Genomic DNA, 57,671 nt, shown 5'->3' on the forward strand with positions numbered 1-57,671 from the left:
CGCTAACTACACTGAAGCGGTAAATACTCTCAAATATTTACGCAATGATTTAATTACTCTCAATCCAGATGTACAGTTTTCCTTTCGGGATAATATAGAACCAGTTTACCGACAATTAGTTAATTTACTTTTGCAACCTTCATCTACAGTTACTTCAAAAGAAAGCATTAGTCAAAAAAATTTAAAGCAGGCTCGTGGCATACTTGAAACACTCCAACTAGCTGAACTAGAAAACTTCTTCCGAGAAGCTTGTTTAAAAGCCGTACCCGAACAAATTGATGAGGTAGTTGATAAAACGGATGGCACCGCAGCAGTAATTTATCCCATTATTTTGGCAGACCATCTAGACATTATTCTCAAGTTACCAAATCAAACTGAATTATCTCATTACACAATTAATAAAAAATCTAGAGACGTTGAAAGTGTTTTAGAAAAATTACAAAAATATTTGAGAGAACCAGATAGGATCAACGATGTTAATAAATTATCTCAGCAGGTTTATAGTTGGCTAATTCAACCTTTAGAAAATGAATTAGAAAAAAAGAATATAAAAACCCTAGTATTTGTACTAGATGGTGCCTTACGGAATATTCCAATGGCAGTTTTATACGATCAGAAAAACCAGAAGTATTTAATTCAAAAATATGCTATATCCTTAGCTCCAGGTTTACAATTAGTTGAACCACAATCTTTACAAAAAGTGCAGATAAATGGATTAATTGCTGGGGTAGGTGAGCAACGCCAAATTGAAGGACGTTCATTTCCTAAACTCAAGAATGTAGAAGTTGAATTACAACAAATCCAATCAGCTATACCTAGAAATGCAGAACTATTTAATCAAGCCTTTACCAAAATAAATTTACAGAATCAAATAAAAAAAATACCATATACAGTAGTTCACATAGCAACTCATGGCGAGTTTAGTTCTAATCCCGATAAAACATTTATTTTAACTTGGGAACAACTATTAAAAGCTAAGGATTTTGATAATTTAATTCGACTCAGTGGACAAAGAGAGTCTAGCGCTATTGAACTACTTGTCTTAAGTGCTTGTGAAACTGCTCAAGGAGACAAACGAGCTACTTTAGGACTTGCTGGTATAGCAGTCCGTGCAGGCGCTCGGAGTACCTTGGCAACGTTGTGGGCGGTAGATGATAAATCTACTGCTCAATTTATGAGTAAGTTTTATCAAGAATTAGACAATAGTAAAGTAACTAAAGCTGAAGCTGTTCGTCGCGCTCAAATTCAGCTATTGATTGATTATGAAATTCCTTATTTATGGGCGCCATATATTTTGGTCGGAAACTGGCTTTAAAAAGCATAAAGAACAATTAGTAGGGGCATCTGTGCGCCACTACTGTTTAATTTTTACTTCTCCCACAAGAGGTTTTTGAGACAAATTTTCTAAATCGATATTTCTCAGTAGACTAGCCCATTCATTGTCTAGAGTTGCATTTTTAGGTTCAATAAAGCGGAGTTTTGCTAACTCTGTCAGTGCTGAATACCAAATACCATTTTGAATATATATTTGAATGCGATCGCGTATTGCGGTAGCTGTTTTTAACTGCCTTTCCAGGTCAGACTTTAGTGCTATACGTTGTACCCATCCGCGCACAAATACAGAGTCGAATTTTTGTTGATTACAATAAACTTTAAAGTACCATTGGTATCTTTTATTAACTTCTAGAGGTACGGCTGATGGTAAAGCAAAGCTAACAATACCTGGTATCTCAGGTAGGGTAAAAGAAGCCCGGTAAATGTCATTGTTTGCTTCATCTTGCAAGACAAATTCTCCGCTAGGTACATCTTTAAGTTGATAGGGTACAAACACCCAAAAGGTGGGATTCGCTTCAACAACTGAGCTTACTGTTTTTTCAGGTATTAAGGCTATAAGTGGTACTTCCACAGATGGACAGTTACCACGGCTACCTGCTCCTCCTCGTTGAGTAGGTCTACCTCTACTCGATCCGTCTTGTGGTGGTTGATTACCACTGCTAGTTTGTGGCTGAGACTTTGCTATCAATATTAAAGGATAACTAGTACAGCTAAACAGTGCCAAAAGTAGAGCGATCGCAAATTTACTTTGAGATAGAGAAAATATTTTCTGTATATTTTTTAGTTTCATAATCAGATATAAATACTCAATATCCTCAAATTATTGACAATCTTACCATTGGTGTCAAGCTTAGAAAAATATAATCTTGTCAAACGGAAATTCAGATGAGGATTTTTTACTTCTATATCTTAAATGGGTATGACAGAAATCAAATTATGCATCTGTGAATTCTGTTCGATGATTGTTAAGAGAGAGCGTGGCAGCTGATAGATCAGTAAATGCGCTCGTCTTCACCTATTCTGTCTGATAGTTACAACTTGGCAGCAAACCAGGATACAACCATTTAAAATCACATAGATAATTTATACAATTTTTATTTGAAAATTGCATAAATTGATTTGTTTAATACCCATTAGAAGTATAGAGGTATAATAAACGGAGTTGAACTTCTCCCCAAACAGTGAATTACAACAGCTTTACTCGGAATTTCCAGAGCAAACGCATCTAAATTACTCTTGACCACGGCCAAGATTAAGAAGCAACGCTCATAATCAGCATTTCTCGCTTGGTTTAGTTTGCAGAACTCAAAGTGATGGCTACAACAGGCTGTTACCCTCGTACCTCTACAGTAAAGCAAGCTACACTAGCGTGTCGCAGACAAAACTTACTAACGGTGATGGCGAAACCTTTGGCAATAAGTATAACTTAATGATATTAAATTAGACTTTATTGAGAATCTATTGCTCTTGTTGGTTGATATGGTGCGATCGCCATACTCTAATCTCAGATTGATTTTAACCTTTCCTTTATGACTCTGACGATATAAAAACAATAAATATATCTTAAAAAGTTATTTCAGATAATATTAAAAATTTCTTTGATTAGTTTATGTAAAATGCCGAAAAAATTATGAAAAAACGTGAAGGTATCATCCAACAATTTTCAAGTTTCCTCAGCTTAAGAAATGACCACAGAGATTTTAATTTTGTTTGGCAAGTTGATATAGACCTAGAACGGGATATAAGTTCTTTAACGCAGTTAGAGCCAGATGCTAAAGAAGAATATTGGGCACGTTATTTTCTGAAAATCCTTAGAGAGGTATCACAGGAAGATTTACCTAAAATTTCTTCTCAAACGGAGGATAAACAAAAGCTTCGTGTTTCTATATCATCCGCAGAAAAAATATCAAACTCTTCTTCTAGAGCAGAGAAACATTTATCTGCATACTTACAGGAAGCTTGTCTTTGGGCAGCTAGAAAAAGCTATCAAAGATTTAAATTTATCCAGCATAAATATCCATTAGAAGAATACTTCCAAATCGCTAACTCTGCTATCTTCCCTCCAGCTAAACTCCTCAAAAATTTTAATTTAAACTATTCTCAAAGCAATATAGAAGGTTATGCAAAAACATCTATTATCCGTTTTATTAGTAATACCATTTATCAGAAAGACTTAGAAGGTAAAAGAGAAAAATTTTCTAACTATGGTCTTTTAAAAGATTTGACTAAAAAAGAGATGCAGGAAGCTTTAACTATAAAAGGAATAAATCAGAACCGTGTTAGCTTATATTGTCTAACTTGGCAATGCTTAGAGGAAATTTATCAACCGAACCAAAGGCAAGGAAGTCGTAGTTTAGAAACACCTAGCGCCGAATGTTTTCAGGCAATTGCATCATTATATAATGAACGGTGTAATCAATTAGGATTTCTGGAAGCACCAGTTTCAAAGGATAGAATTCAAGAAATATTAGAAATTTGTATCCAAGCTGCTCGTGATTACCGAACAAAGTCTTTTCTGCCTTTAGAAAACTACGAAAACTTAACTGATAGTCGGTATACTGCCTTAGATAATCTTGTTCAAGAAGAAGAATGGCAGCAAGTAAGTTCACTTGTTTCAAGCTTATTTTCAGCTATCTCAGAGACTAGCCGAATAATGTTAATACTATCACTAGGATTAAACTTAACTCAAAGTGAGATGGCAGTAGTTTTAAAAAATAAATATCCTGAACTCCAGAAACAATATCAAGTAGCTAGACATTTAGCAAGATATAATAAAATACTATTAAAAGACTTCATTAAAGAATCTCAGAAAATTTATCCTGAAATTTGTTTGAATGAAGACAAAGATATTGAAATTATCAAAGAATCATTGGATGAATGCTTACAGTTACACTGTCAGAAAATCTGTAAATCTGCTTTAGATAAAATTACTCAAGAATGGCAGATTGAAGATAAAATAGGTATTTTGGAATTGGGGTTGATAGACCAAGAAAAAATAGATAAAAAGTTGGCACATCCAACTTTGAAGGTGTCTTTTAGTAGAAATGAAGTAAATGAAAATTTGAGAGAAGCTTTTATGTACCAACTAGAACTAGATATTGGTTTACCTAAAAATTCTTTAGTAGTAGCCAGCAATAAACTAGCTAATTTTGTAGATGAATGGCTAAAAGATAAATTTTTAATTAGGACTAGGAATTAATATTATGACAATTGACTTAAATGATTTGACTCTAATCTATCCTGAGCATTTATGTTTAGATATATCAAAGCAAGAGCAAGAAACTGCATGGCAGGAAACGATGCAAGAGTCTTACTCAAACACATCTGCTCGCTGGAATGCTTACCTAAATCATTTATCATTAAATGCTTTTTTAAATTGGTTGCAAGAAGACTCAGATTTGCAAGTAATACCTAGATTATGCTTTCCAAAAGCTGAATTACCGAGTATTTGGGAATTAGTAAATGGCTCTGTGTTAACTCTAGGTGAGACTCGATTAGCCTTAATTCCCAGCGATAAAAGTTCCTTTCCAGAGTTTCGGATTCCCCAAGAATGGATTGATATTCCTAGTTGGTCAGCCCATTACTATCTAGCAGTGCAGTTAAACCTAGAAGAAGGTTGGCTGCGGATATCGGGTTATGCTAACTATCAACAAATTCGGGAGCAAGCTATTTATGACCCAACGGATCGAACTTATTGTTTAGATGTAGAGTATTTGATTGCAGACTTAAATGTGATGTGGGTAGCCCAAGAACTTTGTCCTCCCAAGATACCAAAGATTAAATCTTTAGCCACTTTGTCAAAAGCGCAAGCAGAGCAATTACTAGAACAATTAAATAAGTGGACTTTTTCTTCGCCGAGACTTAATGTCCCCTTTGATCTGTGGGGGGCATTTTTGGCGGTGGATGAATTTCGGCAGTACCTTTATCAGAGAAGGTTGGAAAAGCAAAACAATAATCAAGTTGAAGCCTACTACTCTATAGATAGTAACTTGAGTTTATGGTTTCAAAATATCTTTAGTATGGGTTGGGAAAATTTGGATACTTTGTTATCACCACAACAAAAAACTTTAGCTGTGCAATTCAGAAGTGATTTGGGGTTGAATGAGGGATATGTTAAACGAGCCAAGCTAATTGATTTAGGGATGGAACTTGGGGGTAGTGCAGTTGTGTTGTTAATTGGTCTTAAAACAGAGGTTGATGGCAAAATCGGTCTGCGCGTACAGTTACATCCAGCAAATGGAGAACCTTACTTAATACCTAATCTCAGACTAATTTTGCTTTCACAAACAGGGACAATTCTTCAGGAAGTCATTTCCAGAAGTCACGATAATTATATTCAACTCAAAAAATTTAAATCTTTTCCTGGAATTCGCTTTAGTATACAAGTTGCTCAGGGTAATGTCAGTATAAAGGAAGATTTTCTACTGGAAGCACTTGATGACTGATAGCCATGACTAAATTAGTCGTGTTGAACTTAGGAAAGGGTAACTTGAAGCAGGGATTTGCTACCGTTACAGCACAGTTGTACAACTATAGCAACCCTATCCCGATACAATTTACAGGTAGCTTGCCTGCGGCTCCAGAACTTATAGAACTCTACAGACGTTGGCAGTTACTCTATTTGTTGCTGCATGAGACTCTTTTCCCTGGTCAACGTTGGCATAGAAATATGGCAAACGATGCAGGTATTGAAATTGATACAGAAGATATAACTAATATTTCCTCTGTTGAGTTTAGTAATTTATGTAACAACTTACAAAATGAAATTAATGTTTGGCTAAAATCTGAGCTATTTCGCAACATTGACCAGAAATTACGCACTAAGCTAAATCCTCATGAAGAAATTCGGATCATTCTAGAAACGGAAGATGACCAAGTTCGTCGGCTACCCTGGCATTTATGGGATTTCTTTGAGGATTACCATAAGGCAGTATTTGGTTTAAGCACTCCTGAAGTAGATGAAGTTAAACTATTACGTAAACCTACTACAAACAAAATTAGAATATTAGCTATTCTTGGTAATAGTGAAGGAATTGATATTCAACAAGACCGGGCAATACTTGAACAATTACCAGAAACGGAGACTGTTTTTCTGGTTGAGCCACAGCGCAGGGAGTTAGATCAATGGCTTTGGGACAAGAAAGGCTGGGATATTCTCTTTTTTGCCGGACATGGTTCGAGTCAAGCTGATGGTGAAATAGGTCAAATTTATATCAATCAAACTGATAGTTTAACAATTTCTCAGTTAAAAAATGGACTGAAAGCAGCGATCGCTAGGGGTTTGCAATTGGCAATTTTTAACTGTTGTGATGGACTAGGATTAGTACGACAATTGGCATCGCTGCACATTCCCCAAATGATTGTCATGCGGGAAGCAGTACCAGATCGGGTTGCTCAAGAATTTTTAAAGCACTTTCTAGAGGCTTTTGCTAATGGAGAATCTTGCCATTTGGCAATGCGGGAAGCTATAGAAAAGTTGCAGGGTCTAGAAAGCAGTTTTCCCTGTGCTAGTTGGCTACCAGTTATTTGTCAAAATCCAACGGCGATGTCGTTGGTGTTGGCGAACAAAGTAGACTCTCAACCTACTAGCTGGCACAGCCGAAATATTATTAGGACAATTTTCAAAGTCAGTATAGTTACGACTGCCTTGATCATGGGGATGCGCTCCGTTGGCATATTGCAGTCATGGGAGCTTATGGCTTTTGATGCCATGATGCGATCGCGACCTGATGAAGGACAAGATCCACGCATTTTAGTTGTTACCGTCACTGAAGCTGATGTGCGATCGCAACCAACCAAAGAAAGAGGTGGAGCTTCACTATCAGACCACGCCCTAGCTCAAGTTGTAGAAAAGTTAGAGCAGTTTCAACCACGAGTCATTGGCTTAGATATCTACCGTGAAAATCACGTAGGAGCAGAGTATAAGAAATTATCTAGAGTAATGCAAAAGAGCGATCGCTTTTTTGCAATTTGCGAAGTTAGTGAGGAAAACAAAAGCAGTGGTGTTTCACCACCCCCTGAAGTTCCAAAACAAAACTTGGGTTTTAGTGACGTTATACCCGATCCCGATGGCATTATCCGCCGTCAAATATTGGCTATGGCTCCTGCATCGCCCTGCAACGTTGATAAATCTTTTAGCTTTCAATTAGCAAATCGTTACTTGCTTGCTCTTGGTATTCAGTCCAAACTGACCACAGAAAAAAACTGGCAGTTTGGCAATATTGTCTTTAAAAACTTAGAGTCAAATAGCGGCGGCTATCACAGAATCGATAATTTAGGTCATCAAGTGCTACTTAATTATCGCTCTTCCCATCAAGCTGCTACACAAGTCACTCTAGCAGATGTTTTGAACAATAAACTCACTTCTGATTTAGTGAAAAATCGGATTGTTCTCATTGGTACAAGTGCTGAAAGTTTTCATGATTATTGGTCTACACCATATAGCGCCAGTCAGTGGTCGTATAATCAGATGCCAGGGGTCATGCTTCAAGCACAGATGGTGAGTCAGATTCTCAGTGCAGTTTTAGATAATCGTCCACTATTGTGGATGTTACCAAAGTGGAGTGAATTTATTTGGGTATGGGGTTGGTCGTTAATTGGAGGCATAATTGTTTGGCAATTTCGATCATGGTTAAAATTTGGATTGGCAGGAGTGACAACTGTTTGCGTTTTATATGGTGTATCCTTTGGTCTGTTGCTCCAAGGAGTCTGGATACCGCTAGTGCCATCAGTTTTAGTTTTGATAGTTAGTGGCGCTAGCATAGTTATTTATACATACTTTTTAAGTGGACAACGTAATCAATAGACCTCTTACAGAATAAATGCAGCTTAATTTTTTCTAGTTAAACATTTTCTTTCAAGAAAACTCAAAATTTCTTCAATTTTGAATTTTGAATTGTTAATTATATCTATGTCAATACTGTGTCATTAATATGTCAAACATGTATAGAAAAGTTTCACTAATAATATTCAGAGGACAGAGTTTATCATAAAAATTCATCACTCAGAAATCATAATTCAGAAGCAATTTAATATGATTGGTAGATTGATTCATGAAAATTTCTGTCGGTATTATTGTCAGAGAGTTAAGCAGCCTTAAAAATTAATCCGACGATAGATTTCAGTCAGGGGAATTTCTACGTTTAAACTGTGCAGCATAATTGTTCGCTCAAGGTGAGAGTGAACTTGCCATAGCCAGCGATCATTACTGTTACGATCCAAGTTATGATACTGCTCAATGTAGGGTTCAGTTTGACTCACAAGCAGATATTCACAAAAGCTGGTAATAGAGCGATATTTTCTGAACTTACCCCCTCGATCATAAGCTTCAGTAGAGGGCGATAAAACTTCGACAATCAGTATTGGATTCAGAATTTCATCATTACGAGTGCCATTAAACTCTGGTTCGCCATTAACAGCCATCAAATCGGTATAAGTCCCACACTGATATTCAGGAATCCAAACTCGCAAGTCGCTGTTATACAAACGAAAATCGGTGTCCCTCAGTAAAAACCCCAAGTAAATTAAGAAGTTGCTGGCGATCGCACTGTGAGTAACTGATCCTCCCAACATAGTAATAACCTCTCCGTTGCGGTATTCATGGCGTTCTGAGTTGGTTTCTTCCATAGCCCGATACTCGTCTAACGTCAGGCGAGTGGTTATTACATCTGGGGGACTGGTTTGAGCAAAGACCACAATCAACCTCTTGAATAATTACCTCTAAAACTATTATCAGCAAAGGAAAGAAGAATTGCTATTGAACGGTGGAATGCCGCAGCCTCCAAATGGGGCTACGATGTACTTCCATCGGCTGATTGCTGATGTGTTTTGTTGCCTATATGAAGAATCTGTGTTTCAGGGGACGGAACCAATCAAATCAGTGATTTCCTCGATGCTGGATTTGACCGCAGACCTAGTATTAGCAGAGTGTTACAACTAAAAGCTGCAACGGCAGATTGAAGGTTTTATTGCGTACTACTTACAACTACAAGTATGTATTGCCTTCGCCAACAGTATCGATAACGTGAAAAGTCAGGTATTTGACATCATGGAATAGTGCGCCAGAAGATGTCCCAATAACGACTTTGGTCTACTGAATGTGATTATTTCCAATTTTCACACGCCTAGTTTGTGTCAAACATGGCGTGTGGCAACACACATCAGCGATAAGGCGGCAAGTGGTGAATTAGGATTGATACCAGAACATAATTGAGCCAAGCGGTACTTCTTGTTAGATTTACCATAATTGCCAAGTAATACTTCTGCACCAACCGTATGGTTATGGGGATAAATTTTGACATGAAAGCCTTTGGATACCAGAACTTTGTAGTAAAGCTCTGGTGTTACTCCATCCCCAGGTCGGTGATGAACCTCAGTTGCTAATGCCCAAGTTTGCTCTACTGCTGAAGTATGACCTCCTCGCTTGATTAGCCGATATAGCCATAAGCGGAAATTCCATAACCACAAACCTAATCCCTGGAAGTTCCAGGCAGTCAACTGAGGGTCATGATCTGTGATTAGAATGCCCCCTGGACGAACTAAACGCGCTGCTTCCTCCAACACGACTTCCATGTTGTCACAGTGATGCAGTGTGGCATTGAGTACAACAACATCAGCAAAATTGTCAATGAAAGGAAGTTGATGTGCATCTGCCTTCACTGGTGTATAGCCAAGACGTTGAGCCATAGACAATGCGCCATCGCTAATATCTACACCAATTAACAATTGTGGTTTCCCCCCAAGCGTTGCATACAAATTGCCCGGACCACAACCAATGTCTACAACAATTTTCTGATCCCAACTCCCCATCGCCGCCTGCCAGCAGGACTTGAATTTTTGATCCCGATGGCAGTTTTCAAAATAGTTTTTTGCCCATTCCGGATGTCCAAAGTAATAAATATTCGCTTTGATGGCAAGACTCAAAGTCGAAATCGGAAAATTTAGAATATTTTGTTTATCTAAATCACCTCTCAAATCCGCAGCAATATAAGGATCGAGAACTGAATATGAAGAAGTTGGCATAGATATCACATCTATTGAGATCCTGCCTCAGTTTGCTAGAAATTGAGCAGAGCTTATCTAGATTGACATTAGTAGCATATTTGCTGCTTGACTATCTCAAAACTGTCTTTAGATAGATATTTTCACTTACTCAAAGACAAAACAGTATAAAAATATACTTTTTTTGTCTTTCCCCCTGCCCCCTGCCCCCTGCCTCTTCGTTGAAAGCGATTGCTACTCGCACTGGGGACAGGCGCGGCGGAACTTTCACCCTCATGATCTGCTTTGATTTCTACACCTGAAACCGAGTTTTCAACTAACAACAAAATGGGATTACCCTGTTCTACCTGTTCCTGAGTTTGATTAGCGATCGCTGAAGTTGCTGCACAGATGGAGATTGCTGACGAACCCAATTGATATCCTCAATACTGTAGGTAGGGTTTTTAAAATCACCCACATTTGCTCTTTCCTGTCAATGCGTAAGTCCTGTAATTTTATTTTTACTTTATAAATGGTCGATCAGCACTTTCCTCAAAAACCCAATACCTGCATTGATTTTTCAAGTACTTCTTTGGGTCGAAATGGTTTAGTTAGATATAAGTCTGCACCAACTTCAATTCCTTTTTGTTTATCAAATTCCTGTCCTTTAGCTGTCAATATCACAATGTAGACATCAGTCATTTGTAAGTCGTGTTTAACAATGTGACAGACTTGCAGACCATTCATTTTAGGCATCATCACATCAAGAAAAACTAGATTTGGTTTTTCAGTTTTAATAGTTTCGAGAGCTTCTTCTCCATTTCTAGCAGTGAGAAGTTCAACGCCCTCGTCTTCTAATGCTTCTAGGGCTTGTTCCATCAAAATCAAGATATTGGGTTCATCGTCAACAATTAGAATTTTCTGGGTCATAAGGATTAGGGATTAGGGATTGGGAATTGGGGACTGGGGAAGGTGGGGTTCCCTCTGGGGATAAGGAGTAATGGGGATTGGGGACTTGTACTGAGCTTTCGCGTAGCGTCTCGTAGAAAAGCCGTTGGCGCAGCCTCCCCAAGAGTTGTATTGGGGACTGGGGATTAGGAATTGGGGATTAGATTATATAGTAAGGTTCCACTAAATTTTCCCAGTCCCCAATCCCCAATCCCAGCGATTACTGTTCAGACAGCATAATAAAGAATACATTTTCCAAATCCTTCTCAAACCGTAGAGTTTTCACCAAATCGGCTTCTTGAGAAAAGATAGAATCGATGATGATCATATCAGGTTTGGCTGACAGGGCTTTATTAATGCATTCCTGCGGATTGGAGGCTTCAAGTACGCTGTATCCCTGAGCTTGTAATACATCTGATAGGGTTTTTAAGGCTGATGCATTTTTATCTACAACTAATACCTTTTTACTAGAAGTGCCTTGGTAAAGCAGTGAGCCTATTTCGTTGAGGAGTTTCCCTGTGTCAATGGGCTTGGTGAGATAGCGATCGATGCCAATATGATAGCCCCGTTCTTTGTTTTCAATAATTGACAGAATAATGATCGGAATGTCTGCGGTCTGGGGATCATTTTTGAGAACGGCTGCCACATCAAAGCCGTTGATTTGGGGCATCATTACATCCAAAAGAATCAGATCGGGACGGGCTGTTTTGATTTGATGAATTGCATCCACGCCGTCCTTTCCTTCCCGGACGTTGTAGCCTTCGTTTTCCAGTTGTTGACGAAGCAGTTCTCGAATATTAGCGTCATCATCCACAACTAAAATGGTTTTACGGTTTTCGTTCAGCACAGTTTTTGTGGTGATGACGTGTTCTTTGAGTTGTTTGACTAGCGTATCCAGATTCAGATTAGTAGTGGTTTTTTGATCGCTGGCGTAGGTGGGAATGATGAACGAGAATGTACTGCCATGACCTGATTCACTCTCAACCCAGATTCTACCACCGTGATGATCGACGATTTGTTTACAGATGGGCAGTCCTAAACCAGTGCCTTTGGGTTTGTCGGTGAGAGTGTCGCCAACTTGGCGAAATTTCTCGAATACTTTCGGCTGATCTTCAGGTGCGATACCAATACCTGTATCGATGACGCTGATACAAACACCATCATTTCCTTGTTTGACGCGGCAGGTGACACAACCAGATTCGGTAAACTTAACGGCATTGGAAATTAGGTTGATTAAAACTTGCAGCAGACGGTTGCGATCGCCTAATATCTGAGGCAGTCCAGGTTCAATCTCGCTGACCAACTGTAAGCCATTGGTTTGAAACAACGAGGCTGTGGAATTGGTGGCCCAATCCAGTAATTCGCTGGGATCAATAGGCTGCATCTGCCATTCCACTTTACCTGCTTCCATCTTGGCGATGTCTAGAACATCGTTAATTAAAGACGTGAGTCGTTCTGCTTCCGACACAATAATATTGAGATTGTCACCCACCCGCTTGATGGTTTTCTGAAGCTTGCGGTCTTCAGTCGGAAGTATTGGGAACACATCGGTTTCTAGCTTTTCTTTAATGATCGATGCAAAACCCAGAACAGAAGTCAGTGGCGTTCGCAGTTCATGGGAAACCGTGGAGATGAAATCAGTCTTCATCTTGTCAATCTCCTTTTCTGCCGTCACATCCCGAATCAGCAGCGCCGAACCGAAGCAGATAGCGGGTTCTCGATCTGTCGTCTTTTTGAAAATGGCGGTCGCCACTGCTTGACCAATGCGTTCCTTGGTCAGTTCAACTTCAGCAGAGAACACCTCTTTGGGATGAGACTGAGTTTGTGCAACTAATTCTGCTAAACCAGATACCGGTAGTTCTCGGTAGTGACAGTTGAGATCACTAGCTGTCAATTCATACATGGCTAAAAAGGCAGGATTGAAGTGAGTAATTTGTCCTGCGGTGTCTGCCACTAACAAACCATCTGCTAAGTTATCTAGAATGGCATTTAATCCCTGTGTTTCTGCTAAGGTATTTTGCAGGGCAGCTGTCCGCTCTACAACTCTGGTTTCTAGTTCTTGATTCAGTTGCCGTAGAGCGATTTCTGCTTGTTTGCGAGCAGTAATATCGGTATTAATTTCCAGCGTGGCACAGGGTTGACCCGATGCATCCAGTTGCATTGTCCAGCGACTCTGGACAATAATATATCTGCCATCGCGGGTGAGGTGTTGCAGTTCGCCTTCCCAAGTGCCCTGCTGTAAACACTCTGTCTGAATTTCCTCTAGCGGTTTTGGAAAGATTGTGTGTAGTAGGTTGTGAATGATGTCTTGGTTTTTCACTTCTTCACAGTTCCAGCCGTAGAGCCGTTCTGCCCCCTGACTCCAGTGAGTGATTTTGTCGGCGAAGTCGCGGACAATCACAGCATCACTGGAATGATTCAACATATTCATCAACCGTTGATTTTCCGCTTCTGCTAGCTTGCGATCCTGAATATCGGTGCAGGTACCAATCCACTCGCGGATGCTACCGTCTGCTTGCACGACGGGGGCACCACAGACAGCAAAGTGGCGGTAGCTGCCATCCTTTCCACGCAGCCGATATTCGGTTTGATAAAGGCTTTGATTCATCGCCACAGCATTACTCCAGGCTTGGGCTGTGCGATCGCGATCGTCAGGATGAATGGCATCAATCCAGCCCCAGTCCTGAACTTCGGCTTCACTCTGGCCAGTGTACGCCATCCAGGTGAGCATTTCACTGCTCACAGCCAGTCCATCAGGGGTAGCAACCCAGACAAGTTGTGAGGTGGCAGTCACCAGAGAGCGAAACCGTTCTTCGCTCCGTTGCAGAGTTTGTTCTGCTACCTTGCGATCGTGAATATCAGTGCAAGTGCCAATCCACTCGCGGATGCTACCATCTGCTTGCACGACGGGGGCACCACAGACAGAAAAGTGGCGGTAGCTGCCATCCTTGCCACGCAGCCGATATTCGGTTTGATAGAGGCTCTGGCTGACCACCGCTGCATTCCAGACTTGGGCTGTGCGATCGCGCTCGTCGGGATGAATAGCGTCAATCCAAGCCAAGCCCTCAACTTCGGCTTCACTCTGACCCGTGTACGCCATCCAGGTAAGCATTTCACCGCTCACCGCCAGTCCTTCTGCTGTGCATACCCAGACAATTTGTGAGATCGTAGTCACCAGAGAGCGAAACCGTTCTTCGCTCCGTTGCAGAGTTTGTTCTGCTACCTTGCGATCGTGCATATCGGTGCAAGTACCAATCCACTCGCGGATGCTGCCGTCTGCTTCTAAAACCGGAACTCCATTGCCAAAAAAGTAGCGATAAGTACCGTCTTTGGCACGAATCTGGTATTCAAGTTGATAAAGACTCCGGTTCGCTACAGCAGCACTCCAAACTTCGGCACTGCGGGGACGGTCATCGGGATGCATGACATCTAACCAGCCCCAGCCCATCATTTCGGCTGCACTCTGGCCTGTATATGCCTCCCAGCCGGCTATTTCAGCATTGACCATTCCTTCCGGCGATGCCGTCCAGACCATTTGGGAAGTGGCAGTTAGTAAAGAGCGATACCGTTGTTCGAGATACTGCTTTTCGGCTTCTGCCAGTTTGCGATCGTGAATATCAGTGCAGATGCCAATCCACTCCCGAACACTGCCATCTTCTTCGAGAACGGGCGCACCCCAGACCCAGAAGTAGCGATAGTTGCCATCCTTGCCACGAATTCGGTATTCAATTTGATACATCCTCTGGTTTGCCACCGCAGCACTCCAGACTTCTCCGGTGTAGGCGCGATCGTCAGGATGAACGGCATCAATCCAGCCCCCATTCTCAGCTTCAGCTAGACTTTGACCTGTATAAGCTATCCAGCTTGCCAGTTCAAAACAAATTCCTTCTGGTGTGCTTACCCAAACAATTTGTGCGGTAGCTGTGACTAGAGAGCGGTATCGGGCTTCACTCTGTTTCAGAATTTGTTCAGTATGTTGGCGTTCTTGCTGGGCGTGTCGAAGGTCGCTGATGTCCTCCACACTACACCAAATTAGTTGCTCTCCATTTTTCTCAATCATCAGTCCAGAGATTCTAACCGGAACCAAATGCCCGTCTTTGTGGATTAACTCCTTTTCATAAGGGTCGTAGCGACCAGTTTTTTCTAGGTTCTCTAGGCTAGATCGGTCAGCAACAGTATAGCTTTCAGGGTTAATCTGGCGATCGCACAGATTCAGAGTTTCTGGAACAGTGCGCCCCAAAATGGCAGCATAGGCAGAATTAATGTTAATTAGCGTCCCATCTGTTCGGCATAGTACTAGCCCAATCGGACATTGTTCAAATAGCTGACTGTTATATTCATCAAATTGCTTAAACATAGTTAAGGTTTCTTTAGTGACGTATTTGGGTAGGGTTAGAACAACAGAACCAAGACAACAAAGTGGCGTAAAGCTTTAACGAAATTGGGTGGCGTTGAAACATCTGGTAAATTTCATCGGGTGATGTAGCTTCCACATCTGGATTGTGCTGTGAGAGTCGCTGGATCAGTTGAGTATGGCGGATCAACAAATCTGTCGGCTTCAGTATTGGAGTTGTTGATGGAATGAAGCCGTCGGTATCAGCAGTGGGGGATAATTCCGTTGTGGAAGTTGGCGAGGCAGAGGTGCTATTCTGTTCTTCAGTAGCGTCTGACAATAGACAATTTATTGGAATCTGAATCCAAAATTCTGTCCCTTCACCTGGTTTAGAACGGCACTTAAGCATTCCCCCATGTCTGTCTACAACAATTTGATAGCTGATTGCCATACCTAACCCAGTTCCCTTACCAATATCTTTGGTGGTGAAGAAGGGATCGTAAATGCGGCGAATTACTTCCTCCTTCATGCCTGGGCCGTTATCGGCAATGCGAATTACAATCCACTGGTGGTCAATGGCTTTGGTACGAATAGTGATTTGGGGATTGGGGAAGGTGGGGCCCTCTCTGGGGATAAGGGGTAATGGGGATTGGGGGTAATAGGGACTACTTTTGACTCCCCAATTTTCCATGCTTTCTTCCAAAGCATCAATGGCATTTGCCAAGATGTTCATAAACACCTGATTCAACTGTCCGGGATAGCATTCAATAAAGGGAAGTTTTGCATAGTCTTTAATAATTTCAATTGCTGGACGACGAACATCTGCTTTCAGGCGATGGTGGAGAATCATTAGTGTGCCGTCGATGCCATCGTGGATGTTGACGGCTTTCATTTCGGCTTCGTCATGGCGGGAGAAGTTTTTCAGAGATTGGACAATTTCGACGATGCGACTTGTGCCCAGTTTCATTGAATCTAGGAGTTTGGGGAGATCCTGCATGATAAATTCCAGGTCTATATTGTCTAACTCTGATGCCAGTTCTGGAGGAGTAACAGGTAGGAATTTCTGATACTTTGCCAACAGGTGTAACAAGTCTTGCGCATATTCGGCAACATATCTTAAATTGCCGTAAATAAAGTTAACCGGGTTGTTGATTTCGTGGGCAACTCCAGCAATGAGTTGCCCTAAACTGGACATTTTTTCGCTTTGGATTAACTGAGTTTGGGCTAATTGCAACTCATGGAGAGCTTGCTGAAGTTTCTGTGTTTGGGCTTTTGCTTGGAGGGCTGCTTGAGTGCTTTGCTCGTAAAGCACAGCTTTGTCAATAGCGATCGCTGTTTGAGAGGCAAAGATACTCACAAGTTTCAGGTGTTCTGCTCTGTAGGAATCGGTTTTTTGTGTGCCAATGGCGATCGCTCCCAGTACCCGCCCCTTGGCTCGCAACGGAACACAAATCATGGCACTAACGTTTTTTTGCCCATCTAATCGCGGATCGGCTTGCACATCATTGACCAGTTCTGCTCGGTTAGATTGCATAACGTTGCCAATAATTCCCTTCCCTGGTTCCGGCTGACTGTGGTCAAAAAACACTCCAAATTCGGCAATGATTTCAAAGGCAGTTGCATCTGGATTCAGTAGCAGAATCATCCCCGCCGAAGATTCAATTAATTGACTCAATTCCTGAAGCACGAGTTGGCCAATTTGTCGCGTATCTAAACTTGTTGTGAGTTGAGTCGAGATATCGTCAAATAAATCAATTTCTTGGTATCGCTCCAGCAATTCTTTGGCAAGTACTTTCTTCTCAGCTTCCTGCTTTGCTAAAAATGAGAGCAAAGTCGCAAGTAGAGTTGCCTGTTCTCCCCCAACAACCCAACCAATTATTTCTCCTGACACCTCGATTGGATATCGGTTTTCGGCAGTTTGCTCCCCAATGCTAATTAGTTTCGTGCCGTCTACCAATTCAATATCAATGGCGATGTTGAACTGGTAAACCAAGTTATGAAGGAGAGATGGCAACTCTTTTTTGTTGAGAATCTTTCTGAGGCTAACTGCGGGCATGAAACACCTCATCAAGAGCAGGTTGCAAATTTTCGCTAATCAAGGGAACTAGATGATTAATTTTATCAATAGAGGCAGGAGGCAGACGACTCACTACCGCTACGCTATCCTGCCTCCTGCCTTCTTCATCGTAGCTATTCATACCCCTTCGGATAACCAAACCACGCCCAGCATCTCCACAAAAGAGAGGAATTGTCATAAAAATCTAGGGATATAATAATTTACTAATTAAGACTAGTTTTCCCAAAAACATTAGCGATATAACAGCGAAGTTGAACGGTAGCAAATACCTTGAAACTCCCTATCAGAGGCATTCTGAAGCCATTGTCACTCGCTTACTGTTTGGTAAATTCTCGAAAAACTATAAGTAAATATTTTATAATTAGAGAAATGTATAGACTTAAATCTATGGTTATTAATATATCTTGTTGCTACTACTTGGAAATTGGTAATTAGCTTTTTTGAGTATGTAGATGAGCGGATTTGTGAGACTGGAATAATTGCCTCTAGTGTACAAAAAGAAGCTGCGATCGCAGCTTCTTTTTGTACCTTTAAAAAGTATTTAGATAAGCAATAGTTTCAGTTAGATCCGAGAGTCACGAAAACGAAGTCTGAGCAATCGCAGCCAGCGTAGCCAAATTTGTGCTGGTTGTTCAAAGAAGGTGAAAATATCACCAAAGCCTAAGTTAGTTTTGTGATGATGTAACCAGTGCCTCTCAGGAGTAGTAATAAATAGAATTTGACATAAAATATTTATCGGTTTTGAAGTTTGCCAACCCAGTACACTTATGTGTCTCCACCATACATGAAACTGACCAAGTAGTAATCCAGAAATCACGCCAATGGGAGAGAAAGACCACAAGACTACTGCTATGAGTACATAAGGCAAAGCTCCCAAGATACCATCTAAAAGAACCTGGGGATTAAAAGTTAAAATAGCGTAGTGGCGGAAGTCCTTCTTCCAGGAGTGGTGCGTTTTTAAATGAAGGCTACCAAAAACATGCTCGGGTACGTGGTAAAAAAATGTAGATAGAAAATCGCCAAAAAACAGTAATAACCAAGCAACAGCAATAGCCTCAAGCATTTGTACTCCTCAAGAATAGTTAAGAAAACTCCACAGAAAATATGCAAATATCATGCTGTGGGCGTAGACACCTAGTTTTCTGCTATGCAAGCATCATCTGTGCGTCTTGTATGTCTACGCTCCAGTTAATTTGGCTCAGAGTATATGTAATTGGAGCAGTTGCAGTTTCATGAATCTCCAATCTTTAATGCAGTAAACAGCAACTTGTAAAAACCTCCAATTTGATTGCTAGCTTTGGGTTAATGGCAGTAATACATCTAATACCCGATAGGAATACAGTGTTTTACCATAGTTACTACACAATCTTCTTACCTAAGGCATACAGCATAAGCAAAGGTTTAGTTAAAGTTAGTACAAATTTAGGTTAAGACTTTCTTCAAAATTGTTAATTCTAGATTGATTGCAATTAAGCTTTAAGTATGAATATTATCAGAATGATGAAAGTAGGTATTATGTCAACATAATCTGAGTTATTAAGGTGAGTAAAACGGGTTTGAAATTAAGTTTTTAGATAGGACAAATTTGAAGTATTTTTAATTTAAATATTATAAATATTTGGTATTAATTTAATAATTTATAAATCTGTAAATTCAGTGATAAAATAACGTTATAAATACTGAGATTTTTATAAATTATCTTTTTTACCAAGCGCATTTAAATTCCCTTACCCTTGTTGTGAACATCGGCGACTTTGTGATTGTGAACAAACAGCTAAACCAGCAAAAGATGTGATTAGAGAACTCATTCGGGCTTTGCCACGGACGAAATAAAAGCACATTTGTGAGCCATATCACTTTGGTTCATTCTCAAGATATAAACATGAGAATGTGGTTGAATTAGAGGTGTTAAATTAAGAGGTGGTAATTTTTTGTGATGATTGAGAGGTACGTAAAAATTGAGTGAAGGCGTGCTACGCTCGTCGTTAACGATCGCAGCACGCCGAAAACAAGATGATATGATAACTATGATTGAGTTGCACAGTGAGGAGTGAAGAACTTTTCAGACAAGGCTGTGAAAATTCAGGTCAAGGCAAGGCTTGAATTAGTTCCCGAATCACATCTATTGCTGATTTACCTGTTTGTTCACAATACTTTTCAAGATTTTGGGCTTCATCTGATGGCAAGTTCAAGGTAATTCGCTTCAGCGCCCTTTTTTTATTAGAGGTTGCCAAATGGGGAAATTTAAGTGCAGTAGCTTTATTCATTGATTGATAGGCTAGATATATACAAACTTTCCTTACCAAGATTGCCAATTACAAACTGTCTTTACCAGTGAAAATCGAGATTTTGATATTGAACTTAAGCTTTACGCCTCAAACATCTTACTTAAAAATCAAGGTATTAAATAACTACCACCACACGTATTAAAGGAGACAGGACGCAGATGGAGTAAATCACTTATAGGATTTACCCCCTACTGAGAAAGCTATCACCTCATATCTATAGCAACCTAGTAGATAATTCCTTTCAATTAAAGGTGATTACGCGAACAGTGAGTTAATACATGACTTTAAAAAATTGGAGACGTAAGCGTGGCGTTGCACTTACTACTAAGGGGTTACAAAAAATTAAGGAGGCAAAGCATCAGTCAGAAGCAAAAGAAAATTTTGGAAACAGGTACACTTTAGAAGATATCAGTGTACGCTCTGGGTTATATTCCGCTACCATCTCGAAAGTATTGAATCGGGAAGGAGGAGTTGATAAACAGACTATTGAAAAGCTGTTTTCAGCTTTTCACTTAAAAATAGATAAAAGTGACTATTTAAGCTCAAATACTCGTCTAGATTGGGGAGAAGCCATATTTAACTCAGTTTTTTATGGACGTAGAGAAGAACTTACTATGCTAGAGCAATGGATTCTCAATGAACAGTGTCAATTGGTCGCACTCTTGGGAATAGGAGGCATTGGTAAAACGGCATTGTCTGTAAAGCTTGCTCAACAGATTCAGGACAACTTTGAGTATGTGATCTGGCGATCGCTACGAGAAGCTCCACCTGTTAAAATTATTCTAGGTAATCTAATCCAATTTCTATCTGACGAGCAGGAAACAGAAGGTAACTTACCAGAAAGCTTTAGCGATCGCGTATCACGACTACTCTATTATTTACAAAATCATCGCTGTTTAGTGATCCTTGATAATGCAGAGTCAATTCTCCGCAGTGGTAGCCGCGCCGGACTTTACCCTGAAGGATATGAGGAATATGGTGAGCTTTTAAGACGCGTAGGCGAAGCAACTCATCAAAGCTGCTTAGTGCTGACTAGTCGTGAAAAACCTAAAGAAGTAGCATTATTGGAAGGACAAGCACTACCTGTTCGCTCACTACTACTGAGTGGCTTAAAGGTGGCAGAAGGGCAAGAAATCTTAAAACTCAAAGGGCTATCGGCGGCAGAGGATGAATGGAAAGTCATAATTGAACGTTATGCAGGTAATCCACTAGCCTTAAAAATAGTTGCCACGACCATTAAAGATATCTTTGATGGTAATATGACGGACTTTTTGCAACAAGAGACGGCTGTTTTTGGCGAAATTCGCGATATTTTAGAGCAGCAGTTTGAGCGTTTGTCAGATTTAGAAAAGGACATAATCTACTGGCTAGCGATTAATCGAGAGTCAATTACACTGTCAGAATTGCGAGAGGACATTATATCACCAATACCACAAGCTAAATTACTAGAGGCTGTAGAATCTTTAGGAAGGCGATCGCTAATCGAGAAGACTACGCCTACGCTCACAGAAAAAACTGGATCGCTTTTTACGCTCCAGCCTGTGGTCATGGAGTATGTTACTAATCGCTTGATAGAAGAACTATGTGGAAAGATTGTCACTCAGAATATTGATTTATTCAGGCGTCATGCTCTGATGAAGGCAACAGGTAAAGACTATGTTAAAGATACTCAAGTTCGTCTCATAATCAAACCAGTTATAAATGGGCTGATTACTGCTTTAAGAAGCAAAAGAAATATCGAAAATCAATTAACTCAAATTTTAAGAAATTTAAGAGAAACATCGCCACTAGAACCAGGGTATACAGGGGGCAATATTTTCAATCTGCTTTGTCAGATGCAGACCGATCTAAGTAACTATGATTTTTCTAATTTAACTGTTTTACAAGCAGACATGCGGAATGTAAATTTGCACAACGTAAATTTTGCACACGCAAATTTAGCTAAGTCTGTTTTTGTGGAAACCTTCGGTGGTGTTTTTTCAGTAACCTTTAGCCCTAGTGGAAAGCTTTTAGCTACGGGTGATACCAATGGAGAAATTCGCTTGTATGATGTTGTCGATGGTCAACAACTTCTCACTTGTGAAGGTCATACTGGTTGGGTTTGGTCGGTTGCTTTTAGTCACGATGGTCAGATTCTTGCCAGTGGTAGCAACGACCAAACAGTGAAACTGTGGGATACCAGCACTGGTCAGTGTCTTAAAACTTTGCAGGGTCATAATGCTGGAGTTAGATCGGTCGCCTTTAGTGCCGATAGTAGAATGTTAGTCAGTGGCAGTGAAGACCAAACAGTAAAGCTATGGGATATCAACCTTGAAAACTGCCTGCGGACGCTGCAAGGTCATAGTGGTGGAATTCAGTCAGTCGCCTTTAGCGTAGATAGTCAGTTGCTTGCTTCTAGCAGTGAAGACCAAACGATAAAGGTGTGGGATGTTAGCACTGGCCAATGCCTGCAAACATTGCAAGAACACACGCGTCGGGTATATTCAATTGCTTTCAGTCCTAATAGTCAGATCATAATCAGTGGTTGTCATGACCAAACAATAAAAGTGTGGGATGTTAGCACTGGCAAATGTCTTCAAACCTTGCAAGAACACACGAATCTAATAAACTCAGTTGCCTTTAGTTTAGATGGTCAAATGTTTGCTAGTGGCAGTGACGATCACACAATAAAGCTGTGGGATATTAGCAGTGGCAAATGCCTTAAGACTCTACGGGGACATAGTAATCGGATATGGTCAGTAAGCTTTAGTCCAGATGGTAATATTCTTGCTAGTAGCAGTGATGACCACACGGTTAAGTTATGGGATATTAACAGTGGTCGTTGCATTAAAACTTTACAGGGTTATAACAATGGGGTGTGGTCAGTTGCTTTCAATCTGGACGGTAAGATTCTTGTTAGTGGCAGCAATGACCAAACAGTGAAGCTCTGGGATACTACTACTGGCCAGTGTATCAAAACTCTGCGAGGACATAGTAATCGGGTTACGTCAGTTGCATTCAATCCTGATAATCATATTATTGCAAGTGGCAGTGAAGATCAAACTGTAAGATTATGGGATGCGATCGCTGGTAAATGTTTCAAAATTTTGCAAGAGCATAGTAACAGAATTACATCAGTTGCCTTTAGTCCCGATGGCCATATTCTTGCAAGTGCCAGTGATGACCAAACGGTGAAGTTGTGGGATGTCGGCACTGGTCAATGCCTCAAAACTCTACAGGGTCATAGTGGTAGAATATGGTCTATTTCCTTTAGTCCTAATAGTGGTGTTTTAGCTAGTGGTTGTCATGACCAAACAGTAAAGCTGTGGGATGTTAACACTGGTCAATGCTTCAAAACTTTTGAGGGTCATACTGACTGGGTTTGGGCAGTTGCTTTCGGTCTAAATGGTCGCATAGTTGCTAGTGGTAGTGGAGATCAAACGATCAAGCTGTGGGATGTTAGCAACGGTCAGTGTCTTAAAACTTTACAGGGACATACCAACTGCATATACTCAGTTGCCTTTAGTCCAGATGGGGAAATGCTTGCTAGTAGCAGTGGCGATCAAACAGTAAAGCTGTGGGATGTCAGCACAGGTGAATGTCTTAGTACTTTGTTAGGACATACTAGGTGGGTCTGGTCAGTTGTTTCTAGTTACAATGGTCAAATTGTAGCCAGTTGTAGTGAAGATGAGACTATTAAGCTTTGGGATATCAAAACAGCAAAATGCTTGCAAACTCTGAAAAGCGAAAGTCCTTATGAGGGCATGAATATCACTGGTGTATTCGGTTTGACTGAAGCTCAGAAATCTACGCTAAAAATTTTAGGAGCTGTTGAATTATGAATAAAAATGAAGTAGCAGTCTGAAATGGTGTTTTCTAAATTACTAAGTAGTTACGCAAAATTATTTATGTCATTGCGACCGAAATGAAATGTAGTGAAGCAATCCCAAACCTTTGCGATTGCTACCCTGCGGGAACGCCAAGGGCGAACATTTCGCTTCTCTACGAGACGCTACCGCGTAGCTTGCTTCCCCGTAGGGGTACGCTTCATTTGCAATGACAAATGTATATTTATTCTGCACTACTACTTATCTATATTTTATTGACGAAATTGCACTTAAAGTACCTAATGCCAATAACCCTAATAGAACAGAAGGTTCAGGTACAGATGATTTATTGAGTACTGAAAATGCTAAGTCTCCAATTAGCTTATGAGTAGTTGTTGTTGGATGAATTTGATCCCAGAATAAAAATTGATCTGGAGTACAGGTAACTGGCTTCGTGGAAATATTTATAGGTATCACTGACAAATCTCCAACACAAGAGTCAATCACATTCGTAAATCCGAATTCTGCTGGATGGGCAATGATTCTATTGAATAGAGAATTAACATCAAGAGGAATAATATTTATATCGGGGCTGAGTTGCTGGTTCAAAAAGTTAAGATTGTTGGCCAAGCTGGAGTTATGGGCAGATGTAAAAGTGCTAAATAAGCTGGAAATTTGAGTATTGCCGCCTGTAACTGGAAACTTCTCTAAGCTTGGTAAATTAACCACCATAATATCTTTAGCACCCACATCAGCTAGCGATTTTACTGCCTCTGATATATTTGTGACTGTCTGGGTAGGGTTGGGAACTGTACCGAAAAAGTAATTGATATAATCATTAGTACCAGCCCAAATAATATAGAGGGCATTTGGGTTGGCAAATTGATTTGCTGACGTAAAGCTGTTGATCTGTTGTTGTAATCCAGGTAAAGTAGCTAGTCCAATGTTTTGATCTCCCGTAGTCGCGCCACCAAAAGCAAAGTTAGTTTTGGGATTGTAACTTAACCCTAAATCAGATGCGAGATATTCTACCCAGACTGGGCCGTTAGAAAAACGTCCATTAAAGTAGGTGGGACTTGGGGGAATAGCTCCATTCGTGGCATTGAAGACATTACCTGTATCAGAGAAGCTGTCCCCGAAGACATAAATATCACTATAATTTTGTGCCGAGACTTTAAACGGAAACAAGATAGATAAAAAAATTCCTATTGCTAAAATTTGTTTTTGCATTTTTATCTTTTAAAGATGCTTTCTAGGCTTTAATACAATACAGTTCAGATAACCCCAAAACACTTGTAGAGACAACGATTCATCGCGTCTAGAAAACCCAAAATTGTTGCCAGTAGCCCTTAACCCAAGCGTATTGGGCTTTAATAGAGAATTTTAACAAGAAAGAAAGCTCCTATTTTTAGCAACTTCTAATGTCAAGTCATTTTTATTCAGGGGATCAGAACCCAGTGCTACATTTCCCCAGCGCATCACATTTGCAGAGGCAACACCCACTGCCCCAGAACCATAAATGAGAACCAAATCGTTTTCACGAATCTTGCTCAACTGTGCAGCATGATACAAGTTTGCCACAGTGAGTACTGGGCCAATATTTGCGTATTGAGGGTAAAGGTTGATTGTACGCTTTGGATCAATACCCAGTATGTGCGTGCAGAAGCTTGCTATCCAAGCCGTAGGTGTATTAAAAAGAAAAAAGTCTATTTGTTCGAGGGTTACACCAGCAGCAGCAACAGCACCCTCACAACATTGCCGAAGAAACTCTGCTGCTGTTTGACCTAAAGCTTTTGCACCTTTACCCGTTTGCATACGGATTCGCGGATTTTTTTGCTCGTCTTGTGTGAGTTCAGCAAAGAGAACTTCACACAATGCACCAGTATGAACGGTCTTTGTGCCAAGGATACCCTGATTAGGCTCTAGTGAACCAACAACAAAAGCCCCAGCACCATCACTAGTAAACCACCGAAACGTATCATCATCGTCAAAAAAGCGGGAGTACGTACAGGAAATCACTACTAGCACATTGCGATATTCTCCTGCTTTTACCAAAGCACAAGCAGTTTGAAGAGCAACCGGAGTACTTCCGCAAGTTGCATCAAGATTCCAGGCAGCACCCTGAAAACCTAGTTGGCGGGCAAGGAAGGCGGCATTGCCAAATCCAATTTGTTCCGGCCAGACTGAGGCAACAATTATAAGTTCAACGTCTTCAAGAGAAAGCTTTGCCGCATTGAGGGCATCGATCGCAGCCCGATACTCTAGTGTCAGGGAAGATTCACCAGATCCAAGTACCCATCGCTCAGTAGTACCGCGAAAGGGATCTGACAAATAAGGTAACATCTCCCGATCAAACTCGTTACTGGGGGTAGATTCAGTGAGCGAAAACAATCTTGCAAAGCCTTTTTGTTCAGCTAAAGTAACTAGCTCAGGGTATTTTTCTATGTAATAGTCATTTGTGCGTCTGATACTGGGAAGACTCAAAGCAAGTGAGCGAATACCTACTGAAGAATAAACCATATATGATTAGCTTTTAATAATTTGTCGCGACTTGTGACATTAAACTCTGATTGCGACTCTCAGATGGTGGGATCTGGGTAGGGTCAATGATTACGTCAACCACAAATGGCCCCTTTGCGGCGATCGCTTTTTCTAGTGCTGCCTGAACATCGGACTCCGTTTCAACCCGAATACCTTCTGCTCCCATTCCCTGAGCAATTTTGACAAAATCTGCCTGCGGAATCGTTGCATCCGCTTCCCTGAACCCTAGATACGCCATTCCCTGTTGGCAGATGTTGTAGCGCCCATCATTGAGTACAATCCAGACGGCAGGAACTTGATATTTTACAGCTGTGTTTACTTCACTGTTCATCAGCATGGCACCATCTCCGACAATGGCAACAGCCTTACCATTCCGCGCTAAAGCAGCACCCACTACGCCTGTGACAAAATGCCCCATAGAACCAAATCCGTTGCTAATTCGATAACGATTTGGTGTGGTAAATTGCAGTAGATGAATTACCCAAGCAAATGAGTTACCTGATTCTGCCATTACTACTGCATCGCTTCTATCAACAATCACTTGTTGAATCATATTCATCAGCAGTTCTGGTCGCACTAAACCGGTCATGCGTGGCTTGATGACATTGCGTTGAAATCGAGGCAGCATTATTGTCCTTGAGCGATCGCTATTTTCTCTGAAGTTCTTCAGCAGGTTCTTCAAGAAGATTTTCACGTCGGACTGGATAGCGAAAGTCTCGGCAGATGGATATGCAGTTCCCGGTATTTCTGGGTCGATGTCAACATGCAGGAAGCCTTGCTGGGGAATCATTGTCGGATTCCAAAAGGAGGTAAATTCACCAAGGCGTGTTCCTAAAACTAGCACGCGTCTTGGACGTTGCTCCTGCATATACTTTAAAACTGACTGATGTCCACCAAAGCCAGTTACACCAACAAACTGAGGATGGTCTTCGGGAAAGATGCCCTTACCTCGTGGTGAACAGATGACAGCAGCCCCCGTCTTCTCAGCAAGTTGGCGAATCTCTTTGGCTGCACCCCTGGCTCCGAAACCGACCCAGATGGCAAAGGGGCCTTCAGAGAGTAAACGGACACATTCTGCGATTGTTTCTTCACTTACTGTTGCGATCGCACGAGAGAGATTTACTCGTGGCAACGAAGTTTTTAATGAACTTGTCTGGATATTTGTCGGGATACTGAGATGGGCGACGAATCCCCCTGGTTGTGCCAATCCCAGGGCTAGTCTTCGAGAAATCTCTGGAAGTTCATTGCTACATTCGAGAGTCGTCGCGTAATCGAATATTTGCCCCGAAGTAAAAATACCTGCACTGGGCATAGTATACGTACTAGTTTCCTGAATGGCCCAACGTCCTCGCTGTGATGCTGGGGTTGAAGCTGACACGAGAATTACCTTAGCGCCCTCCCAACGGGCAGCCAATAAGCCCGTCAAAGCGTTGGTGATCCCCGGCCCTGTAGTTGTGAATACCACAACTGGGCGATCGCTAGCAAAATACGCCTCAATAGCTGCAAACGCTGCTCCAGCTTCGTGGCGAAAGTGTAGCACCTGCATGGGACTTTGGTGTAAGGCAGCCCACACTGGAGCGATCGCACCTCCCGATACACCAAAGGCATACTGCACTCCCATATCTCCCAGGATTTTTACCACTGCCTCTGCTACCGAAAAAGTTACAGATTGCTTGCTATCAAATAGCAGTTTAGTTGAGTTTAATTGTTCAGTGGTATTTGCTTGTGTATCCTGAAATTTAACATCCATACAAACTATACTTAGGTATAATTTTCCTGTGGAACAATATTATCCCACACACTAAACTTAGCAATATCAATTTTTTGGCATAATGTCTATACAACTTCGGTTAGTATTGTTCTCTAAACCAGTTGGTAATTGCTAAAACGATCCTCACAAGTCACATTGCCAATCTTTTAGCAACCGAGAATCTATAGAAGAAATATTCAGAGACTTCAAAAACGGCAATATGGCGATTTTAGATGGGTTCAACCGTCTTTTGGTTTATAAAAACTGAACACTATTCATCAACTTATAAAGTATAAAAAGGTGATAAACTTTAATCAGTATAAGGTTTTAACTTTCGATTGTTATGGAACCCTGATTGATTGGGAAAACGGCATCTTAGGGGTGCTAAAGCCACTTCTGCGGGTACACAACACTAATTTGGATAACGAGCAAATTCTGGAAATTTTTGCGGAATTTGAAGCAGAACTAGAAAAAGGAGAATACATCAAATATCGAGAAGTTTTGAAGAGAGTAGTCCAGAAATTTGGTGAACGATTTAGCTTTGAGCCAACTGCTGACGAACTAAATTCACTTGCTGATTCGATTCAGCATTGGCTACCTTTCCCCGATACTGTTGAGGCACTTAGAGCTTTAAAGCAAAAGTTTAAGCTGGTCATTATCTCAAATGTTGATGACGATCTCTTTGCTTTCTCAGCAAAGCACTTGGAAGTGGAATTTGATCGGATAATTACAGCAGAACAGGTAAAAAGCTACAAACCCTCGTTAACTAATTTCAGATTTGCCATTGAAAGAATTAATTTGCCGTTAGAGCAGATATTACACGTTGCTGTTAGTTTATATCATGATATTGTTACAGCCAAATCTCTAGGAATATCAACAGTCTGGGTAAACCGTAGAGCAGACCAAAATATAGTTAATATCACAGGATCAGCAGTAAGTCAACCTGACTTAGAAGTACCTGATTTAAAGACTCTTGCCGCTTTGGTTTCTCCAAAATAAGCTGTTGTGATTATAGTTTGCACATTGAGGCGGCAGGGGAGCAGGGTGCAGGGAGCAAGGGAGAGGATTTACAGGTTTTGCCTAATCATGCTTGTGATGCAATTTGCAGGCGCAACAGCTTAATACTGAATAATAAGTGCTGAGTACCACCACTTCGATGATGATCTGTTGTTACAAAGAAAACAGGGATTGCAACATAGATTAATTCTGTCTTAATCTAGAAAAACTACCACGCTAGTTTGACGGTATCTTCCTCCTGCAACGCGTCAGGAACGAGTGAAGATCGTACCAACGCTCTGCTTCTGGTTCCCCAGGATCAGCACCCTGCCGATAAACTTGTTCAATAAAACACTTTGATAGCCTAAAACGATGAAAGCATCTGCTAATTTCGACTTTGAAGACGAGAAATTCAATGCACCGCCTTCTCAAGTCCTTCCCTGGTGTCAGATGATTAATCCTCGGTATGGCACTGATGGGATACAATCCCACGGTTTGGCGATTAAGCTAGATAATGCTAATGCTGTTGGCTTTGTGCCAGATGAGAATTGGCAGCAGGTGGAGCATGAATTTACTTCTGGAGTCGAAACGGTATTTATTACCCCTACTCCACGCCTGGTTATAGTGCGTCGGGGTCCATTATCTGTCAAAGACCGGGAAAGTGGTCTAAAACTAGGTACGCTCAAAGAGAATTATGATGCTTTTTTAGCCGACAAACTTAAATTTAAAACCTTTACTCGTTATTTAATTTTTATAGTGGGTGAGAATAAAAAGTTTTTACATGAATCACCATTACAACTAACTCTTAATGGTGCTGCCGGAGCGAGTTTCAGCAAAACCTATTGCGAATATCAACAAGGCAAAGTAGTTAGTGGATTTGTTGCTGAATTAGAAAAAGCTTATGCAGTCTACCGTAAGCAACCTCTAGCACCAAAGGGGCCTTTGTTCCATGCTCACGGAATTTTTTGCCCCATCATTGAGTGTGAAGAAAGAGGTATTGAACCAAATACGGTTTTGGTAGCTTCAACTGTAGACTACAAACATCCCACTGTCGGGACTTTAACGCAATATTTAATTGCTTCCGATGCTCTTGAGTCTGCAATGATTTGTAAGACTTTTGAAGAATACAAAGATTTTGGCAAGGAACCTATCAAATCAGAAACGCCTAAATTGGCAATGGCAGGAGTTTCCAATTCTTACGTTTATGCTGATGAAGATGATTTTGCTTATCCGCCATATTAAAGAAAGTGAGGAGTGAGGAGTGATGAGTGATAAGTTTTCAATTAATAACTCCTAACTCCTAACTCCTAACTTTATTCCTTAAGCAGCAAATAATATAGTGAACCATTGCCGCCTGTAATGCCAGCGCGATCGCCTGCTAGTTTACCAGACCCCATAAAATAATCTACCCGTCCCGGGCCTTTGATGGCGCTTCCTGTATCTTGGTCAAGCACAAAGCGGCTGACGGTACGACTCTCTAGTTTGCCACCACCAGCAGGATAGGGAAATGAGTTGTAAATCAACGCTAGCGCTCCCGGTGGCATGAGAGACTTATCTGTAGCAATGGAACGTTCTGCTGTCACTGGCACATGAATACTGCCTGTAGCCGCCCTACCACCAGTTTCTTGGAAGAAAATAAATCGTTCCCAACGTGGTAGATAATTGCTCAACTCCTGCGGCTTTGCCCGGAAAAAAGCAACCATACGTGGTAACGTCAATCCATTTAGTGGAAGTTTGCCATCTTTGGCTATTTCTTTGCCGATACTAGTCCAAGGGTAATCAGTTCCACCTGCATAGCCAACTGATGTTGTTTTGCCATTAGTTAATTTAATTTGGGCAGAACCTTGGATATGTACCATATATGCATCTAGGCGATCGCGGAACCATAGCAGTTCTAAACCGCGCAATTTGCTCTTATTCCCTTGTAAACCGTCCTTACCTTCCAAATCAATGCGTTTTGGGTGGGGTTTAGGCCATTGGCTGAAATCAGGTGGTACACGATAAAGAGGATATTTATATATTGCAGTCCTGACGCGGCTAGCAGTATAAACAGGTTCGTAGTAAGCGGTGAACTTAACAGTACCCTTGCCATCGTTGCCCACAGACTGGTAGAAGACAAACTCACGGCGGACAGCCGCTTGTAATTGCGCTGCTGACTTAGAACTGACAACCAGTTGACGGAAGCGTACCAAACTCCGGCGGACGCGATCGAGGGTAATTTCCCTCATCGGATAATTTTGATATGCTGCGATCGCTTCACCCTTTGTTAGGTAAAGCAAACTGTTGTCAATAGAAGCCAACAACGCATTGCGATCGCCTTTTTGACCCCAAAGTTGCTCATCCCAGCCCAAGCAAGTCTGCCGCAGTGTACAATTGCTGCCGATAGCAATTGGTTTTAGGGGCGGCGTTACTTCAGGAGTGATTGGTATTGGTATAGGCGAGAAATCGGGAGTAGTCGGTACTGGCAATGGCAGTAAGTTAGGAACCTGAGCAACAGCTGCCCAGAGAGGATTTACAAGGGCAATTCCCAGACTCAGGGAAAGGAAAGCAAGGGTTTTTCTCATCATTTAGTTGAATCTTTCAACACTGGAACTAAAAACGGGTTCTACCCGGATTGCCACGATCCGAGAAGGGCGTATTACCATATATTCCCCTTGAATATTTTTAATCGGCACGCTAATAAAGTCATTAGAAGCAGATTTTGGCACAAGTTCGCCACTATACCACTTCTGAAACTCTTGAATAGTCGGAAAACGTACTTCTTCCCGGTGGCCGCTTTCCAGTAGGAGGAATACGGCATATTCATTTGCAGTTCTAGCCATAAAGTTGAATTATTTATTTAAAAAACATTCAACCCATTGTTAACCACGTAACCCCCGAATGAAAAGGGTAAGCATACGGGAGGTTGGGAGTAGAAGGGCAAAGGAGCAGGGAGAAGAATTTTCCCCTCCGCCCCCCGCACCCTGCCCCTCTGCCTCTTTTCAATACCCAGTTATCCCAATAACTCTTCACTTTAGACGCCTAATCCTTTAACCAGTTCCTTAAAAAGTGTAGGTTTACATTAGTTCATGCATAACTCTTCAATTAACCTCTGATAAGTCATTGGCATTGTTGAATAAGAGTTATTCAGGAGCCGAAAAATATGAAACTTTACTATCGTGGTCTGAGCTACGAATACGAGCCAAACAAAACTGGCAGCAAAAAAACACAACAGCCGTTTCAACCAGTTGCTCAAATTGGGTCAGTTTATAATCTGATGTATCGTGGCGTTAACTATCCTGTTGATCCAAATACCAAATCAGCAAAACTTCCCATAACACCCGTAACCTATAAATTGAGCTTTCGGGGAATCACCTATTTTGTAAATAAAACTTCACTAGGAGAAGTTAGCGTAGTCTCTCAACCAGGAACCACTTCAAAAATTGAGATCCTGCCGACTTCTAAGGAATTAAAGCTTCAACAATAATATGGCTCCAAGCCGATTTGAAGTCTAGGGAGTCATGAGCTTGTAGTCGAATCCTCAACAAACCTCGAAATTTTAGCGTTACCTACCTAGTTTTTGTCTCAACCAACCTTGTCAAAGCTAGTAGTTGTGCCAAGATGAATTTGAGGACTTAAGGCTTGTGACACAATGTTAGGACAATTATTAGACGGACGTTACCAAGTCCTCCAAGTTTTAGGGGGAGGTGGATTCGGTCAAACCTACATAGCCCAAGATACCCATCGACCAGGTTTCCCGAAATGCGTTGTCAAACATCTTAAGCCCGTCAGTCGTAGCCCGGAATTTCTCGAAACTGCTAGACGGCTATTTAGCAGTGAGGCAGAAACACTAGAGCAACTGGGCAACCATGACCAGATTCCTCGGCTTTTAGCCTATTTTGAAGATAACCAAGAGTTCTTCTTGGTGCAAGAGTTCATTGAAGGGCATACTTTGAAAGCAGAACTATTACCCAATCAACCTTGGACAGAAAATCAAGTAATTCAACTGCTCCAACAGGTTCTAGGTATTCTGCAATTTATTCACAGCCACAACGTTATCCATCGAGATATCAAGCCGGACAATATAATTAGACGACAACAAGACGGTAAGTTAGTGCTGATTGACTTTGGCGCAGTTAAACAAGTCCAAACTCAACTGCTGACAATTCCAGGGCAAACCGGGGCTACTATTATCATTGGCACCCCAGGATATATGTCTACAGAACAGGGACAAGGTAAGCCCCGCCCCAACAGTGATATTTATTCCTTGGGTATTATTGGTATTCAATCGCTGACGGGGGTACATCCGATAAACTTTGAGGAAGACCCAGATACAGGAGAAATTTCTTGGCAGCATCAAGCTAACGTCAGTTTTGGGTTAGCATCTGTGCTATCTAAGATGGTGCTACACCACTTTAAACAGCGCTACCAGTCTGCGGCTGAAGTTCTACAGGTGCTAGCGCAATCACTTCAAACACCATCTTTTACACAACCGCCTCAAGCTTCACTTTCTCAACCAAACTCAATTAGTTATTCGTCCGCTTCTATCCTGTCTGCGGAAAATTACAACCGCTTAGAAACGATTCTTTTAGAATTTGTTGGCCCTGTTGCCTCAAGATTATTACGGCAAGTGGCGGCGTCAGCATCCAATTTGGAAGAATTAGTTAGTCAATTAGCCCTTTATCTTCGAGAAAATCAACAAATTGATTTTAAGAAGAAAACAATGTTTCTACTAGAGAAACCTACTCTCCTACAGGAGCTTACTACTAAGATTGAAATTAAGTCCAATAATTTACCAATTCAAGAGCCTCAAGTAATCAGTGACAGTTTTGTGAATCAGTGCGAGCGAGAATTGGCTAATTTTATTGGCCCAATAGCTAAGTTTATAGTCCAAAAAGCTGTTAAATCTTCTGGGCATATTTCTCGTGCAGAATTTGTGAAAGTTTTAGCATCACAAATTCCCGAACCTCAAAAAGCTTTGCAATTTGAGCAACGCTTACTTTCTTGATTTTTTAAATTATTAAGACCAGTCCTTTCAAGGTGTGTTAATCTTCTGTGTTTTCTGAGCTAAAATCTTAGCAGTTGAGACATGGGGCAAGTTCAAGAGATAAGTTCGTTTTGGTTGAGCAATCTTTGGGCCTCTTGGGTGGCGGCGAAAAGCTCTCAGCTTGGCAAGACCTACCAGCAGTTCTTTTAAACGATGTTCACTAGCTGCGATGTCTTCGACAACCCCTTCTCTTTCAGAGACGCTACCGCGAACGGGGAACGCATTACCATCAATAATAATTTTTACTCGATTGCATCCCTGCTTATCCGAAACGTATTGCCCCCCTGTAACCCACAGCGTACACCCAGTCTAAGCCCCAGCGATAGCCGTTTCTACGTCTAAAGATACAAGTTTATTTAATTTTGAGAGATTAATCAGAGATTAATGAGATATTGAGATATTGAGTTGAAAAACTAATTCAGATAGAAACTTATGACAACCCAGCAAGAGCTTCAATCTCTTTTTAATACCTTAGATAGCGATCGAGACGGCAAAGTATCCATTAATGATCTTTTTTTAAGTCCTGGCTTAAGTGCAATCATTTCATCCGAAACAAATACCAATAGTCCCCAGGAATTACTAGTAAATTATGATTCAGACGAAGATGGTAGTATTACCTTTGAAGAGTTAAAAAAAGCAGTCGAGGAAGCAAATAATTTAACCTAGTACACAGGTCGGCGGAAATAAAACAGGAGTCAGAATACAGAATGGGCTACGCCCCGCTGCGCTAACAGAATTCAGAATACTCTACCCATAAAGGGATAGAGTTTTAAGGCGGGAATATTTTAATTTTTTCGCTTAACTTCAGGCGAAAGCGCGTAGCGGGACGTTCGCGGTAGCGTCTCGTAGAGAAGTACGGTTTTAACCAATATGTCAGACGCGACTCGAAAATACTCGCTAACGCGGACTCTCTTGCCGCCGACGCTATCACCCACTCCTACAGAATTCAATATGAATTCTGACTCCTGAGTTCTGAATTCTTCTTATCCCTGTTCTGTCACTTTGGGAGAAGCCAATGCCTGAAAGCCTTTGAGAGCTTTATTTCTCATATTTTGGCTATAAATTTTAGTTTCTGTTAGAAAAGAAAAGCTCAAAACTTTATCAAATCAAAGTTTCAGAGTTTCGCTCCGATTATTGTTTTCCGAAAGTGACAAAACAGGGTTATAAAGATTTATACAAAATTGTTGAGCAAACACTAGCTGATTTGGAATGCGGTTATGGCAAGTTAACAGTGCAAATTTACGTGGATGCTTTAGCTCATCTAGTTAATGTTGCCAATGGTGATGCTCGTTCATTGCAATTGAGAACACGCTAGCTATATTATATAGGTTGAGAAAAGCAGACATAGATGCATCAAATATTTGCACCCACTGACACCGCTGCAAACTTAAATAAGTGTGCCCAATTGCGGTTATTACTAGAATCGCCTCAACTCGACTTCATTATGGAAGCTCACAACGGGATTAGCGCCCGCATTGTGGAAGAGGCTGGATTTAAAGGAATTTGGGCGAGTGGACTAGCCCTTTCGGCTCAATATGGCGTTCGAGACAATAATGAAGCTAGTTGGACTCAAGTTGTCGAAATGCTGGAGTTCATGTCTGATATCACCAGCATCCCGATTTTGTTAGACGGGGATACGGGTTATGGCAACTTTAATAATATGCGTCGCCTGGTCAAAAAATTAGAACAGCGAGGTATTGCTGGAGTCTGTATTGAAGATAAGCTTTTTCCCAAAACCAATAGTTTCATCAACGGGAGTCGCCAAGCTTTGGCTGATATTGATGAATTCTGCGGCAAAATTAAGGCGGGTAAGGATAGTCAGACAGACCCAGATTTTTGCATCGTCGCCCGACTGGAAGCTTTGATTGCTGGGTGGGATCTTTCCGAGGCATTGCGCCGAGCGGAAGCTTACCACGCAGCCGGAGCAAACGCCATTCTGATTCACAGTAAATCATCGCGTCCCGACCAAGTGCTAGCTTTTGCCAAAGAATGGGCGGGTCGTTCCCCGTTAGTGATTATACCGACTAAATATTACAGCACCGCTACTGATGTTTTTCGCAAAGCGGAAGTTAATTTGGTCATCTGGGCAAACCATCTGATTCGAGCTGCTGTTGCTAGTATGCAGGCGATCGCGCGTGAAGTGAAAACCAGCGAAACTTTAATCAACATTGAAGATGATATTGCGCCTGTAAAAGAAATTTTCCGGCTACAAGGGGCGGATGAACTCATAGAAGCTGAAAAACGCTACTTTAACAACGGACGACAACATACTCAAGCGATCGTTTTGGCTGCTAGCAGAGGACAAGAGTTAGGAGGTTTGACGCAAGATAAACCAAAAGTCATGTTACCCCTTGGAGGTAAACCTTTGCTTAGGTTGTTGGTGGACAAATTCAAGAAACTTGCCATCAATGATATTACTGTTGTCGCCGGTTACAAAGCAGAAACTATCAACGTTCCGGGGACTAAAGTCATCCGTAACCCAGATTATGAAACAACGGGAGAATTAGCATCCTTAGCCGTAGCTCAAACCAGCTTCGGTGAAGAAATGCTGGTGCTTTATGGCGATTTACTATTTAGAAGCTACATTCTGCGAGATTTATTAGAATGTCCCGGAGAGATTGTAGCTGTAGTTGATTCTGTGGCGAACAGCAAATCTGTTAGTGGTTCACCTGACTACGCTTATTGCTCAATTCCAGATGATCTTTCTCTCTTTGGACAAGATGTCAACCTGTTGGATATTTCTAAAACAACACAAACCCAATTAGGAAAATCTAGCGGACGCTGGATTGGGATGTTGCGCTTGCGGAGTCAAGGTAGACAGTGGGTGAGTGAAGCACTCAATGAATTGCAAAAACGACCGGAATTCAACAGTTTGGGTTTGCCAGAATTATGCAATTATTTAATCGGGCAAGGAAAACCGATTAAGGTGCTTTATATTCGCGGTAACTGGTTAGATGTTAATTCTTTAGATGATCTTGACCTTGCTTTTCAATTGAAACAATAGGGATTGGGGATTGGGGACTGGGAACTGGGGCTTTGTATTCTGAGGTCAAAGTTCCGAGTTCTGAGGCTGAAGTTCCGAGTTCTGAAGTCGAAGTAATAATTTTTCTTCTTAACTCCCCATTCCCTAATCCCCAGTCCCGAATGGCACTAAGAAAAGCTCGAAAGCTTGTGTAGCCTCGTTCCCAGAGGCTCTGCCTCTGCTCAATAAAGAGGAGGCGGAGCCTCCCAGAATGGGTTCCCAGCCTGGAGGCTGGGAACCAGTTAGGGCAAGGGCTGTATCTTAACTTAGTGCCATTCTCCCCAGTCCCCAATCCCCATTCCCCAATCCCCTTAATATGATCCAGGCAGAAGAATTTGTAGAAGCTGCGCGTAATCTTGGCTTTGGGTGGTACACTGGCGTACCCTGTTCTTTTCTCACGCCTTTTATTAACTACGTCATTAATGACGTTCAACTTAAATACATCTGTGCAGCTAATGAGGGAGATGCTGTAGCGATCGCAGCTGGAGCCGCAATTGCTGGTAAACCTGCTGTGGTGATGATGCAAAACTCTGGTTTGGGAAATGCAGTTAACCCGCTAACCTCCCTTACTTACATCTTTCGGATTCCACTGCTGCTGATTTGTACTCTAAGAGGCGATCGCCTATTACAAGATGAACCGCAACATGAATTAATGGGGCAAATTACAGAGAAATTGCTGGAAACAATGTCTGTACCTTGGGAATTTTTTCCCACAGATGCAGCAGAAATAGAACCCGTTTTGCAAAGAGCCACAGCTTACATGCAGCAAGAACGCCGTCCTTATGCTCTAATTATGCGTAAGGGAACAATTGCCCCCCATGCACTCATCCGTTCTTCTATCCCAGAACGAGAAAATAGTAGTAGCGCTCATATTCAGCAAAGCTTTTTTCGCGATCGCAAAGAACAACGCATTTCTCGCAGCGAAGCATTAGCTAGGATTGTGGAACTCACCAAGCCAGAAAACACTGTAGTAATTGCCACCACCGGATATACGGGACGCGAACTCTTCGCCAGTAAAGACAGCGCCAATCATCTTTATATGGTCGGCTCAATGGGGTGCGCTTCCTCAATGGGATTGGGACTATCTTTAGCACGTCCAGACCTCAAAGTAGTGGTAATAGATGGCGATGGGGCAGCATTAATGCGAATGGGTAATTTTGCTACCATCGGCACTTATGGCGGTGCTAACTTGACCCATATTCTTTTAGATAACGAAGTCCACGATTCCACAGGCGCACAAGCCACCGTCTCTGCGGGTATTTCCTTTGCCAAAATTGCCCAAGCCTGCGGTTACGGCGTGACATTAGCCGGAGATGACCCCGCCCTTTTAGATGCTTTATTTACCGCAGATGCTAACAATAGACCTAAATTCGCTCATTTAAAAATCCGTCCCGGAACTTTAGAAAAGCTACCCCGGCCCAACCTCACCCCAGAAGCAGTTTTGCAACGCTTCATGAAACACATTGGTAATTCGTAATTCGTAATTAATAAATTCAAAGTACAAACTCTTAACTTATTAATGCCCAGTCCCCAGTCCCCAATCCCCAGTCTCCAGTCCCCAATGATTTTACTAAACCCTGGCCCTGTTAATTTGAGCGATCGCGTCAGAAATGCCCTGTTGCGTCCCGATTTGTGTCACCGTGAGGTGGAATTTTCCCAACTTCAAAGCAGAATCCGCGAACAGCTACTTCAAGTTTATGGTCTTGGGAGCGATCGCTGGGCAGCAGTTCTCCTTACCGGTTCTGGAACCGCCGCGATGGAAGCGATGATCAGCAGTTTAGTACCCGCAGACGGGAAATTACTAGTAATTGAAAACGGTGTATATGGCGAACGAATATCTAAAATCGCCAAAATCCACGGCATTGATTACATCACACTTTCCCATCCTTGGGATGCCGAAATAGATATCAAGGCTTTAGTCAAACTCCTGGATGAAAACACCGACATTACCCACCTTGCTGTCGTCCATCACGAAACTACTACCGGCCGCTTAAATAATTTGCCGGAACTTGCGCCAATTTGCCAAGAACGCCGCATCAAATTATTAGTAGATGCAGTCAGCAGCTTTGGTGCTGAAGAACTAAATTTTGTAGATTGGGGAATCACCGCTTGCGCTGCAACAGCTAATAAATGTCTGCATGGTGTTCCTGGAGTATCCTTTGTCATCCTGCAACGGGATGCACTGCCGTCAGTAGAAACAATCCCCCGCACCTTATATTTAGATTTAGCAACCTATTACCAGCAGCAAGAACGAGGCGGCACACCTTTCACGCAATCAGTACAGACATTTTATGCCTTAACAGAAGCTTTGCAAGAAATGGCAGAAGCCGGAGGTTGGCGTGCCAGACACAGCCATTACAACCAACTTGCCGGTTTAGTCAGAGATGGGTTAGCCTCAATTGGAATTAAACCGCTACTTCCTCTTGGCAGTTCATCGGTTGTCTTGAATGCCTACTACTTGCCAGAAGGTTTCAGCTATGAGGAATTTCACGATCAACTGAAAGCACGAGATTATATAATTTATTCTGGACAGGGAAATTTAGCTCAATCAATCTTTCGAGTATCAACAATGGGAGCCATTACCCAAGCCGACATGGAACGCTTTGTTGGCGTTGTTAAGGAAATTATTCGGTAAACTGAAAAGTCAGGTTGACGTTGAGATGTGCGTAGGCGTAGCCCGTTGTAGACTGTACAACCAGAGAGGTTAACTTCTCTACTCCCCATTCCTTAAATACTGTGCGATCGCATTTACCAGTGGGAATCATAACAAACAGATTCACCACAGTAAATAAACAATGGCTTACCAAAATATTACAGGCTCCCTTACCCCAGCAGATATCCAAGAAATTAAAGCAGCCTTTGCGACTATTCAAGCAAAGTTACCTTTCCTTGTGACTCTGAGTGTAGAAGAACGACGCAAGTTATTTAAAATGGGCGATAAAAGCCTGGCTTTTGTCAACACTAGCCTGACTGCTGCCCAATCTAACCGAGATATTTTACCAGCCAGCTTTGATGTAGATGAATTTGTGCGGGATTATCAACTAGCCGCCACTCTCAGCGAACTTCTGATTGGACTGCGACAACTGACAGAACAAGTAGATGATACCTTAATGGCTGTCGGTAGTGAGACAATGAGCAGCAGTTTGACAGTTTACGATTACGTCAAGACTGCTGCTAAGAAAACTCCAGGGTTAAAAACTATTGCCGAACAGTTAGGGGAACGGTTTAAAGCTATTAAAAGTAAACCTGCTAAAACTATTTCTGGTTCATAAGCTTTAAACCTTGCGGGAGAGTCTTTAGGGATTTCCAACCAATAAATTATTCAATCTTGTGGGGCGGGCATCTTGCCCGCCTTTGGCTATGGGCGGGCGAGACGCCCACCCCACAAGAATTATTTGAGTATTTTTTTATTTGAAAGTTCTTTAATACTCGCGAGAGAGTCTTTGATACTCGTGAGCGAGTCTTTAATACTCGTGAGCGAGTTTTTAATACTCGTGGGAGAGTCTTTTATACTCGCAGGAGAGTCTTTTATACTCGTGAGCGAGTTTTTGATACTCGTGAGCGAGTTTTTGATACTCGTGAGCGAGTCTTTAATACTCGTGAGCGAGTTTTTGATACTCGTGAGCGAGTCTTTGATACTCGTGAGCAAGTCTTTAATACTCGTAAATGCGATCGCCTACCACTTGTTGATACCAAATTGCATTCTCAATCAGGAATTACAAATTGCAAGGTTGTTATTATACTCATAACCGCGTCTAATCTGCCACCTTGCTCCAAACATGGTAACAACTCCCCGCCACCGCAGCAAGCCTTCTCGCTTTATCCTTTATGCTTTAGCCTTTATCCTTTCTTTCCTTTTTTGTCTACCTTGGGTAAACGCCAAAGAAACCCCCAAACCCAAACCCCAAGATTGGCAGATTAACGGTATATCAGCAGCCCTTGATGATGGACACAACAAGGTTAAGGGATATGCTCTAGACGAATTAGTTAAATATGATCTAAAAGATTTGAAATCAGTCGGCAAGAAATCGGAGGATTTTGCTCAAAAAGCTGCAAAGATCCTCAAGGATAAATCCATTGACGTTAATGTTCGTTCCAGTGCAGCATCGGCATTAGGAAATCTGGGGGAGGCTGCCAAACCCTACGTCAAAGACATTGCTGACATCCTCAAGGATAAATCCGTTGACAATATTGTTCGTTCCGGTGCAGCAGTGGGATTGGGAAATCTGGGGGAGGTTGCCAAACCCTACGTTAAAGACATCGCTGACATCCTCAAGGATAAATCCGTTGACAATATTGTTCGTTATGGTGCAGCAAAGGCATTGGGAAATCTGGGGGAGGTTGCCAAACCCTACGTCAAAGACATCGCTGACATCCTCAAGGATAAAACCCTTGACTCAAGTGTTCGTTACTATGCAGTAGAGGCATTGGGAAATCTGGGGGAGGCTGCCAAACCTTACGTCAAAGACATCCTCGACTTCCTCAAGGATAAAACCCTTGACTCAGATGTTCGTTACTATGCAGCAAAGGCATTGGGAAATCTGGGGGAGGTTGCCAAACCCTACATCAAAGACATCCTCGACATCCTCAAGGATAAAACCCTTGACTCAAATGTTCGTTACCTTGCAGCAGAGGCATTGGGAAATTTGGGGGAGGTTGCCAAACCCTACGTCAAAGACATCATCGACATCCTCAAGGATAAAACCGTTGACTCAAGTGTTCGTTCCGGTGCAGCAGTGGGATTGGGGAATCTAGGGGAGGTTGCCAAACCCTACGTCAAAGACATCCTCGACACCCTCAAGGATAAAACTGTTGAGTCAAATGTTCGTTATTATGCAGCAGAGGCATTGGGAAATCTGGGGAAGGTTGCCAAACCCTACGTCAAAGACATCGCTAACATCCTCAAGGATAAATCCGTTGACGTTAATGTTCGTTCCAGTGCAGCAGAGGCATTGGGAAATCTGGGGGAGGCTGCCAAACCCTACGTCAAAGACATCGCTGACATCCTCAAGGATAAATCCGTTGACGACTCTGTTCGTTCCCGTGCAGCAGTGGCATTAGGGAAGATAGAACAACTGAACCTGAATAATGTCGTTGTAATTCTGGATAGCGTCTATTATGCAGGCCAATCAGAATTTGCACAGTGGCGATTTTTAACCTATTTCCTAAGTGGCGGCAATGATGATGTGGAAACCTTGCTTAGATGGCTAGGCAGACCGAAAACAACTCCTGATAACCTGACACACGCTGAAGGTGTAAAAACACTCTTAATCTTTCGCCAAGCCTGGGAACCCAGCCAAGAACTAGATCAATTAAGAAAAGATTTAGCACAGCAAATTTCTGAAGTCGCTGCCAACAAACAAATTCGTTGGAAAGCACAAGATATTAACTTACTGCAAACTCACTACAACAACCTCAAAAAAGTTAACTCCACTCATGCCGATGCGCTACAGTCAGTAATTAATAATCTGGAATATTGGCAGTGGTTTTTCAAAGCCAAAAACACCATTCTCATTCACGCTGTCTTTTGGCTAGCCCTCATCTTTGCCTACCCGAAATTTCCCCAAGTCCAAGCCATCTTCTTCTGGAACCCTTGGGTACGCCGTATTCTCGGCGTCGGCTATGTCGGCTTTCTCCTCACCTGGTTTCCCCCCTTCCGCCGCAAATTATTTGAACCCTTCAAACCTTCCCTATTAGCCGACGCCGGCTTAGATAATTTTTATGAGCAATCATACTTCCCAGAATCTCAAGTCAAAGTTCCCCCTTCTGGAGACATCCAGCCAATTACCGCAGCCTTACCCAGTATTCAAGGACAAATTATCTTAGAAGGCGATTCCGGCTTAGGCAAGTCGATGTTTCTCCGTCATCTGTTGAAAAACTCCCAGCGCATCGTCGTTTATCTCCCCGCCCAAAAATGTCATAAAGGCGTAATTGAAGCCATCCAAGACAAGCTACACGGGCAAGCCCAAGATGCCGACTTCCTGAAAAACCTAATTTACAGTGGCGCGATAGATATCTGCATCGACGGACTCAACGAAGTCACCGCCGAAACACGGGCTAAAATTTGCCAGTTTGTCGAAAGCTATTTCCGGGGCAACATTATCATGACAACCCAGCCCCTAGAGTGGACACCCCCCTCAACAGCAAAAACCTACTACTTGCAGCCCCTTGAACAAGAACAAATTCAAGAGTTTTTGATCTCCCGTCAGCCACGACTCCCCAAAGATGCAAAAATTCAAGGTGCTGATTACGCCCAAGCCTGCACCAACTATTTAACAGAAATTCTTAAAGACCAGCAAGCCAAAGAAGAGTTAGATGCTGTCCGCCGAATTCTTTCCAATCCAATGGATTTAACTGTGGTAGCGCTGATGTTATCACAAGGTAAACAGCCAAACTTATTTCGCCTGCAAGAACAGCAATACAACCTGATGGCGGCAGAATACCAGCAAGAATGGAAACAAGAATTTCCCCTCAAAAGATTTTCAGCCGCCGTCTACCAAATGCGACTCGATGACAAACAAGCTTTACCTGGGGATGAATTTCACCAAGTTGTCATGTCTTTAGAAGACGAGAAATACAAGATGGTAGTCAGCCGTCAGTGGCAAAATGAAAAAGGCGAAGCCAAGAAAGAATGGTACTTCCGCCACGATAAAATCATGGATTTCTTCTTGGTGCAAAACTTTCTCGGCGAAACTGATGCCGCCGAAGGACTATTAGTTGATAGAATGGGCGATCCTCGATTTCGTGGCGTTTATTTTTTGCTAGCAACCTTACTTGAGATAGATGCAGCCAAAAAACTGCGAGAAGAATTGATTCAATACGCCGCCGATACTAAAGACAATACGGTGAGTAATACTTTCGTGCAGTTGTTGAGAACTAGATAGTACAATACGCTTGGGTCAAGGGACTGAAAAATAAAAAAATATTCAATTAACTCTTGTGGGGTGGGCGTCTCGCCCGCCCTATAAACTGGGCGCTCATGTTGCCCACCCCACAATATTGGATTGGATAATTTATTTCTTGGAGTTCCCTAAGGAAATTTATAGCGCTTCTGGGTTGAGTGCAATAATGAATCGTCATTGCGCTAAATGAAGCCATGCCCGAAGGGCTTTATGAAGCGAAGCGGAATGTTCGCCCTTGGCGTTCCCGCAGGGTAGCGATCGCAACATCCGTACTTTGCGCTTCTCTTCACTACGTTACGCTCGCAATGACAAATTATGTTTTTACACATTTGGGATGCTCCCTACACCGTAGCTTTGTAGGAGAGAGGTTTCAAATATCTTTAACAGGGCATCAAAGCATTAAATCTCCCCAATACTGCCATATCTTCTGCATCTAACTCCGACGGAATACCACTGCGAATCAATTCTGAAAAGTCTTCATTGGGAACCATAACAGTCAAAGTGTACAAGCGAGTAGAACCAGTGTTTTTAATCAAATGAGTTCCAGTAGGAGGCACTAATAAACTATCCCCAGCTTTGATCGTGGCACTCTTGCCGTCACACATAGCGATCGCTTCCCCTTTGAGAACAAAAAACATTTCCACCGCCCACTGATGGCGATTTGGCGGTGTTTGTCCACCAATATCAAAAATTTCTATGCAGCAAGTCAAGGAAGTATTAGCATTTGTGGAATCGAAGATGATTGCTAATCGATTAGAGTCGTTGGGACTGATGCGATATACTTGGTAATCTTTGGGAGATTTGATCACCGGAATTACACAACGAGTAGCGTACATTATATTTATCCCCTCTGAAGTTATCGATGGGTATGAAAATTCCTCAAATCCAAATTCTGAATCACAGAATTTTAGATTTTAAATTTTGGATTTTAAATTATTCAATCCAGAATCCAAAACTTAAAAATTTCTGATGGCAAGCAAATTTAAACGCGATAATAAATCTAAAATCCTTGATCTAAAAAAGAGTATTTAGACATAAGATCAATCTAAAATCCCAAATCCCAAATCCAAAATTGATTCACTCCTCACTATGATGCAGCGCTGTTAAAATTGCTTGCGATTCAGCAACAAAACCGAAGCATTGCTTGACGTTATACAATGTCGCCTGCCAACAATATTCAGGAGAAGTGGTAGCGGTACAGTCTTTAACTAACACGCAATCATATCCTAAGAAGTTGGCATCACATAATGTGGTTAGCACACATTGATCGGCATTAACACCAGCAAAAAATAATGTTGTCCTTCCCAGATTCCGCAAGATACTATCTAATGGCGTATCCCAAAACCCACTCATGCGGTATTTATCCACACGAATATCTTCGGCAAGCTGTTCTAGTTCGTCTACTACCGCCGCAGCCCAACTACCTGCCATGAGTACTCTAGCACCATTGCTCGGCAGTGGATCGCCTAATCCCACACCCTCCCCTGTGGGATTATAGACGTGACGCGAACTAGCACTAATATTGAGCAAGTCGGGACGATTCCCCCAATTTACCCAAATGACTGGAACACCAACCTCACGCAATTCGGGAAGTAAGTTATTTAAAGGTTCAATAGGTTGACGTGCTGGAGTTACATCCACGCCGATATGCGCTAACCAGCCATCAGGGTGACAGAAGTCGTTTTGCATATCAATGACGAGGATAGCAGCTTTTGCCAAGTCTAGATGCAGGGTTTTTGTTTCTGTTGATAAAATAACAGGCTGTGGGGTCTTTTGAGGACGAGTGATATCTGCGATCGCATGATTCACTGTCCACGTATTTGGTGATACTCCTAATGTCCGAAAAGGCAGATTCATAAAATTGCAATACCCTACACCATTTTCTATTTTTAACTTGAAATTCAGTCAAGAATACAATTGCTTAATCAAGGTTAAATATGTCAAATTTCACCATCCAGAATGTTCTAATTGCTAGCAGTGATGATTATGCAACGGTAGATGTACAAGTTGTAGATGGTAAAATTGCAGCCATTTCCCCCAATCTACAAGTAATTGGCACTGTCATCGATGGCAAAAATAAGCTACTGCTACCTGGCTTTTTCAACGCCCACACCCATTCATCAGAGATGTGGCAGCGAGGAATTATGTCAATGTTCCCTTTAGAATTATGGTTGGCGGAACTGTATGATTTTGCCCCCCTCGATCCCGAACAGGTTTATCTGAGTGCTTTAGGTACTGCGGTGGAAACCTTACTTTCTGGTGGGACGAGTGTGGTAGATCATCTGGTGTTAATTCCCGGACTTGAGTTAGAAACCATCGCCATTGCAACTCGCGCTTACAGAGAAGTGGGAATTCGTGCCTTTATCGCCCCCTTAATTCAAGATGAATCCCTTACCGCAGGTATCCCATCCGGGGAATCAACCCAAAATCATGAACCTTATTTTCGCTCAACTGCGGCAACCTTAGAAATCATCGAAGAGGCGGTGAGACAGTTTCATCGCCCAGATGAGGGTGTGAGTATTTTAGTTGCACCAACGGGGATACAATTATGTACTGATGCTTTATTTGCAGGATGTATCGAGTTAAGCGATCGCTACAATCTTTGTCGTCACTCCCATTTACTTGAAACCAAAGCACAGGAAAAACTCGCCCAAGAAAAGTACGGTTGTACTGCTGTGGAACATTTGAAAAGAATCGGATTTTTGAGCAACAGCACAACTCTAGCCCATTGCGTCTGGTTAAATGATACTGATATCGCCATCCTCGCCGAAACTCAATCTACAGTTGTTCATAATCCCTTAAGTAACCTGCGTTTAGGCAGTGGCATCGCCCCGATTTTAAAATATCGCCAAGCTGGAGTAAATGTAACTTTTGGTTGTGATGGGGCATCTAGTAATGACTCCCAAGACTTACTAGAAGCAATTAAAATTGGTTCTATCTTGCACAACGTTACAGACTCAGATTATCAACACTGGATTACACCCCGACAAGCGGTAGAAATGGCATCCTTGGGAGGCGCAAAAGGATTGAATCTTGCAGATCAACTCGGTTCTTTAACTGTTGGGAAACAAGCCGATTTAGTACTTTATGACCTCACCAATTTATCATTACTACCGCGTACAGATCCCATTGGATTGCTAGTTTTAGGACGACCTAGTAATGTTGTTGATAGTATTTGGGTGAATGGTAAACAAATTGTTACAAATCATCAAGTGACAACAATTAATATTGATGAGTTGCGGCAAGAATTATTTAACCGTAGTCAATGGCAGACAAAGCGTAAGTCTGAAACCGTCGCGCAGATTGAAGCGCATTATCGCACAGTTATGGATTTGTGAAACAAAGCTGCGGTGCTGGGGATGGGTCGTTGTCCGCTCATTAAAACTGCGCTAATTAAGGAGTATCATCTAACATAGACTTCTGTGATGGTGGTACACTTCTGACTTTTCACGTCATGTGGAAAAGCTTACGATTGACCTAACCCCCTAGCCCCCTTCCCGAAACGAGAAGTTGTAAGTCCCTAATTAAGAACTGTCATTAAGGGCAATAATTGAGTTAGCTGTGAGGGTAATATTACCGCCGCCGCCAGCACCACTAAAAACATTGGTGCGAATGTCACTATTACCAAAAAGACGGATATTTTCGGCAGTAAGATTGATGTTTCCTCCAGAAGATTGTATGGAAGATGTCAAGATTTGACTATTAGTTGCACTGAAGTTTTTTGCAGTAGTCAAATTGATATTACCTGCTTTGCCTGTGCCTTGACTCAATGCCACAATTTGAGCATTATTAGTTAACTCAACTGCGTCAGCTTTAAGAATTAAGTTACCGCCATCCCCTGAACTTGTAATTTGAGTTGAGAGTAATGAAGCATCACTGGCAATGAATTTTCCTGTTTCTATGGAAAGAGTTCCAACTTTACCTTCCAAAAATGTCCAAAATCTTCTTAAAGTCACGCAAGCAGTTTTTTGGTCAAAGCAGCAGCTTATAAGATTGATTTTATCACACTAGATGTTCTCGCTGGCATTGGACTTGTTTGGTTGTGGCTGAAAATGCCGAAAACAAAAGAAGCACAATCGCAAGATACAACTAAAACAATACATAACTAGACCTAATACGCAATCAGCCCTTGAACAGAGATAGGCGATCGCTACAAATACTCTCACGCTAGAGGTGATTCATCAAGTGTCTTCCTAAGATGAAATAGCATCGTTAATAAATGTTAAATGTCATGACCCAAGCTTAACTACACCAAGTAAATCCATAGATGTAGCAATGAGACAATTGTTATGAATCAACGCATTAAGGTTGAAAAAACTGTCACGATCAACAAGCCAGCAGAAGAACTTTACCGCTTCTGGCATAACTTTGAGAACTTGCCCAGTTTTACAAAGCATATCAAAGACGTGAAAGTATATAACGACAAGCAATCGCACTGGATAACTAGCGCACCGTTAGGCAAAAGTGTTGAATGGGATGCAAATATTGTTGAAGATCGTGAAAACGAATTGATTAGTTGGACTTCAGTTGAAGGTGCAGATATTACAAACTCTGGTTCTGTCTGCTTCAAGCCAGCACTGAACGATGTCTCACGACAAGCCACTTCGTGTCTACGCGGCACTGAGGTGAAAGTCGTCACAGAATACAACCCACCAGGTGGATTGATCGGAGATGCGATCGCCAAACTCTTTGGTGAATCACCCGAACAGCAGTTAGGAGATGATTTACACCGCTTCAAAAGACTGATGGAAACGGGCGAAATTGCGACAACAGAAGGTCAACCAAAGGGGAAAGGTTGAAGAGGCAGGAGGCGGGATAGAAGGTTTCATACAGATTTCACATTTTACGAACAACTTCACTTTAGGAAACTTAAGCAATGAAAGCAGTTTGTTGGCAAGGTACAAACAAGGTTGAAGTTGAAACCGTACCCGATCCTAAAATCATTAATCCGCGTGATGCGATCGTGAAAATCACATCAACGGCGATCTGCGGTTCTGATTTACATTTGTATAACGGCTTCAACCCGGCGATGAAACCAGGCGACATCTTGGGACATGAATTCATGGGAGAGATCGTTGAACTAGGCAGTGCTTTTAAAAATGGAAATATCCATAACAAAGGCAAAGACCTTGCCATCGGCGATCGCGTCGTTGTCCCCTTCACGATTTCCTGCGGCTCTTGTTTCTTCTGCAATCGGGATTTATGGTCGCTGTGCGATAACTCCAACCCGAATGCTTGGATGGCAGAAAAAATGATGGGTCATTCCCCATCAGGTCTTTTCGGCTACTCCCATTTAACGGGAGGTTACGCAGGAGGTCAAGCGGAATATGCCCGCGTTCCCTTTGCCGATGTCGGGTTATTCAAGATTCCCGAAGGACTAGCAGATGAAAAAGTCCTGTTTTTCACTGATATTTTCCCTACTGGTTATATGGCAGCCGAAAATTGTGACATCCAACCAGGAGATACGGTGGCAATTTGGGGTTGCGGCCCAGTTGGGCAGTTTGCCATTAGAAGTGCCTTCATGCTGGGTGCTGGAAGTGTCATTGCCATTGATCGCGTTCCCGAAAGGCTCCAGATGGCAAAAGATGGCGGAGCAGAAATTCTGAACTATGAAGAAATCGAGGTGGGTGAAGCCCTCAAAGAAATGACTGGGGGAATGGGGCCCGATTCCGTTATGGATGCGGTAGGAATGGAAGCTCACGGCATGGGTTTGGAAGGCTTCTATGACAAGGCAATGCAAGCAGTGCGACTAGAAACCGATCGCCCAAATGTATTGCGTCAAGCGATCGTTGCCTGTCGTAAAGGCGGCACGGTGTCGGTTCCCGGTGTTTACACTGGCTTTGTAGACAAGATGCCGATGGGTGCTTTTATGAACAAAGGCTTAACCATGAAAACAGGACAGACGCACGTGCATCGATATTTGCAGACGCTACTCGATCGCGTTCAAAATGGCGATATTGACCCCTCCTTTGTAATTACCCACAGTCTACCGCTAGAGCAAGCTCCCCACGGCTACGAAATCTTCAAAAACAAGAAAGACAATTGCATCAAGATTGTCCTCAAACCAGGTCAGGCTGGATGAAATCGGCAGCAATGCTCTGAGGCTACCTTTGAGTTTTGATGCGATCGCTTCAATAGCGATCGCTCAACATCGTTTCTGGATGCGACAAGAAAAAGATCGAGTTCCAGGATAAAAGACTTCCAAAGAATAAAATACTCATGCTACTGACTCTGATCTTAGCGATCGCCTGACCTACAGGGCTATTTCATTATTTTCTTAATAATGACTACTGTTTAATTACCTTAATTACCACCGAACTTTTAATTAACTTGGTGGTAATTTATTTATAAATGTCGCTAGCAACTCTTTCTAATAGCTTTGATGCTGACAATTTTACTTTCTACAGTTACTTATGGAGTAGCAATATAGTGGTTCTCGCTTGAGTGAAATACAGAATATGGGAGGATGAAGAAAATTAACAGCAAAGTGCATCTCAAATGAAAGTATAGCGGTTCTCAATTGCGTGAAATACAGACCTAACCCCCAAGCCCCTTCCCTGCGAGGGAAGGGGAGTAAGCCTCAAAGCCTCTTTCCTAAAAGGAGAGAGGTCAAAATGTATTGCATCCAAACAATAAGCGCTATCTACTTCATTGTCCTACGCAAAAAATAATTTATGCATACAATAATCTCCCTTTTGTTGAGTATAGAATCATACAAAAGATAGAGATGCTAACCGATTTAATTTAATTACTATTAACAAGATATAAAGAAATATTACAGAAAGGAGTCGGCTATTAGCATCCAATTATTAAAGAATGTCGTCATCCCCAAATGGCATGGTTCTAACATTGCTCTGGATATAAAACGTGCCACAGAAATTGCGGATTATTGTTTAAACAATGCCACTGAAATAGATTGCAATACTGCTTTTCCTAAGCAAGAGTTTGAGCTAATTGCTAAGGCTGGGTTGTTGGCTGCACCATTAGCGAAAGAATTAGGCGGATGGGGTGCAGGAATTGATGCTAATGTTACCTACGAGCTTTTAATGCTATTAAAGCAGATAGGGCATGGCAATCTGGCAGTTGGGCGAATTTATGAAGGACATATCAACGCCCTACAACTGATTCAGACCTTTGGTTCTATAGAACAAATCACAAGCTACGCTGATGATGCCCGCGATCGCCAGAAAATATTTGGCGTTTGGAATGCTGAAGCCTCTGATGGTGTGAAGATAATTCCTATTGAGAATGGGCGTTATCGGCTGGAAGGTTCTAAAACGTTTTGTACTGGTACTGGCTATGTTGAACGTCCTTTCGTGAATGGAGTATTGCCAGAGGGCGGTTGGCAAATGTGCATTGTGCCAATGGACGAAGTGACAACAGTTAGCGATCCCGCTTGGTGGCAACCTTCTGGGATGCGAGCTACTGCTAGTTACAAAGTGGATTTTAGCGGTGTCGAGTTGGATCAGAGCTATTTAATCGGCCAGCCAGGAGATTACTATCGACAGCCTTGGTTATCTGTTGGGGTGATTCGGTTTGCTGCTGTACAGCTAGGTGGGGCAGAAGCACTGTTTAACCTAACTCGTCAGTATCTCCAGAAGTTGGAATATACAAACGATCCATATCAACAGGAACGGCTTGGCAGAATGGCGATCGCCATTGAAAGTGGTAATCTCTGGCTGCGGGGGGCTGCGGATCAAGTATCAGCCTATGCGCCAGTGTTTGGTGGCGATCCTACAGTTACCCACCCGCAAGCAAACCAACTCGTCGCCTATGCAAACATGGTCAGGACAGCAATTGAACAAATTTGCATTGATGTGATGCATTTGTGTCAACGTTCTGTTGGAACTCGCGGCTTACTACCACCAAATCCGATGGAACGCATTATCCGAGATTTGACTCTATATCTGCGTCAACCGGCTTTTGATGCAGCCTTGGCAAATGTCGGGCAATATGTCTTGCATGAAAGTAATCCGGCTTCAATCCTTTGGAATGATGAATAAATTCGGCTTGATTGAATTACCACTAGACAATCCTAATGTTTTGCCTTGGCGTTCAGTTGATGAGATCGCTTGTAGTTCGGCGCTAATCGTTGCCCCCCATCCAGATGATGAGACATTAGGTTGTGGGGGTGCGATCGCTCTGTTACGATCTTTAAATTGTCATGTGCAAGTGTTAGTCATCAGTGATGGTACTCTTTCACACCCTCATTCCCAGAAATATCCCGCAAATAAACTGCGAACTCTGCGGGAAGCGGAAACGCTATCAGCATTAAAAGTGCTGGGTGTAGAGGTTAATGATGTCACCTTCTGTAGAATGCAGGATGGGTCAATTTCAACACAGTATCAAAGTGCAATAGCTAGTTGTCGTGCTTACATCACAGAAATCGCCCCACAAATTATCTTTTTACCCTGGCGATATGACCCTCACCCAGACCACCGAGGGACGTGGAAGTTAATTCATGCAGTGCTGGATGACTTGCATTTATCCCCCCGATTGATTGAGTATCCGATTTGGGATTGGGACTCAGATCAACGTGAAAGTCTGCCTGCATCTCTGGAAGTGACAACCTGGCGGTTGAATATTAACACGGTGGTGGAGTTAAAACAGCAAGCGATCGCTGCTTATCGTTCCCAAACTACAGACTTAATTGATGATGACCCAGAGGGCTTTCGCCTAACTCCCGAAATGTTAGCAAACTTCAGTCATCCGTGGGAAGTTTATATAGAGGAAAACCGATGAACCCGTTAGAATCTAATTCCCTACCACCCAGCTACTTTGATAAACTCTACAGCGAAGATCCTGACCCGTGGAAGTTTGAGACAAGTGTTTACGAAGCTAACAAATATGCTGCCACAATCGCAGCTTTACCCAAAGAGCGCTATCGGTCTGCCTTTGAAATCGGTGGTTCCATTGGCGTTTTAACTGAAAAACTGCAAGAACGTTGTGACTCACTGCTCTCAGTTGATGTCTCAAAACTGGCGCAGGATAGGGCAAAAGAGCGCTGTCAGCATCTCTCCAATATCAAGTTCCAGATTATGCGTGTCCCAGAGCAATATCCTGATGAAATGTTTGATTTGACCCTAGTCTCAGAAGTTGGCTATTACTGGTGCTGGGAAGACCTGAAAAAATCCCAGCAGTACATTCTAGAACACCTGGAACCTGGAGGACATCTACTTTTAGTTCATTGGACACTCTATGCCCGTGATTATCCATTGAGTGGGGATGAAGTTCATGACTCGTTTTTTGAGTTGACCCCAAATAAACTGCGGCATTTAAAAGGTCAACGGGATGAAGAATATCGACTTGATTTATTCGAGCGAGTGTAAACTACCCGACGCTGACGCTATCGCGTACAGCGTGGGCTTTCAGTAGCCCTCCAGTTGTCTGGCAAGATAACCAGGAACCTCCAGGCTGGTTTATAAGCAGCCGGCGCTCTGTGCGATCGGCTGTTTTGTGACACGCTTAGATCAAGGGTTTAAGACCCCCATTTTCTAGGCTTTTCGTAGGGTAAAGCTCTTTAGTTGGTTCCAAATCATCCAGGGTCGAATTCCCGTGGAGTTTGCTGCAACTGAGCCGTAAACTCTCAAGACGCAAGCGCAAGTCTCCAATTGCTTGTTCAATTTCCACAAATTTCCAGCGCGAAGCCCAAATTTGTTCTGACTGCTGGCGTTCTTCGATTTGTTCAAACAACTGACCGAAGGTATAAGGTTGGGCCAATTTTTGCAGAAGCCATTGGACTGAAACTCCCAGCATCTCTGCCAAGGATACGACGCTCTTACGATCTGGCTGATAGCCATCAAGAACGCACCACCACATCACTCGTAATTGGTGGCGGGCAACAAAACGAGTTTCGATAGCCCCTGCTGGCTCGACTACAAATGGTTGCTGTTGCCGTCCCATTTCTATCCATTCATTCAGCTGATTTGCTAAACCAACATTTGTACGTCCGATTTGTCTGGCCGAAGTTACTACTCGCACTAGAGAACTGTGGCGAAAACGGGCATTTACCCGTACCAAGGCACGGTAAAAAGCTACATCTTCAGGAGTCCGCACTGGTGGTAAGCCTCCCGCCAGTGCATACATTTCTGCTGTTACTGCCAAACTTGCTCCATAGTGTTGATAATGTCCAGGAAATCTATCATAGGGGTCGGGATCAAGATAAGTTTCTAATTCCGTAATTAAATAGCGGTAGCCGACTTCACGCAGATAGCAAGCTCTGGCATAAGGGTGTAGATTAGCACGACCAGCGCGTTCAACAAGAATTCGCCCACCTACAGCATCAGCACCACAGTTAATTTCATACAGATTGGCAGCAATCCAAGTTGGGCTTACCTGAGAGTCTCCATCAGTTGAAGCAATTACCCCCCTTGTGCGTCCTAAGCTACACAAACGGCGGTATGCTTCATCCATTAAAATCTGACGCACTCGACCAATATAGGCAAGTGCCGGAGGCAGAGTTTTTTCCACTACATGCAGTGCTATATCTGGATGTTTTTGGGCGAAACTCCGGGCTATAGCTGCTGAATCATCGCTACAATTATTTGCCAACAAAATTATTTCGTAGCGTCTAGGATCTAAAAGCTGTCCTTCTAAATCAACTTGATGTATCAGAGCAGTAAGGGTTGCTGCCAACGTCTGAGCTTCATTGCGAACTGGAACAATTACACAAACTTCACAATGCGGTGACGGTGGTATTTGGACTAAAGTTTGAGAAAAGTCTTTACCCTGCTGTACAGATGGAAAGTCAGCAACGAAGAGCAAGCCTTTACTTTCCATAAAAACCATTTTTCCATCTCCAGGAGCAGCTACACAAGATTTCATCCACGATCGGAAATTATTAATATTTGTAACTCTATTTTGGATATTCTCTCATTTGTTTTGGCTCTACCCACAGTATGATTAGTGTTGATTAAAACTCTCCGAACATCAGCTATCAAAAACTAAAGTCTGTCTGCACTCACTAAAAACTTTACTCATCAAGGCATATTTTTTATATCTTTTTGCTAACGTCAAATTTCAGACTAGAAAATCATACTTAAATCATCTATTTTAGTTAATTTTTTTACTAATAATCAGTCTTAAGAATGAGATGAATAATATAACATCTTGTTAAGAGTTATATCTTAACAGTAACTAAATCAGACCAAAGCAGATTTATGCAAAAACTTAAACGCAAGATTAATAACCTGCTTTTTGGTCGTTATAAACATTCCTTGGGTAATTCTAAAAGCACATCTATTCGTAGTTTGGATCGGCTCAACCTTTCTTTGGGCGATGTGCGAGATGTTTTTGAACCTTACTTGGCAATTTTCTTAGCAGCAGATCGTCATTGGAATCCAGCCCAAGTAGGTATTGTTCTATCGACCACTAGCATTGCTGGAATTCTGGCACAAAGACCAACGGGGGTGCTAGTTGATGCCTCCCATCATCAACGGTTAATGATTGCAACAGCTACTCTAGCTGTTGCAGTTGTTGAGGAAACTGAATCGACCTTATCTGACGGCTGTGCAAGAGAAGCTGTTGAGTTTGATTGAGAAAGAATATGGAGTTGATGATAGATTTGGCTTTGAGGCAAGTGGTTTACGCTAAATCTAATTTTTCTCGAACTACTCTCTCATCCCTGAAGCCTACTAGCACAGCCGTTCCATCTTTGACAAAAAGCGGACGTTTGAGTAGCATTGCATCGTTAGCAAATGCCTCAATCCACTGTTCATCAGTCCAAGTTTTCAAATCATCTCCTAAAATGCGGTAGGATTGACCGGAGGTATTTCGCATGGGAGTAAAACCCAAAGACTTTACCCAGTTTTGGATCTGCTCACGGGTCGGCGGAGTTTCTTTGGTGTTAATGAACTGATAATCAATATTGTTGTGTTGGAGCCAAGTCAAAGCTTTTTTGCAAGTGCCGCAGTTTGGAATGCCATAGACTTGAATAGACATAAAGTAATTAAGTAACAATGTCTGATGAACTAGCTAGTACTTCATTCTAAAATCAAAGTAAACAAGAATGTCTAATTGGTAGAAAAAAAGCTAAATAATGGTTATGACCGTAACTACCTATAAATGGACAATTAAACGTTATCACCAAGCAATAGAGGCAGGTATCTTTGACGACCAGTCCATTGAACTATTGCGCGGCGACCTGATTGTTATGCCCCCAGAACGAGAACCTCACGCCTACTACAACACAGAAGCAGCTGATTATCTTCGCACACTACTCGGTGAACGGGTAAAAGTCCGCGATGCCAAACCCATTACCTTAGCCAACGATTCCGAACCTGCTCCCGATGTTGCGATTGTCAAACCTTTAGGTGAGGTCTATTTAGAACACCATCCTTACCCAGAAAATATCTTCTGGGTTATTGAATTTTCCAAAGCCACCCTGAGCAAAGATTTAGGTGACAAAAAAGACATTTATGCTGAGGCTGGTATTGTTGAATATTGGGTTGTGAACCTGAAGACTCCGCAGTTAAAAGTATTTCGTGACCTAAAAAATGGGGAATACAAAACCGAGATGACATTAACCACAGGTACTATTTCACCCCTAGCCTTTCCTGATGTATTTGTCCAAGTTGAGCGCCTTATAAGTAAGGCGTAGTACAGCAAATCATTGAGCGAACTCAAGTACCAAATACCTATTAACAATTCAAAATTCAAAATGACGCTCGTGACGCTCGATGACTCGCTAACGCTGCGCTATCGCTCTTAGCGTCTCCCTTTGGGAGAAGACTCGCTAACGCTGCGCTAACAAAATTCAAAATTAAAGACATTTCAGACGGGGATTTAGCGAGAAACGCGGTCTTGGGCAAAGCCCAAGTGGAGCGATTTCTCAAGACAAACCCCGATTGAAATGGGTACTACATCTAGATGTAGGGGTCTTAAACCCCTTAATTTAACGTGAGTTCGACAAGTCTTATTTGACCTCTCCCCCAGCCCCTCTCCGACACGGAGAGGGGAGCAAAAAGCTTAATTTTTCGTTGCTCCTCTCTTTCCGTTTCGGAGAGGGAGGTTGGGAGGGAGAGGTTCATCGAACTCACGTTAATTTACGATAAATCGTTAATCTTAACAATACATCCAGAAAAGCTTTTGATTAAGCAGTTAGTTCTCAACAAGTGCTGCAATTGCAGCTACTAGTTTTGAGGGGTCGGCTGGTTTAGTAATATGAAGTTGAAATCCAGCGGTTAAAACCTGTTTTTGTGTAGTTTCTGCGGCGTAAGCAGTGAGGGCGATCGCGGGAATCTGTCCACCTTGATTAGCAGGCATTGCTCGTAATTGTTTGATTAAAGTGTAGCCATCAACTTCTGGCATACCCAGATCGCTCAACAACAGGTCTGGTTTTGACTGTGCTATAATAGCGAGTGCAACGCTAGCGGATGCTGCGCTCGTCACGATCGCTCCGTGCTGTTCCAATAGGAAAACAAGAAACTCGCGCGTATCAGCATCATCATCCACAACTAATAACCGTATCCCTTTTAGTGGAGCATGGAGCATAGAGAATAGATAGGAATCGTCAGATATATTCTTATCTTCCCTTTTTAATTCCCGACTCTGTTGAACCACTGGTAAGCAAACTGTAAATGTCGCGCCTTGCCCTTCGCCTGGGCTTTGGGCCCAAACTCTACCACCATGCAACTCGACAAGTTGGCGCACAATCGCTAAACCAAGTCC

Annotated in this window: 49 protein-coding genes (1 of these 49 running past the window's edge); 27 read left to right on the forward strand and 22 right to left on the reverse strand. The window is 42.2% G+C overall.

Going from position 1 to position 57,671, the window contains the following annotated elements; translation table 11 throughout:
• Positions 1-1,315, forward strand: a 1,315-nt coding sequence (locus tag V7L07_RS03605; RefSeq protein ID WP_335055142.1) for a CHAT domain-containing protein, incomplete at its 5' end; no start/stop codon positions are given.
• Positions 1,316-1,354: 39 nt separating this feature from the next.
• On the opposite strand, the gene V7L07_RS03610 is transcribed toward V7L07_RS03605, so the two are convergent.
• A complete protein-coding gene (locus tag V7L07_RS03610) occupies positions 1,355-2,125 on the reverse strand; it encodes a DUF928 domain-containing protein (RefSeq protein WP_335055144.1) in 771 nt (256 codons plus the stop codon).
• Positions 2,126-2,965: 840 nt separating this feature from the next.
• Between V7L07_RS03610 and V7L07_RS03615 the strand changes: the two genes are divergently transcribed.
• From V7L07_RS03615 to V7L07_RS03625, 3 genes are read left to right on the forward strand one after another with little or no spacing between them, the layout of a single operon-like run.
• Positions 2,966-4,534, forward strand: a complete 1,569-nt coding sequence (locus V7L07_RS03615) for a sigma-70 family RNA polymerase sigma factor (RefSeq protein ID WP_335055146.1) — start codon at positions 2,966-2,968, stop codon at positions 4,532-4,534.
• A 4-nt stretch (positions 4,535-4,538) separates the two neighbouring features.
• Positions 4,539-5,780 carry a DUF1822 family protein gene (locus tag V7L07_RS03620; RefSeq protein ID WP_335055148.1) on the forward strand — a complete coding sequence of 414 codons (1,242 nt, stop codon included), beginning with the start codon at positions 4,539-4,541 and terminating at the stop codon, positions 5,778-5,780.
• Positions 5,781-5,785: 5 nt separating this feature from the next.
• Positions 5,786-8,140, forward strand: a complete 2,355-nt coding sequence (locus V7L07_RS03625) for a CHASE2 domain-containing protein (protein WP_335055151.1) — start codon at positions 5,786-5,788, stop codon at positions 8,138-8,140.
• A 290-nt stretch (positions 8,141-8,430) separates the two neighbouring features.
• Here the strand turns inward: V7L07_RS03625 and V7L07_RS03630 are convergent, their stop codons facing one another.
• Complete coding sequence (locus tag V7L07_RS03630) at positions 8,431-9,030, reverse strand: Uma2 family endonuclease (RefSeq protein ID WP_335055153.1); 600 nt, start codon at positions 9,028-9,030, stop codon at positions 8,431-8,433.
• Positions 9,031-9,103: 73 nt separating this feature from the next.
• On the opposite strand from V7L07_RS03630, the gene V7L07_RS03635 reads away from it, so the two are divergent.
• The gene (locus tag V7L07_RS03635) at positions 9,104-9,274 is read left to right on the forward strand and encodes a hypothetical protein (RefSeq protein ID WP_335055156.1); all 171 of its coding nucleotides are present in this window, start codon (positions 9,104-9,106) and stop codon (positions 9,272-9,274) included.
• A 194-nt stretch (positions 9,275-9,468) separates the two neighbouring features.
• Here the strand turns inward: V7L07_RS03635 and V7L07_RS03640 are convergent, their stop codons facing one another.
• From V7L07_RS03640 to V7L07_RS03665, 6 genes are all read right to left on the reverse strand, one after another.
• Complete coding sequence (locus tag V7L07_RS03640; protein WP_335055158.1) at positions 9,469-10,356, reverse strand: class I SAM-dependent methyltransferase; 888 nt, start codon at positions 10,354-10,356, stop codon at positions 9,469-9,471.
• 122 nt (positions 10,357-10,478) lie between these two features.
• Positions 10,479-10,748 carry a hypothetical protein gene (locus V7L07_RS03645; RefSeq protein WP_335055160.1) on the reverse strand — a complete coding sequence of 90 codons (270 nt, stop codon included), beginning with the start codon at positions 10,746-10,748 and terminating at the stop codon, positions 10,479-10,481.
• A 118-nt stretch (positions 10,749-10,866) separates the two neighbouring features.
• Positions 10,867-11,244, reverse strand: a complete 378-nt coding sequence (locus V7L07_RS03650) for a response regulator transcription factor (RefSeq protein ID WP_179066360.1) — start codon at positions 11,242-11,244, stop codon at positions 10,867-10,869.
• 238 nt (positions 11,245-11,482) lie between these two features.
• Positions 11,483-15,619, reverse strand: a complete 4,137-nt coding sequence (locus V7L07_RS03655; protein WP_335055162.1) for a PAS domain S-box protein — start codon at positions 15,617-15,619, stop codon at positions 11,483-11,485.
• Between the two features lie 13 nt (positions 15,620-15,632).
• Positions 15,633-17,651, reverse strand: coding sequence for an ATP-binding protein (locus tag V7L07_RS03660; protein ID WP_335055164.1), 2,019 nt, complete (start codon positions 17,649-17,651; stop codon positions 15,633-15,635).
• On the reverse strand, positions 17,638-17,850 hold the full coding sequence (locus tag V7L07_RS03665; protein WP_335055166.1) for a hypothetical protein: 213 nt from the start codon (positions 17,848-17,850) through the stop codon (positions 17,638-17,640). Before V7L07_RS03665 ends, V7L07_RS03660 begins: the two co-directional genes overlap by 14 nt.
• A 246-nt stretch (positions 17,851-18,096) precedes the next feature.
• On the opposite strand from V7L07_RS03665, the gene V7L07_RS03670 reads away from it, so the two are divergent.
• Positions 18,097-18,228 (forward strand): hypothetical protein, encoded by a 132-nt coding sequence (locus tag V7L07_RS03670; protein ID WP_335055168.1) that lies wholly within the window; start codon positions 18,097-18,099, stop codon positions 18,226-18,228.
• A 6-nt stretch (positions 18,229-18,234) separates the two neighbouring features.
• Here V7L07_RS03670 and V7L07_RS03675 read toward each other — a convergent pair whose 3' ends face one another.
• Both V7L07_RS03675 and V7L07_RS03680 read right to left on the reverse strand, forming a co-directional pair.
• The gene (locus tag V7L07_RS03675; RefSeq protein ID WP_335055170.1) at positions 18,235-18,735 is read right to left on the reverse strand and encodes a fatty acid hydroxylase; all 501 of its coding nucleotides are present in this window, start codon (positions 18,733-18,735) and stop codon (positions 18,235-18,237) included.
• Between the two features lie 1,024 nt (positions 18,736-19,759).
• The gene (locus tag V7L07_RS03680) at positions 19,760-19,939 is read right to left on the reverse strand and encodes a CopG family transcriptional regulator (protein ID WP_334696006.1); all 180 of its coding nucleotides are present in this window, start codon (positions 19,937-19,939) and stop codon (positions 19,760-19,762) included.
• Positions 19,940-20,238: 299 nt separating this feature from the next.
• On the opposite strand from V7L07_RS03680, the gene V7L07_RS03685 reads away from it, so the two are divergent.
• A complete protein-coding gene (locus tag V7L07_RS03685) occupies positions 20,239-23,781 on the forward strand; it encodes an NB-ARC domain-containing protein (protein ID WP_335055172.1) in 3,543 nt (1,180 codons plus the stop codon).
• A 246-nt stretch (positions 23,782-24,027) separates the two neighbouring features.
• Here the strand turns inward: V7L07_RS03685 and V7L07_RS03690 are convergent, their stop codons facing one another.
• The 3 genes from V7L07_RS03690 to V7L07_RS03700 all read right to left on the reverse strand — a co-directional run bounded on the left by V7L07_RS03690 (position 24,028) and on the right by V7L07_RS03700 (position 28,057).
• Entirely contained in the window at positions 24,028-24,996 is a 969-nt protein-coding gene (locus V7L07_RS03690) for an SGNH/GDSL hydrolase family protein (RefSeq protein WP_335055174.1), read from the reverse strand.
• A gap of 153 nt (positions 24,997-25,149) precedes the next feature.
• Complete coding sequence (locus V7L07_RS03695) at positions 25,150-26,286, reverse strand: 3-oxoacyl-ACP synthase III family protein (RefSeq protein WP_335055176.1); 1,137 nt, start codon at positions 26,284-26,286, stop codon at positions 25,150-25,152.
• Between the two features lie 13 nt (positions 26,287-26,299).
• Positions 26,300-28,057, reverse strand: coding sequence for a ScyA-related TPP-binding enzyme (locus V7L07_RS03700; protein ID WP_335055178.1), 1,758 nt, complete (start codon positions 28,055-28,057; stop codon positions 26,300-26,302).
• A 300-nt stretch (positions 28,058-28,357) separates the two neighbouring features.
• Between V7L07_RS03700 and V7L07_RS03705 the strand changes: the two genes are divergently transcribed.
• Both V7L07_RS03705 and V7L07_RS03710 read left to right on the forward strand, forming a co-directional pair.
• The gene (locus V7L07_RS03705; RefSeq protein WP_335055180.1) at positions 28,358-29,056 is read left to right on the forward strand and encodes a haloacid dehalogenase type II; all 699 of its coding nucleotides are present in this window, start codon (positions 28,358-28,360) and stop codon (positions 29,054-29,056) included.
• A gap of 369 nt (positions 29,057-29,425) precedes the next feature.
• On the forward strand, positions 29,426-30,295 hold the full coding sequence (locus V7L07_RS03710) for a DUF5895 domain-containing protein (RefSeq protein ID WP_179066233.1): 870 nt from the start codon (positions 29,426-29,428) through the stop codon (positions 30,293-30,295).
• A gap of 71 nt (positions 30,296-30,366) precedes the next feature.
• Here V7L07_RS03710 and mltA read toward each other — a convergent pair whose 3' ends face one another.
• Positions 30,367-31,617: a murein transglycosylase A gene (mltA, locus tag V7L07_RS03715; RefSeq protein WP_335055531.1), complete on the reverse strand. Its 1,251-nt coding sequence runs from the start codon at positions 31,615-31,617 to the stop codon at positions 30,367-30,369.
• A gap of 3 nt (positions 31,618-31,620) precedes the next feature.
• Positions 31,621-31,875, reverse strand: a complete 255-nt coding sequence (locus V7L07_RS03720; RefSeq protein ID WP_179066232.1) for a hypothetical protein — start codon at positions 31,873-31,875, stop codon at positions 31,621-31,623.
• 320 nt (positions 31,876-32,195) lie between these two features.
• Between V7L07_RS03720 and V7L07_RS03725 the strand changes: the two genes are divergently transcribed.
• The 7 genes from V7L07_RS03725 to V7L07_RS03755 all read left to right on the forward strand — a co-directional run bounded on the left by V7L07_RS03725 (position 32,196) and on the right by V7L07_RS03755 (position 39,736).
• On the forward strand, positions 32,196-32,519 hold the full coding sequence (locus tag V7L07_RS03725) for a DUF4278 domain-containing protein (RefSeq protein ID WP_335055182.1): 324 nt from the start codon (positions 32,196-32,198) through the stop codon (positions 32,517-32,519).
• Positions 32,520-32,684: 165 nt separating this feature from the next.
• On the forward strand, positions 32,685-34,040 hold the full coding sequence (locus tag V7L07_RS03730) for a serine/threonine-protein kinase (protein WP_335055184.1): 1,356 nt from the start codon (positions 32,685-32,687) through the stop codon (positions 34,038-34,040).
• A 471-nt stretch (positions 34,041-34,511) separates the two neighbouring features.
• Complete coding sequence (locus tag V7L07_RS03735) at positions 34,512-34,745, forward strand: EF-hand domain-containing protein (RefSeq protein ID WP_334779261.1); 234 nt, start codon at positions 34,512-34,514, stop codon at positions 34,743-34,745.
• 481 nt (positions 34,746-35,226) lie between these two features.
• Positions 35,227-35,394: a hypothetical protein gene (locus V7L07_RS03740; protein WP_335055186.1), complete on the forward strand. Its 168-nt coding sequence runs from the start codon at positions 35,227-35,229 to the stop codon at positions 35,392-35,394.
• Positions 35,395-35,427: 33 nt separating this feature from the next.
• Positions 35,428-37,083, forward strand: coding sequence for a phosphoenolpyruvate mutase (aepX, locus tag V7L07_RS03745; RefSeq protein WP_335055188.1), 1,656 nt, complete (start codon positions 35,428-35,430; stop codon positions 37,081-37,083).
• 334 nt (positions 37,084-37,417) lie between these two features.
• Positions 37,418-38,578, forward strand: a complete 1,161-nt coding sequence (gene aepY / locus V7L07_RS03750; RefSeq protein ID WP_335055190.1) for a phosphonopyruvate decarboxylase — start codon at positions 37,418-37,420, stop codon at positions 38,576-38,578.
• Positions 38,579-38,620: 42 nt separating this feature from the next.
• Positions 38,621-39,736 (forward strand): 2-aminoethylphosphonate aminotransferase, encoded by a 1,116-nt coding sequence (locus V7L07_RS03755; protein ID WP_335055192.1) that lies wholly within the window; start codon positions 38,621-38,623, stop codon positions 39,734-39,736.
• On the opposite strand, the gene V7L07_RS03760 is transcribed toward V7L07_RS03755, so the two are convergent.
• Entirely contained in the window at positions 39,726-39,884 is a 159-nt protein-coding gene (locus V7L07_RS03760) for a hypothetical protein (RefSeq protein WP_335055194.1), read from the reverse strand. The two genes, V7L07_RS03755 and V7L07_RS03760, sit on opposite strands and share 11 nt — an antisense overlap.
• Positions 39,885-39,896: 12 nt before the next feature.
• Here V7L07_RS03760 and V7L07_RS03765 point away from each other — a divergent pair, with 12 nt between their 5' ends.
• On the forward strand, positions 39,897-40,373 hold the full coding sequence (locus V7L07_RS03765; protein WP_335055196.1) for a hypothetical protein: 477 nt from the start codon (positions 39,897-39,899) through the stop codon (positions 40,371-40,373).
• A gap of 507 nt (positions 40,374-40,880) precedes the next feature.
• Positions 40,881-43,985 (forward strand): HEAT repeat domain-containing protein, encoded by a 3,105-nt coding sequence (locus V7L07_RS03770; protein WP_335055198.1) that lies wholly within the window; start codon positions 40,881-40,883, stop codon positions 43,983-43,985.
• A gap of 398 nt (positions 43,986-44,383) precedes the next feature.
• Here V7L07_RS03770 and V7L07_RS03775 read toward each other — a convergent pair whose 3' ends face one another.
• Positions 44,384-44,839 carry a cupin domain-containing protein gene (locus V7L07_RS03775; RefSeq protein ID WP_335055200.1) on the reverse strand — a complete coding sequence of 152 codons (456 nt, stop codon included), beginning with the start codon at positions 44,837-44,839 and terminating at the stop codon, positions 44,384-44,386.
• Between the two features lie 241 nt (positions 44,840-45,080).
• Entirely contained in the window at positions 45,081-45,860 is a 780-nt protein-coding gene (locus tag V7L07_RS03780; protein WP_335055202.1) for a cysteine hydrolase family protein, read from the reverse strand.
• Positions 45,861-45,940: 80 nt separating this feature from the next.
• Here V7L07_RS03780 and V7L07_RS03785 point away from each other — a divergent pair, with 80 nt between their 5' ends.
• A complete protein-coding gene (locus tag V7L07_RS03785; RefSeq protein ID WP_335055204.1) occupies positions 45,941-47,341 on the forward strand; it encodes an amidohydrolase in 1,401 nt (466 codons plus the stop codon).
• A 186-nt stretch (positions 47,342-47,527) separates the two neighbouring features.
• Here the strand turns inward: V7L07_RS03785 and V7L07_RS03790 are convergent, their stop codons facing one another.
• A complete protein-coding gene (locus tag V7L07_RS03790) occupies positions 47,528-47,959 on the reverse strand; it encodes a hypothetical protein (protein WP_335055206.1) in 432 nt (143 codons plus the stop codon).
• A gap of 333 nt (positions 47,960-48,292) precedes the next feature.
• Here V7L07_RS03790 and V7L07_RS03795 point away from each other — a divergent pair, with 333 nt between their 5' ends.
• The 6 genes from V7L07_RS03795 to V7L07_RS03820 all read left to right on the forward strand — a co-directional run bounded on the left by V7L07_RS03795 (position 48,293) and on the right by V7L07_RS03820 (position 53,332).
• Entirely contained in the window at positions 48,293-48,802 is a 510-nt protein-coding gene (locus V7L07_RS03795; protein WP_442936003.1) for an SRPBCC family protein, read from the forward strand.
• Between the two features lie 77 nt (positions 48,803-48,879).
• Entirely contained in the window at positions 48,880-50,085 is a 1,206-nt protein-coding gene (locus tag V7L07_RS03800; protein ID WP_335055208.1) for a zinc-dependent alcohol dehydrogenase, read from the forward strand.
• Positions 50,057-50,197: a hypothetical protein gene (locus tag V7L07_RS03805; protein WP_335055210.1), complete on the forward strand. Its 141-nt coding sequence runs from the start codon at positions 50,057-50,059 to the stop codon at positions 50,195-50,197. Before V7L07_RS03800 ends, V7L07_RS03805 begins: the two co-directional genes overlap by 29 nt.
• 684 nt (positions 50,198-50,881) lie before the next feature.
• Positions 50,882-52,006 carry an acyl-CoA dehydrogenase family protein gene (locus tag V7L07_RS03810; RefSeq protein ID WP_335055533.1) on the forward strand — a complete coding sequence of 375 codons (1,125 nt, stop codon included), beginning with the start codon at positions 50,882-50,884 and terminating at the stop codon, positions 52,004-52,006.
• Complete coding sequence (locus tag V7L07_RS03815; RefSeq protein ID WP_335055212.1) at positions 51,996-52,745, forward strand: PIG-L deacetylase family protein; 750 nt, start codon at positions 51,996-51,998, stop codon at positions 52,743-52,745. The genes V7L07_RS03810 and V7L07_RS03815 overlap by 11 nt, the downstream gene beginning before the upstream one ends.
• Positions 52,742-53,332: a class I SAM-dependent DNA methyltransferase gene (locus tag V7L07_RS03820; RefSeq protein ID WP_335055214.1), complete on the forward strand. Its 591-nt coding sequence runs from the start codon at positions 52,742-52,744 to the stop codon at positions 53,330-53,332. Before V7L07_RS03815 ends, V7L07_RS03820 begins: the two co-directional genes overlap by 4 nt.
• Positions 53,333-53,468: 136 nt before the next feature.
• Here the strand turns inward: V7L07_RS03820 and V7L07_RS03825 are convergent, their stop codons facing one another.
• The gene (locus V7L07_RS03825; protein ID WP_335055216.1) at positions 53,469-54,791 is read right to left on the reverse strand and encodes a glycosyltransferase family A protein; all 1,323 of its coding nucleotides are present in this window, start codon (positions 54,789-54,791) and stop codon (positions 53,469-53,471) included.
• Between the two features lie 371 nt (positions 54,792-55,162).
• On the opposite strand from V7L07_RS03825, the gene V7L07_RS03830 reads away from it, so the two are divergent.
• On the forward strand, positions 55,163-55,540 hold the full coding sequence (locus V7L07_RS03830; protein WP_335055218.1) for a hypothetical protein: 378 nt from the start codon (positions 55,163-55,165) through the stop codon (positions 55,538-55,540).
• A 46-nt stretch (positions 55,541-55,586) separates the two neighbouring features.
• On the opposite strand, the gene V7L07_RS03835 is transcribed toward V7L07_RS03830, so the two are convergent.
• Entirely contained in the window at positions 55,587-55,943 is a 357-nt protein-coding gene (locus V7L07_RS03835) for a Spx/MgsR family RNA polymerase-binding regulatory protein (protein WP_335055220.1), read from the reverse strand.
• Between the two features lie 103 nt (positions 55,944-56,046).
• Here V7L07_RS03835 and V7L07_RS03840 point away from each other — a divergent pair, with 103 nt between their 5' ends.
• Positions 56,047-56,601, forward strand: coding sequence for a Uma2 family endonuclease (locus V7L07_RS03840; protein WP_335055222.1), 555 nt, complete (start codon positions 56,047-56,049; stop codon positions 56,599-56,601).
• A gap of 500 nt (positions 56,602-57,101) precedes the next feature.
• On the opposite strand, the gene V7L07_RS03845 is transcribed toward V7L07_RS03840, so the two are convergent.
• A protein-coding gene (locus V7L07_RS03845; RefSeq protein WP_335055224.1) for a hybrid sensor histidine kinase/response regulator crosses the window boundary here: on the reverse strand, positions 57,102-57,671 show its 3' end. The gene runs 1,047 nt beyond the window's last position; only the last 570 of its 1,617 coding nucleotides appear in the window; its start codon lies beyond the right edge, outside the window — the gene reads right to left on this strand; its stop codon occupies positions 57,102-57,104.

It is taken from the genome of Nostoc sp. (genome assembly GCF_036916985.1).
Lineage (GTDB): Bacteria > Cyanobacteriota > Cyanobacteriia > Cyanobacteriales > Nostocaceae > Nostoc.

Excerpts from the sequence above, each read along its gene's own strand:
- V7L07_RS03610 (WP_335055144.1), bottom strand. The coding sequence starts at position 2,125 with ATGAAACTAAAAAATATACAGAAAATATTTTCTCTATCTCAAAGTAAA.
- V7L07_RS03615 (WP_335055146.1), top strand. The coding sequence starts at position 2,966 with ATGAAAAAACGTGAAGGTATCATCCAACAATTTTCAAGTTTCCTCAGC.
- V7L07_RS03620 (WP_335055148.1), top strand. The coding sequence starts at position 4,539 with ATGACAATTGACTTAAATGATTTGACTCTAATCTATCCTGAGCATTTA.
- V7L07_RS03625 (WP_335055151.1), top strand. The coding sequence starts at position 5,786 with ATGACTAAATTAGTCGTGTTGAACTTAGGAAAGGGTAACTTGAAGCAG.
- V7L07_RS03635 (WP_335055156.1), top strand. The coding sequence starts at position 9,104 with ATGCCGCAGCCTCCAAATGGGGCTACGATGTACTTCCATCGGCTGATT.
- V7L07_RS03640 (WP_335055158.1), bottom strand. The coding sequence starts at position 10,356 with ATGCCAACTTCTTCATATTCAGTTCTCGATCCTTATATTGCTGCGGAT.
- V7L07_RS03650 (WP_179066360.1), bottom strand. The coding sequence starts at position 11,244 with ATGACCCAGAAAATTCTAATTGTTGACGATGAACCCAATATCTTGATT.
- V7L07_RS03655 (WP_335055162.1), bottom strand. The coding sequence starts at position 15,619 with ATGTTTAAGCAATTTGATGAATATAACAGTCAGCTATTTGAACAATGT.
- V7L07_RS03660 (WP_335055164.1), bottom strand. The coding sequence starts at position 17,651 with ATGCCCGCAGTTAGCCTCAGAAAGATTCTCAACAAAAAAGAGTTGCCA.
- V7L07_RS03665 (WP_335055166.1), bottom strand. The coding sequence starts at position 17,850 with ATGACAATTCCTCTCTTTTGTGGAGATGCTGGGCGTGGTTTGGTTATC.
- V7L07_RS03675 (WP_335055170.1), bottom strand. The coding sequence starts at position 18,735 with ATGCTTGAGGCTATTGCTGTTGCTTGGTTATTACTGTTTTTTGGCGAT.
- V7L07_RS03680 (WP_334696006.1), bottom strand. The coding sequence starts at position 19,939 with ATGAATAAAGCTACTGCACTTAAATTTCCCCATTTGGCAACCTCTAAT.
- V7L07_RS03685 (WP_335055172.1), top strand. The coding sequence starts at position 20,239 with ATGACTTTAAAAAATTGGAGACGTAAGCGTGGCGTTGCACTTACTACT.
- V7L07_RS03690 (WP_335055174.1), bottom strand. The coding sequence starts at position 24,996 with ATGCAAAAACAAATTTTAGCAATAGGAATTTTTTTATCTATCTTGTTT.
- V7L07_RS03695 (WP_335055176.1), bottom strand. The coding sequence starts at position 26,286 with ATGGTTTATTCTTCAGTAGGTATTCGCTCACTTGCTTTGAGTCTTCCC.
- V7L07_RS03700 (WP_335055178.1), bottom strand. The coding sequence starts at position 28,057 with ATGGATGTTAAATTTCAGGATACACAAGCAAATACCACTGAACAATTA.
- V7L07_RS03710 (WP_179066233.1), top strand. The coding sequence starts at position 29,426 with ATGAAAGCATCTGCTAATTTCGACTTTGAAGACGAGAAATTCAATGCA.
- mltA (WP_335055531.1), bottom strand. The coding sequence starts at position 31,617 with ATGAGAAAAACCCTTGCTTTCCTTTCCCTGAGTCTGGGAATTGCCCTT.
- V7L07_RS03720 (WP_179066232.1), bottom strand. The coding sequence starts at position 31,875 with ATGGCTAGAACTGCAAATGAATATGCCGTATTCCTCCTACTGGAAAGC.
- V7L07_RS03725 (WP_335055182.1), top strand. The coding sequence starts at position 32,196 with ATGAAACTTTACTATCGTGGTCTGAGCTACGAATACGAGCCAAACAAA.
- V7L07_RS03730 (WP_335055184.1), top strand. The coding sequence starts at position 32,685 with ATGTTAGGACAATTATTAGACGGACGTTACCAAGTCCTCCAAGTTTTA.
- V7L07_RS03735 (WP_334779261.1), top strand. The coding sequence starts at position 34,512 with ATGACAACCCAGCAAGAGCTTCAATCTCTTTTTAATACCTTAGATAGC.
- aepX (WP_335055188.1), top strand. The coding sequence starts at position 35,428 with ATGCATCAAATATTTGCACCCACTGACACCGCTGCAAACTTAAATAAG.
- aepY (WP_335055190.1), top strand. The coding sequence starts at position 37,418 with ATGATCCAGGCAGAAGAATTTGTAGAAGCTGCGCGTAATCTTGGCTTT.
- V7L07_RS03755 (WP_335055192.1), top strand. The coding sequence starts at position 38,621 with ATGCCCAGTCCCCAGTCCCCAATCCCCAGTCTCCAGTCCCCAATGATT.
- V7L07_RS03765 (WP_335055196.1), top strand. The coding sequence starts at position 39,897 with ATGGCTTACCAAAATATTACAGGCTCCCTTACCCCAGCAGATATCCAA.
- V7L07_RS03770 (WP_335055198.1), top strand. The coding sequence starts at position 40,881 with ATGGTAACAACTCCCCGCCACCGCAGCAAGCCTTCTCGCTTTATCCTT.
- V7L07_RS03775 (WP_335055200.1), bottom strand. The coding sequence starts at position 44,839 with ATGTACGCTACTCGTTGTGTAATTCCGGTGATCAAATCTCCCAAAGAT.
- V7L07_RS03780 (WP_335055202.1), bottom strand. The coding sequence starts at position 45,860 with ATGAATCTGCCTTTTCGGACATTAGGAGTATCACCAAATACGTGGACA.
- V7L07_RS03785 (WP_335055204.1), top strand. The coding sequence starts at position 45,941 with ATGTCAAATTTCACCATCCAGAATGTTCTAATTGCTAGCAGTGATGAT.
- V7L07_RS03795 (WP_442936003.1), top strand. The coding sequence starts at position 48,293 with ATGAATCAACGCATTAAGGTTGAAAAAACTGTCACGATCAACAAGCCA.
- V7L07_RS03800 (WP_335055208.1), top strand. The coding sequence starts at position 48,880 with ATGAAAGCAGTTTGTTGGCAAGGTACAAACAAGGTTGAAGTTGAAACC.
- V7L07_RS03815 (WP_335055212.1), top strand. The coding sequence starts at position 51,996 with ATGATGAATAAATTCGGCTTGATTGAATTACCACTAGACAATCCTAAT.
- V7L07_RS03820 (WP_335055214.1), top strand. The coding sequence starts at position 52,742 with ATGAACCCGTTAGAATCTAATTCCCTACCACCCAGCTACTTTGATAAA.
- V7L07_RS03825 (WP_335055216.1), bottom strand. The coding sequence starts at position 54,791 with ATGGTTTTTATGGAAAGTAAAGGCTTGCTCTTCGTTGCTGACTTTCCA.
- V7L07_RS03830 (WP_335055218.1), top strand. The coding sequence starts at position 55,163 with ATGCAAAAACTTAAACGCAAGATTAATAACCTGCTTTTTGGTCGTTAT.
- V7L07_RS03835 (WP_335055220.1), bottom strand. The coding sequence starts at position 55,943 with ATGTCTATTCAAGTCTATGGCATTCCAAACTGCGGCACTTGCAAAAAA.
- V7L07_RS03840 (WP_335055222.1), top strand. The coding sequence starts at position 56,047 with ATGACCGTAACTACCTATAAATGGACAATTAAACGTTATCACCAAGCA.